Here is a 57671-nt window from a genome sequence, read left to right as displayed (position 1 = left end):
TGCCGTTGCACAATTACGGCATCGGCGGACATATCCATTTTTCAAATCTGCCGTTATCCAGCCAACTGGTCAAAGCTTTGGACAACTATCTGGCTTTGCCGGTGATGATGCTGGAAGATACGACAGCTTCGACAAAAAGACGGTCGAAATACGGTTTTTTGGGCGATGTGCGGTTAAAATCGCACGGTGGTTGGGAATATCGCACGTTAGGCAGTTGGATGATCTCTCCCGAAATTTCAATGGCGGTTCTCTGCTTGGCGAAACTTGTGGCCACTCATTACCGGGATTTGACGCGTATGCCGTTTTTGCACCCGGAGTTGCAACGAGCTTTTTACAAGGGTGACAAAAGCACGCTGCGCCCCCATTTTGAAGAGATTTGGCGGGATATTGAGCAAACGGATACCTATGAAAAATATAGGGAATATCTCGATGTGATACCGGAAATGGTGCAAAACGGCGAATCCTGGGATGAATCAGCCGATATCAGGCGGGCATGGGGCATTCGATACACGCGACCGGGGCGGATGGGGAAACCGGTTCGCATCTAGTCGGTTGGACTGGCGGCCCATGAAAGGATGAAAAGGATGATTGTTGTTGGGATTCTAACCACAAAATTGATGGAACGGGCAAACCTGCGTGACATCATAAGAACCGGAAAACGCATGAGAATCCCCGTTTATGTACTTCCGCTTGAGGGAATCGATCTCAACGGCAAAACGTGTGTGGGATATACTTGGAACGGAGTTTGGGAAAAGACCGTTTGCCCGCTGCCGACGGTGGTGTACAACCGGATTTTGACACGCAAAGTCGAACAACGGGATGATGTGCGGCAATTGATGGCGGAATTGCAGCGGCTCGGGATTCCGCTGTTTAATCCCGGTTATTTCGACAAAGGAGAATTGTACAGAATCGTCGGCAGGAACCCTGATACCTCCGATCTTCTACCGGAAACGGAATACCTGCGCTCTCCCGTACATTTGAAACAAATGCTCGAAGCGTACCGCCAGTTGTATGCGAAGCCGGTTCAGAGCTATGCGGGCAAAGGGATACTTCGCATCGATTACGCATCAAACGGCGCATGGGTGCATTCGCTGATGAACGGCAGACAGATCGTTCGCTTCGAGAGCATTCGAGCTTTGTTTGACAAACTGTCCCGAAATCGACGGTACAAGAAATACGTATTGCAAAGAAGCGTTCCCCTGGCAAAAGTTGACGGACACACTTACGATTTGCGGGTGCTGGTGCAAAAAGACGGATGCGGACAATGGGATGTAACCGGGCTGGGCGCGCGGGTGGCTCCGGAGTACGGAATCGTTACGCATGTTCCCAACGGAGGATTTATCCGAGGGGCAAAAGAAGCTTTGATTGCAAGTTTTGATGCCAAAGGATACCTGATTTTGGAAGATGTGAAAAAAAACGCTCTGAAACTTGCAAAAGTGATTGAGCGGGAGATACCGGGGATTCTCGGTGAAATGTCAATGGATATCGGTGTCGATCAATCGGGCAAACTTTGGTTTTTTGAAGCCAATGCCAAACCCGGCAAATTTGACGAGCCGGAGATTCAAAGCTTATCTGTTCAACGATTGCTGGAGTTTTGCAGATTTTTGGCGGCCAACCGATCGCTGGCCGAAAACAGCAGATAAAACGGAGCCCACTCGGCCGGTTCGGGTGGAAAATTCGGCAATGGCAACACGGGCGGTGATTGCAAATCAGCGTTCTGTTTGAGCTCCTGCCCGAGCTTTCACAGTTTCCGTCTCGTCGTGTTCGTTTTTGCTTTCAATCCGCCATGCTTCCGGGTTGCCGAAGTAGGCGTTGGTCAATTCTTCAGAAACCTCCAGGCTCTGATTTTTTCCGGCCATCATGCTCCAGATGTTCTTCAGAAGTTTGGGGGTGCGCATGTCATGGCTCACCTTCCGTATCAAGAAAATGCAAGTACCATGGTCAATACCTGTAATTAGTATGTAATTAGTATGAACAATTGCTGGCGGTTTTATCGGAGAATCGATCGATTTGATTCGGCGGGACCACCTGTGATATAATTTTAAATATCCCCGGAACCACGGGGTTTTTTTCTGCTGTAAATCCCGTTTTTTGACATAAAGTCATCAAAGAAGGGAGTGGCGAAGAATGAGCGATTTGTTGCAATTGGAAGATCTGACGCGGGAACAAGGCGATACGCACCGTCCGACGCTTGTGGAGCGGCAAAGCGTCGACTACCGGGCGATCGCGAAAAATGTCGGCCGGATTGGGGAAGGCAAGAAATATCATATCAAAACCTATGGCTGTCAGATGAACGAGCACGATACGGAAATCATGGCTGGTATGCTGGAAGAGATGGGTTATGCTCCGACTTCCGACTACGAAGAAGCCGATTTTATTTTGTTTAACACTTGCGCGGTTCGTGAAAACGCGGAAGACAAGGTGTTTGGCGAAATCGGCCGCCTCAAACCTTTGAAAAACCGCAATCCCGAGCTGATTCTCGGGCTGTGCGGTTGTATGGCCCAAGAACAAGTCGTCCAGCAATTGGTGGCAAAAACCTATCCCTGGGTCGATCTTGTGTTCGGGACTCATAACCTTCACCAATTGCCGGAGCTGGTCGACCGGGCGCGCAGTTCGCAGGAAACCATCATTGAAGTATGGGACAAGGCCGGAGAAGTGATCGAAAATCTGCCGAAGATCCGCATGGAGGGGATCCGCGCATGGGTCAACATCCAATACGGCTGCAACAAGTTCTGCACTTACTGCATTGTGCCCTATACACGGGGACGCGAACGCAGCCGATTGCCGGAAGATGTGGTGGCGGAAGTCAAAGAGCTGGCGGCCCAAGGATTTAAGGAAGTTACCCTGCTCGGTCAGAATGTCAACGATTATGGCATCGATTTGAAGGCGTACGATTTTGCCGATCTGCTCGCTGCAGTGAATGAAGTGGAAGGCATTGAGCGAGTCCGCTTTACCACCTCCAATCCGTGGAACTTTACGGATAAGCTGATCCAAACGATCGCTCGCTGCGAGAAAGTGGTCGAGCACATTCACCTGCCCGTTCAATCCGGCAACAACACGGTTTTGCGCCGGATGAACCGGGGATATACGCGGGAATTCTATCTCGACTTGGTTAAGCGGATTCGGGAAGCGATTCCGAACGTCTCCCTGACCACCGACATTATCGTCGGATTCCCGGGCGAGACGGAGGAACAGTTCCTCGATACGCTTCGTCTCGTTGAAGAAGTCAGATTCGACAACGCCTACACCTTCATCTATTCTCCGCGGGCCGGGACTCCGGCGACCCGTTTCAAGGAACAGGTTCCGGAAACGGTTCAAAAGCGGCGCCTGCAGCGCCTGATGGACTTGCAAAACCGGATTTCACGCGAAAGCAACGAAAAGATGAAGGGAAAAGTCGTCAAAGTTCTGGTCGAAGGGGGATCGAAAACGAATTCCAACGTATTGCAAGGCCGCACTGCGACGAACAAGCTGGTCTTGTTCGAGGGCTCAAAAGATCTGGCGGGCCGTCTTGTCGATGTCCGGATTACCGAACCGCAAACCTGGACGCTGAAAGGCGAACTGCTCCCCGAAAAACGGGAGCAGGCTGTTTAACCTTAAGTGCTGCAAGAGAGCGCGGATTGCCCGTGCTCTTTTTTATTGGGACTTCATGCTATAATAGAAACAAGCAGGATGTTCGGAGGATGCTATGGCTCGTTATACACCGATGATGCAACAATATCTCGCGATCAAAGAACAGGCGAAGGACGCATTGCTGTTCTTCCGGCTGGGAGATTTTTACGAAATGTTTTTTGAAGACGCCGTCACCGCCGCCAAAGAGTTGGAAATCACTTTGACCGGGCGGGACGGGGGCATCGGGGAGCGCATTCCGATGTGCGGCGTCCCTTACCACTCCGCCGATTCCTATATTCAGCGGTTGATTGAAAAAGGTTACAAAGTCGCCGTTTGCGAACAGGTGGAAGATCCCGAGCTGGCCAAGGGAATCGTCAAACGCGAAATCGTGCGGGTCGTCACCCCCGGAACGATTATGGACGGCAAAGCGGTGCAGGAGAAAAACAACAATTACATAGCCGCTCTCGTCCAGGAAGGGGATCTCTACGGATTGGCGTTTTGCGACATCACGACGGGAGAGTTTTTTGTCGCCGAAAGTTCGCCCCAGTCCTTTTGGGACGAATTGCAACAATTTCAACCGGTTGAGGTGGTGCTTCCCGCCGCGGAAGGTTACGAATCGCTGACGGAAGACATTCGCGGGCGGATCGCGTGCTCAATTACCGCAGGCCAGCCGAATTCCCATTTGGAATCGAAGGCGGCTTCGCTTTTGAAAGAGCATTTTCAATTGCTTTCCCTCGAGTCGATCGGACTGGGGGATGCGAAGACGGCGCTCCGGGCGGCCGGCATGCTGCTTGCCTATTTGGAAACGACGCAGAAGCGAAATCTTCACCACCTGAAAAAACCGCTGCTGCTGACAAGGGAAACCCACCTTATCCTCGACGCTTTTTCCCGCAGGAATCTGGAACTGACCGAAACGATCCGGGAGAAAAGCCGTCACGGATCGCTTTTGTGGCTGCTGGACAAGACTGTCACGGCAATGGGCGGAAGGTTGTTGAAAAAATGGGTCGAACGTCCGCTGGCGGTCCGCGCGCAAATCGAACACAGGTTGAACGCGGTGGAAGAATTGGCGGACGAGCTGCTGCTAAGGGAAGATCTCCGGCAGATGCTGCAGGAGGTGTATGACCTGGAACGCCTGATGGGACGCGTGGCGTACGGTTCCGCGAACGCGCGGGATCTGCTTGCGATCAGCAGTTCGCTGGCCGTGCTTCCGGATTTGCGGGGCCGCTTGCTGAATTGCCGCAGTCCGCTGTTGCGGGAAATCGGCCAAAACATATTGGAGATGAACGAACTGGTCGATTTGCTGCAGCGAGCGATTGTGGACGAACCGCCGGCGGGAGTCCGGGACGGGGGCTTGATCCGGGAGGGATTCGACGAATACCTGGATAGGCTGAAACAAGCCAGCCGTGAGGGCAAACAGTGGATTGCGCGGCTGGAACAGCAGGAGAGGGACAAGACGGGCATTAAGTCGTTGAAAGTCGGCTTCAACAAAGTATTTGGCTATTATTTGGAAGTTACCAAGGCGAACGTTCATCTCGTGCCCGAATACTATGAACGGAAGCAAACCCTCGCCAACGGTGAGCGCTATATCACGCCGGAATTGAAAGAAAAAGAGGCTTTGATCCTGGAAGCGGAAGACAAGATGGTCGATCTGGAATACGAATTGTTCATTCAAGTCCGCGACCGGGTAGCGGCTGTGCTGCCCGACATCCAGCGTGCGGCGGAAGCGATCGCCCAGATCGACGCCCTGCAGTCCCTTGCGACTGTTGCGGTTGAGCGAAGATTCTCAAAGCCGGTGATCACCGATTCGGATCGCCTGGTGATTGAGGAGGGACGCCATCCGGTTGTGGAGGCGGTTCTCAAACACGAGGCGTTTGTGCCCAACGACACGCTGCTCGATTGCGGCGCCAATCAGATTGCGCTGATCACGGGGCCCAACATGGCCGGAAAGAGCACCTACATGCGGCAAGTGGCCCTGATTGTCATTATGGCGCAAATGGGATCCTTCGTGCCCGCGAAAAAGGCGGAAGTCGGCATCGTCGACCGGGTGTTTACGCGGATCGGCGCTTCTGACGATCTGGCCGGCGGCCAGAGCACGTTTATGGTCGAAATGGTCGAGCTGGCTAATATCCTCCATCACGCCACCCGCCGCAGCTTGATTGTCTTGGACGAAATCGGGCGGGGGACGAGTACGTTCGACGGCATCTCGATCGCCCAGTCAGTCGTCGAGTTTTTGCATCAATCGCCGACAGCGGGAGCCAAGACGCTATTTGCCACGCATTATCACGAACTGACAGAGCTGGCCAACCGCTTGCCCGGTGTGACCAATTACTCGACTCATGTTCAGGAAAAAGGCGACTCGATCGTGCTTCTCCGCAAAATCATCGCGCAACCGGCCGACCGCAGCTACGGAATTCAGGTTGCAAAGCTGGCAGGCCTGCCTGCAGAGGTGCTGGATCGGGCGAAGGAAATCTTGCATGCGCTGGAGAATACACAGTTATCCGGCTGGCAGACTGCGGCAGCGGAAGCGGCTTTTGAACGGAAGAGCGGGCAAACCGCTCAGTTGTCGCTGTTTGATGCGCCCGTGCAGGAGGTCGTTGCCGAATTACGGTCGTTGAATCTGCTCAACATGACTCCGCTCGAAGCGTTGACGACCCTTTACCGGTTGCAGCAGATGATCGAGAAGGGATGATGACAAGTGGCGAAAATTCAAGTCATGAGCGACCACTTAGCCAACAAGATCGCCGCCGGTGAAGTGGTGGAACGCCCCGCTTCCGTCGTCAAGGAACTGGTGGAAAACGCGTTGGATGCGGGAGCCACCGCAATTGACATTGAGCTCCGGCAAGGCGGACTGGAATGGATCCGGGTCTCCGATAACGGGTCCGGCATCGAAGCAAGCGATGTCCCGATCGCGTTTGAGCGGCATGCGACATCCAAAATTCGGGAGGACAAGGACTTGTTCCGCATCGCGACACTGGGATTTCGCGGCGAAGCGCTGCCTTCGATCGCGGCGGTGTCCCGCATCGAGCTGAAAACGCGGACGGAAGACAGCCCGGCGGGCACGTTTCTCCGGATTGAAGGGGGCAAGATCCAAGAAACGGGTGTGACAGCCGCCAAAAAAGGGACAGAGCTGATTGTGCGGGATTTGTTTTTTAACACGCCCGCCCGGCTGAAATATTTGAAATCGATCCAGACGGAATTGAGCCACGCCGCCGATTTTGTGGAAAAAATGTCATTGGCCCGCCCGGACGTCGCTTTCCGGTTGACCCACAACGAACGCGTGTTGGTCCAAACGACCGGGGACGGCAAACTTTTGCACGCTGTCGCCGCCGTTTACGGTCGTGAAATCGTGAAGCAAATGGCGCCGGTGGATTGGGAAAACTACGATTACCGGGTCACGGGATTGGCCGGATATCCGGAGTTAAACCGGTCCAACCGGAATCACTGCACTTTTTTTGTCAACGGCCGGTATATCAGGAGTTATCAGTTGTTTAACGCCGTACAGGCGGCTTACCGTACCCGGTTGCCGATCAACCGTTATCCCGTGTGTGTGCTGCACCTGACATTGGACCCGTCGCTAGTGGACGTCAATGTCCATCCGACTAAGCTTGAAGTGCGGTTTTCAGAAGAAAAAGACGTGTTTTCCTGCGTGCAAACCGCCCTGGAAACGGTATTGCAAAAACAAACCTTTATTCCCAAGGCGATTCCGAGCCAACCGGGGAACGGCTTTTCAAGGCGGCCGGCGGAAAAATCGAAGCAGCCGGAATTGTTGTTCGACAAGCCGGTTTCCGTGCAATACGGCGCCGGTCACAAACTTTCGGCCGGAGTTCGCGAAACGGAGGCTGGCGTACAAAAACCCGACAATCGCATCGCGAAAGAAGCGGCGTTGGAACTGTATCAGCCGGTGAACGATGCCGCGGTCTCCGAAGGGGGAGGCACGGATCCGGGGACAACCGGGAAATTGGCAACGGATGAAAAGGCGTTGCCGGCTTCCGAATTGCAAGAGGCCGGCAAAAGGGTACCCCGTTTCCGGCCGGTCGCGCAGGCGCTGGGGATGTATGTGATTGCCGAAAGTGAGGAAGGGCTGTATATTATTGATCAACATGCGGCACACGAGAAAGTCCTCTATGAAAAATTCAGCAAACGCCTGCGGGAAAAGGAAATTCGTCAGCTGCCGCTGCTTGTGCCGCTGACTCTCGAATTGCCGCCTTCGGAGGGGCAAAAACTGAAGAAACAATTGCCGCTGCTGGCCGAATATCAGATGGAAATCGAACAATTTGGCGGAGGGGCCTTTCTGGTCCGGTCGGTTCCCGACATCTGGGGAGGGCTGGACATTCAAAGATTGGCAACGGAATTCATCGATGAGTTTCTGGCCGAGGGGCAAATCAGGGATCCGCGTTCGTCGATCGAAGACAAGATCATTACAAAAGCGTGCAAGTCGGCGATCAAAGCCAACCAGTGGCTGTCGATGCCGGAAATGACCGCGCTTTGCGAGCAGTTGTCCGAACTGGACAACCCGTTCACTTGCCCGCACGGCCGTCCGATCATCATTCACATGACGACATACGATCTCGAAAAACAATTTAAGCGAGTGATGTGATATCGATTCCCTTGTGGTTACCACCGTATCGGAAGCGTCTTTGTCCCAGATCAAGTCGGCGAAAAAACTGGCAGAAGAACTGAAAGCCGATTACGTCCCCCGCCGGACCACCGTCAACAAAATGAGGCGGCGGTTCGGCAAACGGTGGATTCTGGTTGTCGGCGAGCGCTTGACTCTCCATGTTGACGGCAAAGAATTGTTTTTTCACCCTTCGATGGCGGTCGTTCGCGTCAAACGCCTGCTTTCGGGCGAGACGGATCCGGCAGTGGAAAAAAGCGGCGTGCGGCAGGGAGATGTGGTGCTTGATTGTACGTTGGGCATGGGCGCAGACGCTATTGTGTTTGCACATGCGGTAGGTCCGGAGGGCAAAGTGATCGGGATCGAACAAAACCCCGTTTTGGCGGTTCTTGTGCGCGAGGGCCTGCGCTCCTGGCAAACGGATGTGCCCGAATTGGCAAGCGCGATGCGGCGCGTCGAGGTGCTGGCGGGCGATCATCTCGATTACATGCGGCGGCTGCCGGACCGTTCCGTCGATGTCGTGTATTTTGATCCGATGTTCCGGTCGACGGTCCGGGAGGCGGTCAATTTCGACCTGGTGCGAATGCTGTCCGTATCCGACCCGCTGACGCCGGAAGCGGTGAAGGAAGCCAGACGAATCGCCCGCAAATCGGTCGTCCTGAAAGAACGGATCGACAGCGGCGAATTCGAACGGCTTGGATTCCCGGAACCCTGTCAACGGTCCAGTTCTTTTACATACGCTGTGATTCGTGTGCAGGAGAAGGAGGGATCAGGTTGACGCAACAACGCGGGCTGATTGTTGTGGCCGGACCGACCGCCGTAGGGAAAACCCGGCTGAGCGTCGAATTGGCTGCTGTTTTTGACGGGGAAATCATTTCAGCCGACTCCATGCAAATCTATCGCGGGATGGACATCGGCACCGCGAAAATCGCCCCTTCGGAAATGCGGGGAGTCCCGCATTGGGGCATTGACATCGTCGATCCGGACATTCCCTTTTCCGTGGCCAACTACCGGGAGTTGGCCGACCAGTGGCTGGCGAATATTTGGCGGCGCGGGCGCCTGCCTTTTTTGGTGGGGGGAACGGGGTTATACATACGCGCTGTTACCGAAGAGTACCAATTTACCGGATTTGCCGGGAATCCCGATTTTCGCAAAACTCTCGAGGAAGAGGCCCGCTTGCAAGGCCCTGAGGCTGTGCACCGGCGCCTGGCCAAAATCGACCCGGTGACGGCCAAGCGCCTTCACCCCAACGATTTGCGGCGTGTCATCCGCGCATTGGAAATCTATGAATACACAGGGATTCCGATGTCGCAAGCAGTTGCCCTGAGCCAAGGGAAAACCCGCTTTCCGACATTGAAAATCGGTTTGACCATGCATGACCGGCAGCAGCTTTACGAGCGAATCGACCGCCGGGTGGACCTGATGTTGGAAGAGGGGCTTGTGGAAGAAGTCAGATCTCTGGTTGCCAAAGGGATGCACAGCGATTTGATTTCCATGCAGGGAATCGGGTATAAAGAAATTATCGATTATTTGCAAGGCCGGATGTCGCTTGAGGAAGCGGTGGCTGCGATTAAGCAAGGGTCCAGACGGTATGCCAAGCGACAATTGTCCTGGTTCAGACGGGACCCGGACATTCACTGGTTTGAAGTGGACCGGTTGTCGTGGGATCAGCTTTTTCGCGACTGTTTTCAATTCGTGAAGGAATTTCGGCGTCGTCTCGCGAATACAGTTGAAATAAAAGAGGATGGGGGTACCAGACCGTGAACAAACCGCAAATCAATATTCAGGATACGTTTCTCAACCAGATACGCAAGGAGAACATCCCGGTGATCATCTATCTGGTCAACGGGTTTCAAATACGCGGAGTGGTGAAGGCGTTCGACAATTTTACAGTAATTGTGGAGGTGGAAGGAAAGCAGCAACTGGTTTACAAACACGCCATCTCCACGTTTACTCCCATGCGTAACGTCAACTACACTCCGGAAGCGTAAAACGGCTGCACACATTTGACGCCAACCTTTGACGGTTGGTGTCTGCTTGTTTTTGCATATCCGCCGTGAGAAATGCACACGATATGCTAAGCTGAAGGGGAAAGAAAGATGGAAGATCCGAGAAAATAGCGTAGAAAAGCGTAGGAAAAGCGTAGGAAAAGCGTAGGAAAATAGTTGATTGTTTTTGACAAATGGATTATACTTTCAGGCATAAAGGGTTGAAGGAGTGAAAAATTGTCATGGCAAAAACTTGGGTAGATAAAGATACCTGCATTGCATGCGGGGCTTGTTATTCCACTGCTCCGGATGTGTACGAAGCTGACGACGAAGGCTACGCATTTGTGAAACTTCCGGGCGGAAAAGAAGGATTTGTAGAAATTCCGGAAGAATTTGTCCAAGACGCAATGGATGCGCGGGACGGTTGCCCGACTGAATCCGTAAAGTGGGAAGACTAATCCCGCATCTCATATGATACGATTCTCAAACAAAACCCTGTGAGGGACTGCGCCTCACGGGGTTTTGTTTTTAGGCGTTCACCTATTTCCGACCGCTTGCGTATGATGAAGCAATCTCTGCAAGTGAGGTGAAAGATATTGAACAAGAGCGGTCGGCGCCCGTCCGACGTCTATCAGAATCTCGATGAAATCCTTGATCAGTTTCGGTCCGGACAAGTGGCGCTGAATGACGCACTTCGTCGCCTCAGTCTGCAAGACAAACCCGTAATGGCACGCGACAAAGGCCGCTCGCAATCGCAGCAAGATTCCGCCAGATTCCAGGCGGCGCTACAGGAATTGGAAAATATGATCGGATTGCGCCAAGTCAAAACTCTTGTCAAGGAGATTTTCGCGCTGATCCAAATCCAGCAGCGTCGGCAAGCGGTGAAACTGGCCGTGGAGCCGGTCGTCCTGCATATGATTTTCAAGGGCAATCCGGGCACCGGAAAGACGACCGTGGCTCGTATTTTAGCACGTCTTTTGAGAGAACTCGGTTTTTTGTCGAAAGGGCATTTGATTGAAGTCGAACGGGCGGATTTGGTGGGAGAGTATATCGGACATACGGCGCAAAAAACCCGCGAGCAGGTGAAAAAAGCGCTGGGCGGCGTGCTTTTCATCGACGAAGCCTACAGCCTGGCCCGCGGCGGTGAAAAAGACTTCGGCAAGGAAGCCATCGACACGCTGGTGAAGGCGATGGAGGACCACAAGAACGATTTTGTGCTGATTCTGGCCGGCTATGGGTACGAAATGGATTTGTTTTTGCGCACCAATCCGGGATTGCCTTCCCGCTTCCCGATCACCGTTACATTCGACGATTACGAAGAGGCGGAGTTGGTGCAGATCGCGAAACAGATGCTGCGTAAGAGGGAATACCGCCTCTCCCAGGAGGCGGAACAAAAATTGCGGGCCCATCTCAGATACGCGTTGGCCCACGACCGCCGAAACTTTTCAAACGCAAGGCTGGTTCGCAACATCATCGAACGGGCGATCCGCCTGCACGCCGTTCGATTGCTGGACGTAAAAGGAGCCACAAGGGACGATTTGATGCTGATCCTTCCGGAAGATCTGCCTCTCGAGGAGGGAGAGAGCGCGTGAAAAATTGCCTCGTCGTCGGACGAACAAATGTCGGCAAAACGATCTTTTGCGTGAATTTTGCGGAATTCTTGGGACTGCACCGGCTGGACGTTTACTATCAGTTGCCGGATGGAACCACGCGGCAGCGAAAATATGATCTTTCATCGGCCCGCCACGAATTGTCCGGCCTAGGCCAGCACAAAACGAGGTCGCTGCAGTCGATCCGGTTGGATTTGCCGGGAGGAAAGGGCACCCGTAAATTTAAACTCACCGATTCGACCGGGTTGACGGACGGAATTCATCCGGACCGAGGGCTGCGGGAAGCGATGGCGCAAACTCTCGCCGAATTGCAAACCGCCGATTGCGTGCTGCATCTGGTGGATCTGGGCGAAGTGGCCAAAACGGGCGGCCTGCGGGCAATGGGGGAATTGGACGTTCAAATTGCGGAATTGGGCGGATACAAGGACGGATATGCGATGCTGGCCAACAAAATCGACCTGCCCGGCGCCAAAAAAGGACTGGCGATTTTACGGGAAGAAATGGGAGACATGCGGATCATCCCCATCTCGGCCATTTACCGGCAAGGGTTTCGTGAGGTGAAAGAGTATGTTTGGCGACTGGTTTAGCTGGTGGGTCGAACTGCTGGGGATTGTGCTGACGGGTACGGCGATCAAATGCATGGACGATTTGCTGGATGTCGAATATGACCAGTGCGTCGGCCGGCAGACGGTCGCCGGAAAGCTCGGCAAAGCGATATTGCCTTACGCCCTTTTGCTGGTGGCAATCGGTGTGTTTGTGGCCAGAGAAACCGCGCTGGTTCTCTTTCTGGCAAGCTATGCAATCGGAATGGGGCACGATTTGCGCGAAAAGATGCCGACCCGTCTGCCAGGCTGGGCGGAAGGCCTGATCGCCGTCGTATTGGGCATGCTACTCGCCGGACCCGTCACAATGATCTGGGGATTGTTAATCATTGCCGCAATCCAATTTTTGGACGATCTGGTGGACATCTATAAAGATTCGCAAAGTGGGCAGAGGAATACGGCGGTGCAAATCGGGATTGTTGAAACCACGCTGCTGACGCTGATCTGTTTTTTGGCGGCTTTGCTCTTGCGGGCGGAGGGTTCTGTGCAGGTGTTGCTGGCTACTCCCTTGATTCATATGATTCTTGAACTTGTGGGAGGAGAGTAAATGGTACCCATAACGTGGACGTTTTTGACGATTCTGGTGTTTTTGTTGATCGGATACGGGTTTGGCCGGCGGCAGGGGATCCGGTGGGGGCGCCATCTGGGGAAGGCGGAATCCCGGATCCGTCTCCGACAGGAAAGCTTGCAGGCAGGCGTGTGCAAAATTTGCGATCGTTCGTTTGAGTAACAAAGCGCTCATGATGGGCGCTCTTTCTTTTGTTACGGACCCGCCGCCGAATTGGGCGAATGTCAAGGGAGCTTGATTGTGCTACAATTTGGAAGTCAAGCCCGGTCTGCAAGAACGACCGGCTGGCTTATGTATGAAATCAACTGAAAAAGGAGCCGATTCTTATGATTGAACGTTTTGTGAAGGATAAACAGTTGGCTGAGATGGCCGGAGAAATAAAAATTCAGATTGATCCCGCGATCAAGCGGATTGAAGCGATCGTACTGCACAACCAGGCCAAGGTGCTGGCCGCTTTTCAAGACGCGCAGGTCAGCGATTGCCATTTTGCCGCATCCTCCGGATATGGCTATAACGACCGGGGAAGGGAAATCATCGAACAGGTGTATGCGTCCGTGTTTCGAACGGAGTCGGCGTTGGTACGGCCCCATATCACCTCGGGCACCCATGCTTTGGCACTGGCTATGTTCGGGGTGCTGCGTCCCGGGGACGAGCTTTTGTACATTACCGGCTCGCCTTACGACACGCTGGAAGAAGTGATCGGCGTTCGCGGGCGGGAAGGCGATGGCTCGCTCCTTGATTTTGGGATTGCGTTCGATTCCGTGGCGTTAAGAGACAATCGGATCGATTGGGAAGTGGTCGGCCGCCGTATCAAGCCCAATACGAGGATGATTGGGATCCAAAGATCCTCCGGTTATGCCTGGCGGCCTTCTTTCTCAGTCGAGCAAATCGGCGAGATGGTGCGTTTTGTGAAAAATATCAAACCGGATGTCGTTGTCATGGTCGACAATTGCTACGGTGAATTCACGGAAACCCGGGAACCCGCCGAAGCGGGTGCCGATCTGGTTGTCGGATCGCTGATCAAAAATCCGGGCGGCGGACTTGCACATGCCGGCGGTTATCTGGCAGGACGGGCGGATCTGATCCACAAGGCCGCATGCCGCTTGACCGCGCCGGGGATCGGCATGGAACAGGGCGCGATGCTGGGGACGAACCGGAATATTTTACAGGGGATTTTCATGGCTCCCCATGTGGTTGGAGAAGCTTTAAAAGGCGCCGTGTACGCAGCCGCCTTGTTTGAACGGGCAGGCCTTGAAACCTTTCCAAGGTGGAACGAGCCGCGAACCGATATCATTCAAGCCGTGCGTCTGAGATCAAAGGAGCGGTTGACCGCCTTCTGTCAGGCCATCCAAGCGGCAGCTCCCGTCGATTCCCATGTTACACCCGAGCCTTGGAACATGCCCGGATACGGCGATCCCGTCATCATGGCAGCCGGAACGTTTGTGCAGGGATCTTCGATCGAACTGTCAGCCGATGGTCCAATCCGGGAACCCTACATCGGATTCATGCAAGGAGGATTGACATACGAACACGTGCAGGTGGCGGTCCTGTCGGTTTTACAGACATTGAAACAAAAAAATCTGCTCTAACTCGAGTCTGCTTTAATTTTAAAATGTAAACTTCCATAACATCCGTTGACAACTTAAGTTCCTTATAACTATAATACTGATAGTTGACAATTCTATTATTCAAGTTTAAACATCGGGAGGAGCCGGGAGATGGATCAAACAACAATCAAGCAGCTTGTAAAAGAAAACGGTGTTGAATTCATCATACTCCAATTCGTGGACGTATTGGGAAACCTGAAACATCTGGAACTTCCAATCAGCCAACTGGATAAGGTGCTGGAAGGAGACATCATGTTCGACGGATCTTCGATCCTGGGATTCGCGTCGATTGAAAACTCCGATATGTACCTGAAGCCTGATCTGTCGACTTTTGCCGTACTGCCCTGGTCGGAAGGAAAAGAAGCTCGCATCATTTGTGATGTCTATACGGGCGATCAAAAGCCGTTCGAAGGGGATCCGCGCTCTTGTCTCAAGCGGGCGCTCGAAAAAGCGAAGGCTCTTGGTTTCGAAGGCTTGAATGTCGGGCCGGAACCGGAATTTTTCCTGTTCCCGATTGACGCTAACGGGGAACCCGTTTTTACGCCGCATGACGGCATTGGATACTTTGATGCGGGCGCACAGGATAAAGGGCAAAAAGTGCGGCAAGACATTACTCGCACTTTGCATGCACTCGGGTTTGAGGTGGAAGCGCTTCACCACGAAGTGGCATTTGGTCAGCATGAGGTTGACTTTAAATTCGGCAATGCATTGCTGACAGCCGACCGCATTGCCACCTTCAAATGGGTTGTAAAGGAAGTCGCACGTAAACACGGTTTCTATGCGAGTTTTATGCCGAAACCGATCGCGCGGATCAATGGTTCCGGCATGCATGTTCACCAATCTTTGTACACTTCGGAAGGCAATGCCTTTTATGACGAAAGCGACGAAATCGGACTTTCCGCAGTAGCACGTCATTACATTGCGGGAATTCTGGCCCATGCCAAAGCGTTTGCAGCCGTTACCAATCCGACTGTCAACTCATACAAGCGCCTGGTACCCGGATATGAAGCGCCGTGCTATATCGCTTGGTCCTGCTCGAACCGTTCCGCTTTAATCCGGATCCCGGCCGCTCGGAAAGCGGCGACCCGCATTGAAGTCCGTTGTCCGGATCCGATGGCGAATCCATACTTGGCTCTCGCCCTTATGCTCGTATCCGGTCTGGACGGAATCGAAAAGAAACTCCCGCTTGTTCCGGAAGTGAAAGAGAACATTTACCATATGTCGGAAAGCGTTCGTGCCGAATATGGAATCGAAGCGCTTCCGGCCGATCTGAACGAAGCTTTGAACAACTTGACCCAAGATGAAGTTTTGAAAGACGCTCTCGGTTCCCATCTCTATGAAGCGTATGTTTCCTTGAAAAGAGAAGAGTGGGATGAATACCGTTTGGAGGTTCATCCTTGGGAACTCAAGCAATACAACTAACACCCGACAAAACGACAAAAGAATAGTGAGTTTGCAGATTCCCTGACGGTTATTGTCAGGGAATTTTTAATGCCGTATAAGGGAATATGATCTGTAATGTACTTTTACAGGGTTTTGACAACTTTTCCTGTCAGGGAATATAATAGAAATACTTAGGTCGAAAAGGAGGGGGACAAGATGAACGACGAACTTCGCCGTAACCTGGCCCTTTTTCCAATCGGAATCGTGCAGAAGTTGACCGAGTTGACGCCGCGCCAGATTCGATATTATGAACAACATGAATTGATCCATCCGGCACGAACGGAAGGCAACCAACGGCTGTTTTCGTTCAACGACGTTGAACGGTTGCTGGAGATCAAAAAACTGATCGATCAGGGACTCAACATGGCTGGTATCAAGAAAATGCTGGGAGTCCAAACGTTGCCTTCGCAACTGCCGGAGAAGGAAGAAGCAAAGCAAGAGGCCATGAAGATGAAGGATCTTTCCGAACAGGAGCTGCATGAACTGTTGAAGAAAGAACTGATCATGCGTGGCCGACCTGGAATGCCTGGTTCTTTGATCCAAGGGGAGTTGTCGCGGTTTTTTCATTAAATTGAAAAATTGAGATTGGTCATCTTTGCGGCATTTCGATGCCGCTGATACATAAAAAGGGGGAAACCTGATGCCACACAATTATACGGCCAACGACATTTTACGCATGGCAAAGGAGGAAAACGTCCGTTATATCCGATTGCAGTTTACAGATTTACTCGGTGTCATCAAGAACGTGGAAGTACCGGTTTCACAATTGGATAAAGTGCTTGAGAACAAAATGATGTTCGACGGTTCTTCGATTGAAGGCTTCGTTCGCATCGAAGAATCTGACATGTACTTGTATCCGGATTTGAACACCTGGTTGATCTTTCCGTGGGAAACGGAACACGGTAAAGTCGCCCGTCTGATTTGCGACATTTACATGCCGGACGGCACTCCGTTTGAAGGAGATCCGCGTGGCACTCTCAAACGCGTTTTGGCTGAAGCGAAGGAGATGGGCTTCACGGCCATGAACGTAGGTCCGGAGCCGGAGTTTTTCCTTTTTAAACTTGATGAAAACGGCAACCCAACAATGGATGTGAACGACAAGGGCGGTTACTTCGACTTGGCTCCGCTCGATCTTGGTGAAAATTGCCGCCGTGAAATTGTGTTGACCCTCGAATCGATGGGCTTTGAAATCGAAGCTTCGCACCATGAGGTGGCGATCGGTCAGCATGAGATCGATTTTAAATACGCGAATGCGGTGACCGCCGCCGACAACATTATGACCTTCAAACTGGTGGTCAAAACGGTCGCCCGCAAATACGGCTTGCATGCAACCTTTATGCCCAAACCGATTTTTGGAATCAACGGCTCCGGCATGCACTGCCATCAATCTTTGTTCAAAGGCAAAGAAAATGCTTTCTACGATGAAAACGATGAACTCGGTTTGTCGAAAACCGCCAAGCATTATCTGGCAGGTATTCTTGCGCATGCTCGCGGTTTTGCGGCGATTACAAATCCGACCATTAACTCTTACAAGCGGCTTGTACCGGGCTACGAGGCTCCTTGCTATGTGGCATGGTCGGCGAAAAACCGTTCTCCCCTTGTCCGGATTCCGGCATCCCGTGGTCTGTCCACCCGTATCGAAGTACGGAACCCGGATCCCTCCTGCAACCCGTATCTTGCGCTTGCTGTTATGTTGAAAGCGGGTCTTGATGGGATCCAGAAAGAGCTGCCGCTTCCGGATCCGGTTAACCGCAACATTTACATCATGACCGAAGCGGAAAAAGAACAAGTCGGCATTCGTTCGCTTCCGGCATCCTTGAAAGAAGCGGTGGATGAACTTCTCGCGGACGATGTGATTCGTTCCGCTCTTGGCGACCACATTGTAACCCACTTTGTTGAAGCGAAGCTGATCGAATGGGATATGTTCCGCACTGCGGTGCATGACTGGGAACGCGATCAATACTTGACAACCTATTAAAGGACGCGATTTCTGAAATCAAAAGGAAAAGCCACCTGATTTAAGGTGGTTTCTTTTTTTGAGCACAATGCGGAGACTTTAGGTTACGTAGCGGAAAACCCCGATTACTTTTCCCAAGATGGTCACGTTCTTGTAACGAAGGGGGGGCATGGCGGAATTTTCCGGTTGGAGGCGAACATGATCCGCTTCTTTGTAAAATCTCTTTACGGTCGCTTCATCGTCCTCCGTCATCGCAACCACAATTTCTCCGTTGCGGGCGGTTTGCTGCTTGCGGACGATAACCAGATCCCCGTCATGGATCCCCGCTTCGATCATCGAATCCCCTTGTATGGTCAGCAAAAACACTTCCGCATCGCCAACGAAATGAGCGGGAAGAGGGAAGTAATCTTCCACGTTCTCAATTGCCGTAATCGGATTGCCAGCTGTAACTTTACCGATAATCGGCGCCATCACGGTGGACACATTGCGTTGCGAAGCGGCAGAGTCCGCAACGAGAATCTCGATCGCACGAGGTTTGACCGGATCGCGACGGATAAGCCCTTTTTGCTCCAGGCTTGCAAGATGTCCGTGGACCGTTGAGCTTGACGCAAGCCCGACAGCATTACCAATTTCGCGAACGGAGGGAGGATAGCCTTTCTTGCGCACTTCTTCTTTGATAAAATCCAAGATTTGCTGTTGGCGTTTGGACAATTTCATAACCGCAATCTCTCTCCTAACCGTACTAGAAATAGAAACGAATCATAAATTCTTACTAGACCGATCATAACACAAAGCAGGGAAAAACACAAACATAAGTTCGGTTTTGTCTTGACACGAACTTATGTTCTGTTTAATAATTTGGATATGGAACTAATGTTCGCGAAAGGGAGATTATCCATGATTGCCAAGCCAAAACATTCGATCCTCAGCAACAATATCCAACATAACCCGGGAAACTCTAAGGAAAGCAAGCAGGAAAAAACGTTGTTTTTAGTGTTTGTCGCAATTCTCGTTGTATTTATAGGGGCTAATTTTCTGGGGGGAGCGGAAGCATATGGCAGCAATACTGAAAAGACCGTGGTGGTGCAACCGGGAGATACGCTCTGGTCGATTGCCGCGACCTATTATCCGGAAAAGGATATTCAAGAAGCGATTTGGCATATTCAACAGTTGAACGGGTTGAAGTCCGCCAAACTGCAAATCGGAACGGAATTGAGATTGCCGGTGTTTTAGAGGAGCAGGATTGAAACTTTCCCGTTAATCATGTAGATTGCATGGTAGAGGGGTGAACAGCATGTCAGTTGAAGAACACCGTAAGGAAGCTCCAGGGACCGTATCCTGCATGGTGATCACGGTAAGTGACACGCGTACGGAAGAAACGGATAAAAGCGGACAACTCATCATGAAGCTTTTGCGGGAAAACGGACACCAAGTGACAGATTACCGAATTGTCAAAGATGAATACGATTTGATTCGAAACTTGATTGCGGAAGGGGCCGCTTCATCGGATATTGACGCCATTTTGCTAAACGGCGGTACCGGCATTACAGATCGCGACACTACATATGAAGCTGTGGATTCGATGTTGGACAAGAAGATGCCGGGATTCGGAGAAATTTTCCGTTATTTGAGTTTCACGGAAGACATCGGCCCTGCAGCAATCCTCAGCCGCGCCATCGCCGGAGTGTGCAACGGAACAGCCGTGTTTTCGATGCCTGGTTCGTCCGGTGCGGTAAAACTAGCCATGACCCGCATCATCATTCCTGAGTTGGCACACGTAATGCGAGAAATTTACAAAGATAAAAAAAGATAAACAAAAATGATAAAAAGAAGGAAAACAAGAAAGATAAACAAGGATTGAAAAAAGTTTGGTTGACAGACAGACGAAGAGACCGAAAATATCCCAGTCTCTTCGTCTCTTCTGCGGTTTCCTCCCATCTCCGTTGTATTTACAACGTATACGAATGTATTTACGAAGCGTTAGGCGGTGTTTTATCCGAGGAGACCAGGCGGTTGACTTCTTCCTCTTGAAGAACTCGCTTTAATACTTTACCTACCATCGTTTTAGGAAGTTCTTGGCGAAATTCATACAAACGGGGTACTTTATAAGCGGCTAACCGTTCCCGACAATGCTCATCCAACTCCTCCGCTGTGACCGAATGTCCCTCTTTAACAACAACGAAGGCTTTGACGGTTTCGCCGCGATATGGGTCCGGAATCCCCAACACGGCGGCTTCCTGGATTGCGGGGTGTTCGAATAGGACTTCTTCCACTTCGCGTGGATAAATGTTGTATCCGCCGGCAATAATCATATGTTTCTTGCGATCCACAATGTAAAAGTAGCCTTCCTCGTCCATAATTCCAATATCTCCCGTCAATAGCCAACTGTCTTTCAAAACCTTTTCCGTTTCGGCAGGACGGTTCCAATATCCTTTCATCACCTGCGGACCTTTTACCATCAACTCGCCCGGTTCCCCCGGCTTCACTTCTTCCAAAGTGTCAGGGTTTACGATCTTGGCCTCCGTATCGGGCCAAGGCAATCCGATCGAACCGTTTTTTCGTTTACCCCAAATCGGGTTACAATGGGTAACCGGGGAAGCTTCCGTCAAACCGTAGCCTTCGACCAGTTTACCGCCAGTCAAGGTTTCAAATTTTTCTTGGACTTCCAAGGGAAGAGGAGCTGAGCCACTAATACAAGCTTCGATCGAGGAAAGGTCGTATTTCCTGATGTCGGGGTGGTTCAGCAACGCAATATACATGGTGGGCGCTCCGGGAAAGAGGGTCGGTTTTTCTTTCTGGATAGCGGCCAACACGTCTTTCGGTTGGAATTTTGGCAAGAGGACCATCTTGGCGGCCATCATCACGGCCAGATTCATGCCGACAGTCATACCGTACACGTGAAAAAAGGGGAGTACACATAAGATCGTTTCCTGGCCCGGTTTGCATTTCCACATCCAATGTTTGGCTTGCACCGAGTTGGCTACCAGATTTGCGTGAGTTAACATCACGCCTTTTGAGATACCTGTGGTTCCGCCAGTGTATTGAATCAAGGCAAGATCATTCGCCGGATCAATGACTGTCCGTACCGGCTTTGACGAGGACTGCGCCATCAAATCTCGAAATGACAATATTTTGTCGTTGTAGGCGATCTCCATATACTGCCCGTTTTTGCGTGCTTTGATCGAATAGAGAATGTTTTTGGGAAACGGAAGATATTCTTTCATACTGGTCACAATCACTGTATGCACAGTTGTACCTTGAATCGCATTTTTCACTTTCGGATAAAGCAGATCGAGACACACAAAAACGGCAATGCCCGAATCGGATGTTTGATGGTGAATTTCCCGTTCCGTATACATCGGGTTGAACAGCACAACAACAGCACCCGCAAAAAGAGTTCCGTAATACGCGATAATGCTTTGCGGACAGTTTGGCAGAACAATCCCGATGCGGTCGCCTTTTTGAATTCCAAGGGAGTGCAGGGCATTCGCGAATTTATAAGATTCTTCAAGCAATTTTGAATATGAAATCATTTTCCCCATAAATGAAACTGCCGCTTGGGCCGGATAAGCCGAGGCGGATTGCTCCAAGAAACTCCCGAGCGGTTGATCCGGGTAATTCAACTCTAACGGAATTTCTTTCGGATAGTGCTGAGCCCAAGGTAAATCTGACATAGGATTCCCACCCTCCATCTGTCTCTTAATTAAAATGATAACATGATCCGACCAGTCGGTCAAATTTTAAATTTTACGATAATATTTTGTGGATATTTTGTGGATAACTGTTTGATTTAGCGTCAAAACTATTGAATACCTAAGGATTTTTACTGTTGAACGGCAGGATTTTCGGCGGTTTTACAGAATATATTTGGTATCTTTCGCAGAAAGGGTGTATTGGATGAACAAAGCTGATCTCATCGCAACTGTAGCCGAAAAGACGTCTCTGAAAAAAGGGGAGGCAGAAAAGGCGGTCAACGCAATCCTTGATTCCATCGGAGAAGCGTTGAAAAACGGAGAAAAAGTTCAATTAATCGGATTCGGAACATTTGAAACCCGCGAGCGTTCCGCCCGAACCGGCCGTAATCCGCAAACCGGACAAGAGATTACCATCCCGGCATCCAAAGTTCCAGCATTCAAGCCAGGTTCCAGTTTAAAAGAACTCTTAAAGTGATTTACAGATAAATTTCGCAGTTAAGTAAAATTTGCAGTTAAGCGGTACATATTTACAGTACATATGCGTTTTTCTTACTTTGGACGCGCTTCTTGTTACAGGAGTGCGTTTTTCTTTAACATATGCGTTTTTCTTAACATACATAATAGTGATTATAGCGATTCGTCATCTTTCTTTGAAAGCGAAAAAGCTTCTGGAGAAAGGGGAAATCTCCCATTACTCCAAAAGCCGTCCCGAATACGTAAAGATTCTTCAAGATTCTTCGATAAAAAATTCCCAAACATGAATTACCAAACATAGGGGTAGGGGGGATAATAGTAGGGGGTCGCGGTAGCTACTCCTGCAGCAAATCCTAAAGTAAGGCCCGCCAATGCGGCAAACGGTATGAAAAAAGCTCCCCAGAAGACATTTGCAGCACGATGCGAGTCTGTGTTACCGCTATTATCAGCCGTTTCAACCTGCAGATCCGATTTCAATCCGGATGCATATGCAGTAGTTGGCAATAAATAGATGCCGTCAGTGGTAACTCGTTGCAGAATTCCCTGATAACACTTTCCGCTAATATGGTATACGGTTACTGGCTGGTTTATGAATTTCAGACATTTATGATACATCGGATGTACCATACTTGAATCCTCCTTTCTTCTTCTTTTTTTCTTCGCACAACAGATCAAAAAATGAAAAAATGCGGCTGATTTAGGAAACACAGCCTCCTTTCAAATCGGAACTATCATAGCTTATGTATTGGTTGCTTTGACTGAAACGGCGGAACCACTACTTTGTTGGCCTAATGGAGCAACTGGTTTGAAATAGAGTCCGATAATATATCTTATGTTAACTTTTAAGAAAATGTAGAGTAAGCTGTAGAGCGGATAACCCCCTTTATTTCAGAGTCCATCTCCCTTATTCTCGACTTTTCATCCTTATCCAACATGTTTAGGAGATCCCTAGTCGCCCGCGGATCAAGTCCGATAAACGGCTCGTCTACGACATACATCGACGGCTTATGCAGAAAACCGAGGATAAGCATCATTTTTTTGCTGCATCCCTTTGGAAAAGCTTGATGTTCCGGAATATAGGCACAAGTCCCCCGTTCATTATTTCCGTCCCCATGAAACCGGATCGTTCCGTTCATTTCCGGAAGCAAACCCAAGATCGCCTGCGTCACTCCTTGTCCTTACCTGTTGAATATATATTTGCAATCATCCTCCATAGAGCTCTTTTGCAACTGCCAGTAACTGATCCGCCGTCATCGTTTTCCATTTTCTCGCACAACAGAATCTGAACTTGCTGCCGGTTCCGCACGGGCAGGGCTGATAGGGGTCTTCCGGCGCCAGTCTGGCGAGTAGAGCCTGCTTCAGATCGGACAAATCTTCCATGACGGAAAAACCGAGCACATAATGCAATTCCAGCCGGTCGCAAATCTGCGCGATTCGATCGGCTCTTTCCTCCGAGTTTACATCAATGACGATCGGCCGTTGTTCAGATCCAAGCAGAGCCGCACCGCTTCTCCCGCTTGTCAATCTCGCCCGGTTTGGAAAATGTTCACGGGGTTGCAGCGCCTCCTTTTGCTTGGGGTGCTGTCCTGCGACGGACAGAGGCTTATCCAGTGTCCGTTCATTGACCGGCAGTTCCTCGCGGCGAGGCCCCATGAACATTTCGGCCAGCGGCTTGAACGAATCGGGATCATCGGGATGAAGCTCAAAGTCCAGCAGCCTCAGCGCCCGCTCATCCGAATGACTGACGCTCTGGCCGGCGCTTTCCCGTGCAACAGCAACTTCCTGTTCGGTCGGCAAAAAAGGGATGCTCTGGCAAGAATCCAGATGAATATGAAAAAGACTTTGCAAACCGTCAGCGAGCATGTCCCTCATTTTGATGACCTTCATTTTTTCGTAAAACGGGGCGCTCGTAAGCATCATGCGAAAATGGTACGCCGCTTTTTCCATTTCACCGATATGAGCCAGCAGATTGCCCAAGGAATAGTGGGACTCCATTTGCGTCGGATCCGCTCGCAACGACTGCTCAAAAGCAACCGCCGCCAAGTCCGGTCGTCCGCCTTGATAGTACAGATTGCCAAGACGGTTCCACAAATAGCTATCCTGACCGGATGTCTGCAACTTCTGCAGAAAGTACTCTTCCGCGTCACTCGCCCAACGCGGACGGCTTCCGTCAAACAATGTGATTTCACCTGTTGAAAACCGATTGTTTTCAGTGTGTTGGCCAGCAAGCAATCCTGCTATAATGCCAAACCCGAGGGAATATGACGCATCTTCCCATTTTCCCGCGTTGTTGCAATGCTTGCAGCGAAAATAAGCTGTCGCCTGGATGTAGTCCAGAAACTCTGTCTCCGCTTCGGGATTCGTAGACCCTTGTTTCTCCCGATCCGCCATCCACCGGTTGGCATCAAACATCACATGCCCCAAGTCATATTGTCCTTTTCGGCCGCAATGTCCGCAGACCAGGTAGTGTTTGTTCGGCTTGTATGGGGCAGGAACCCGTTTTTTCCTGCACGCCGCGAGTCGCCCATATTCACCGGGCAACATGTTGACAGTCGGCTTGTCCGGCAGATCCTCCCGTTTTTGCCCGGTAATGGTGCAGATCAGCCGGGGGTTGATGGCTGCATGCAAATTCGTCATTGTCACATCTCCTCTCTCATGAAAACAGTCCGTTTTTTCCCCGGTATCCCATCGCATGGTACCCTTGAACGGCGTATACGCCATCCCTGCCTTTAAAGTAGCGACGGAAACAGGCAATCTTTTCCCAATTGGAGAGTGTTTCGTTACGACAGCCGAACTCTCCGTTTGATGCGGAAAGGACAAGTCCGAAGTTTCCGCCCTGGAGCATGTCAGCGAGCTCAGGCCGGAAAGCCCACATCAATCAAAAATCTCTTTCAGCTCAACGCTCACCCCTTCGCATATCCCCAGAGCCACAGTGTCATTCTTTCCATGTACTTGCGGTTCAGTGAATACATTGTCAGACCAGCGAAATACCTCCACCGTCTGGTTATGCGGATCCACGATCCAAAATTCCCGTACGCCCGCCAATCGGTAGCGCCTTAACTTGACACTCCTGTCCTTGACAGCCGTTGCCGGAGACAACACTTCCACGAGCAGATCGGGGGCACCCACGCAACCTTTTTTGTGGATCTTCGACGGGTCACAAATCACGGTGATATCGGGCTCCACATAGGTTCCATCCGCATCTCCGTCCAGCCACACACCGAAAGGAGCAACAAAAACGTTGCAAGGCTTCCCTTTTAAATTCGCATAAAGTTCGCCGCTCAGCCGGGTGACGATCGCCTGATGTTCCGACGTCGGAGGCGGCGTCATATCGTAAACAACGCCGTCAATGAGTTCAAAACGTTCCGGCACCTCCATTTGTTCCTGCAGTTCCATCATCGACACCTCCCTTCCTTCATTCCGTGCCTGTTCATTATCTATCATTATACCCCACGTCTCCCTGCAATGCGATACAGGATAGCCTCGCTGTCTATCGGGGCTTGGCCGTCCAGTGGATACCCATTTTAAAACCCTCTTCCCTGCAAATCGGGAAGAGGGTCTCTGAGAAAACCATTTCACCGTGCCAGGCGAACACTGTGGCCCAATGAAACCAGCGAGCGCCAGGCAGTCGCTGTCGTCGGATACCGTTGTGGATTTCGCGGTTTTCCGCAGTTCGGCCGGAACGGGCGGCCCCTGTATCAGACAAACGTTAGAGACTCGAGAATTTCCCGCAAACTCAATTCGGCGCAAGCGATCGAATCGTCCGATACGCCGTAATACATCCTGATAGTGTCCCCTTCCACCAACGCGCCGCAGGAGAACACCACATTGCCAAAAAATCCGGCCCGTTCGTAATCGGTTTCCGGTTCCAACACCGGCTGCTCCGACCGGGCGATCACCTGCCAGGGCCGCTCCAGATCCAGCAGCACCGCCCCCATGCTGTAGCGGTTGTTTTGATCGGCCGCATGGTACAGTTCCAACCACCCTTTTTCCGTCTTGATCGGCACGGCGCCGCCGCCGAGCCGAACTGTTTCCCATCGGTTTTCGCGCAACCCCAGTAAAAACCGATGGTTTCCCCAATACAGCAGGTTGTCTGACTCCGCAATCCAGATTTCGGGCGCCCCCAGCCCTTTCGGCACGGGGCGGTGCAGGGCGTAGTACTTGCCGTTGATTTTTTCCGGAAACAGCAGCACATCCTTGTTTTCCGGAGCAAAAATCAGCCCGTGCCGCTGCACATGCCGGAAGTCTTTGGTGGAGGCCATGCCGACGGCCACCCCCACCTGCGACACAGATGTAAACACGATGTAGTATGTATCCCCGATCTGGGTGATCCGCGGATCCTCAATACCAAACGTTTCATATTCCGTTTCCGGAAACAAAAACGGCTGGTCATCGACTGTGAACCGGCGTCCGTCTTTGCTTCTTGCGATGCGCAGATAGGAAATTGACGTCAGGGCCTGGAACCGGTGGCTGCCCGTTTCCTGGATCACCCGCGGGTCGGAGTAATCGTATTTCGGGTCGTCTCGCCGGAATTCCAGGATCTTCAGTTGATGGGTGGAACGATCCAACCGCGTCGCTTTCACAATCGCCGGGTCGGAGCTGGCGGGACGTTCCGCCACCCGCAGCAGCAGGATGATTTCATCCTGGTATTTGGCCACCCCTGCGTTGAACGCCCCGATCACTTCAAAATCGTCGCGGTGCGGCTTCACATTGGCGGGCTTCAACAGCGGATTTTCTTCATACCGGTATACGTTCATGCTTTCCCTCCCTGCAAGCCTCGTTCGCAACCTCTTGTGCGCTGGGGACGACAGATCGTCACTCCGACCAGTCACCTCGTGGGTATCCCGCACAGAAAACGGTCGTTTAACGCTCCTGCCATCGAACTGCTCCACTTTTTATTATATATACGTTGCAACGTTACAGCAAAATAACCGGCGCTTGAGTCACAAGATTCAATGTTTTGCCGCCACCGTATTCAGTAAAAGATAGCGAATACTGTCGCACAACGCCTGCCAACTCGCCTCAATAATGTTGGTTGAAACTCCCACAGTATTCCACTGCTTCTTCCCATTGGACGATTCAATCAACACCCTGACCTTGGCTGCGGTTGCTCCCTTTTCATCCAAAACACGAACTTTATAATCGGTAAGCTGCATATCCTTAATCTCGGGGTAGAACGACTCCAAAGCTTTGCGCAGAGCATTGTCCAAAGCGTTGACAGGGCCATTTCCCTCAGCGGCGATATGAATAATTTCATCGAATACTCGCACCTTGACGACCGCCGTACTATTGATCGCCGAATCAGTCGTCTTCTCCACGAGAATTTTTAATGACTCTAAGGTAAAGAACTCTGTCCCTTCCCCCAATTCTTCCCGCAACAGCAATTCAAAGGATGCCTCGGCTCCCTCATACTGATATCCTTCATGCTCCTTTTTTTTGATCCTCTGAATGACCCGCTTGCTGACAGGGGTCGATTTATCCAGATCAATGTTCAATTCTTGAGCCTTATAGAGCAGGTTGCTTTGACCGGACAATTCGGAAACCAGAACTCTGCGTTGATTTCCTACCCGGTCCGGCGCCAGGTGCTCGTAGGTTTCCGGGCATTTCAAAATAGCACTGACATGCATGCCGCCTTTATGGGCAAATGCACTCATTCCTACGAACGGCTGATTGTTGGGAGGTACGACATTTGCAATCTCATGGATATATCGTGACAGGGAGGTCAGTGAGCTGAGTTGCTCCTCTTTTACGCAAAAATATCCCAGTTTTAATTGAAGGTTCGGAATAATCGAAATCAAATTGGCGTTGCCGCACCGTTCTCCATAACCGTTCATGGTTCCCTGTACCTGTCTTGCCCCTGCCCTGACCGCCGCAAGGGTATTGGCTACAGCGCATTCCGAGTCATTATGACAGTGCACGCCAATTGGCGTTGTCAGCGTTTGTTTGACCGCTGTCACGATCGTCTCGATCTCGTGCGGGAGTGTTCCGCCATTCGTATCACAGAGTACGATCCAGTCCGCTCCCCCTTCCTCAGCCTTTTTCAAGGTTTCCAGTGCATAATCGGGATTGGCCTTATAACCGTCAAAGAAATGCTCCGCATCAAAAATGACTTCCAATCCGTACGATTTTAAAAATTGCACGGAATCATAGATCATTGCCAGATTTTCTTCCAATGTTGTGTTTAACGCATGCGTGACCTGAAAATCCCATGTTTTCCCAAAAATCGTCACGGTACTTACGCCGCTTTCCAACAGTTTCCTGAGATTTTCGTCCTGATCGGCAGAAATCCCTTGTCTTCTCGTGCTTCCAAACGCGGTAATCTTCGAAGTGGTCAGAGGGAGTTCCTTTACTTTTTGAAAAAACTCCATGTCTTTTGGATTGCTCCCCGGCCAGCCGCCTTCGATATAATGAACGCCGAATTCGTCAAGGCGAAGAGCAATTTTCAGCTTATCATCCACTGACAAGCTGATTCCTTCCCCCTGCGTTCCGTCCCGCAAAGTTGTATCGTAAATCAATACTTCCGCCATCTTATGTCCCCCTGCCTCTGCTGTTTTAAAACCGATTATCGGCCTGCCTGCTTTTATCCTCTCCAACATGAATACCACCAAAAACCGTGGTGCTGTTTCCGTAGGATTGTCAAGGTAAATTCACCATCTCCTTTTTGCCTTTATCTAATCTGAACTCATTTGCTGGTCGATAAATATAAAAAACTCTCGCCCTGACAATCAAACGCGCGTGAAATTCAGAACGCAAACCGTTCGATTGCCGAGGCGAGAGCATCGCGGTACCACCCGGCTTCTCCGTTTTTCTCGCGAAAAACGGACTCATGAAGTCCAAGCAGGACTTCAGTCCGGTAACGGGGACCTTCCGTTGTTCTTTACTCCGGCAATTTGCTGCCCTTTCAAAAACAAAGCTCCAAGGCGATATTCAAAGAAAGATGACGACCGCCCTCTCAGCCAGTGGGAACGGCTCTCTGTCCGTCAGCGCTCTCTTCTACTTGTCCTTTTCTTCGCTTTTCAATCTATGGCGCTTCAAGCAACAACAAGCAACCTATTGCGAAACGAAATTCCATTAAACTTTGAATTATTATAGGTACCCTTTTCGTCTTTGTCAACATTTTTTGCGCTCTCCGTAGCTGACACTCTCCGTAGCTGACTCTCCGTAGCTGACTATGGACATCTGTACGGATTCCACGTAATATTGAATTATTTGGAGCGTATGCCGCACTCGGTTGAAAATCTTGTCCCAAATCTACATACTTAGAGAAGAGTGGAATTCGAGGGGGATTTGCAATGACATGGTGGATCGTCGCAATCGTACTGCTTCTTTTGGGAATCGCGTATTATTTTTTGTACCGTTCAATAAACCGGCGAAAAGCGGAGTTTGACAAAATGTATTCGGCTCATAAAGAAGTCCGGGAAATTTTTGTGATGAACAAACAAATCGTCAAACAACCGCTGCGAGAGGGGCTCAAATTTCCCAAGGTGAAGACATATCAAGTCACTGCGCGGGTCACGGTATCGCAATCGATGAAAGGGACGAGCTTCAGCGCCACGCAAACCCACAAGTTTGTCACCGACAAAAAAGAGTATGAGAAGATTCAGGTCAACCGCAAATACCGCGTCGAGCTGGCCGGCAATTACATAGGAAAGGTGATTTCGGGAAAAAAATAATCCACTTTGGGCAAATTTGTTCTTATTCGAAAAGCCCGACGACAAATTTTTTCAAATCGACCAGACGGGGCGGATCCTGAAGGGGATGCTCGGTTCCCGCGACGAGCAGCGGCACCAAAGAATCGTATTTGTGCAGAGAACCGTGGCACCCGCCCTTTAAATGCTTTGGGTAATACCGGCTCAAAAATTCATATCTCGGGCGGGCGGTTATGACAATCACGGGAACGCCCTGGGAATACAAGGCGCCGTACAATCTGGAGAGCGCATCGGGGTAATCCCTATACCTGACGATCCCGCGATCCTGACGCAAATCCAAGACGGCCCATTCTCCCGCGATCGTCCAAGCTGCTCCGTAGATGTCAACATAAGGGCCGCCCGGCTCAAAATACACTTCTCTGCCGGATCCCCCCTCTTTGACCGCAACTCCTCTTTCCTTCTTCCAAGCGATCAGGTCAATTCGCGGTTCCGTAAGAAGCTGTTGCAGCAATTTGTCGTGTTGCTCCGGTTTCAGGGGATAGAGATAGGCCATTCTTTCGTTGTTGCATACGACCAGATCGTGATCTTTCACCTTTTCCCCCAGTTGAAGAACCCGAAACGGTTTCAGCAGTTTGTCAAGATTGATGGTGAATTCTTTGTCGGAGCCGATGCGGGTCTGGCCATGGTCTCCGGTAACGATGAATACGCATCGATTTAACGCTTCATCCCAGGAACCGAACGCGCTGAGGATTTGCTGGATCCGATAGTCCACCTTGATTAAAGCTTTTTTGGCATGATCGGGACTCTTCTTGTGCACCTCATGATCGTTATCCGGCAGATATACCAGCATAAAATCGGGTTGTTTCCCCGATTGAACGAGGGATTGTATCACTTTGACAGCATAGGTGTCGTTAATCCCGTAATACCGCCTCAACCCTTGCACATGCCGGGGAAGAATCCGTCGCATTTGCGTTTCAACCATCGCTCCGAGCGTCATGAAATCGGGGCCCGAGATTTCGCCATGAATCCGAAATCCAGTAGCCAAGTTGATCAGAAAGGGAGGTCGGAGCCGGTGTTTACTGTTTCCCCGATGCAGGATCGCATTGATGGAAGCCGATGTCTTGCCCCTGTGAGCCAACTCCTCAAAGATCGTGGAAACCCGTTTGCTCAGATGTTTTTCGTTCAGGTCGTAAAGCACGTTGCGTGTGCATTTGTAAATCCCCAATTTCCAAGCGCATCTCCACCCGTTAAGGTAATTCACGATCTCCTTTTTTTCCGGATCATACCAGATGATGCCGGGAACCCGGTGAATGTCCGGGTAAACCCCGGTCAATAACGAACTGTCGACCGTAGCCGTCATCGTGGGAAACACGGTAACGCAGTCGGCCCAATACCTCCCCCGGTCCTTTAAAAACCGTATCGCGGGAACGGTTCGGTTCCGCAAGCAATCTTCCAATATATCAGGCATCAAAGAATCAACAAGAAGAAGCATTGTTTTTTTCATTTGATCGTACCTTTCAATTTATTCACACATGCAGTATGTCTCCAAAACAGGGATGTTATGAAACGTTAACGTCTGAGGAGCAACGTTGCTTTTAGCGGCAAATGGTCGGATGCCGCGGGGAATGTTTGAAGCACTTCTACTGCGAAAACATGAAAATGCCGGCTGACAAATATGTAATCCAACTGCGATTTCGGTCGAAACGACGGAAAGGTATAAAATGCGGCCTGGCCTGCAGCCTGGCAAACATCCGTAAGATGCCGGGTGATTTTTGTCCATGCCCCCGCTCCCGGCCGCATGTTCCAATCTCCCAAAACGATGGCCGGTTGCTGGTCATCCGCAACTTTTTTGACGATAAAATCGGTCTGCTTTTTGTGAAAGAACGGATGCAAACTCAGGTGAGTGACGTAAACTTTCAGCAACTGCCCGTCGATTTGCAGACTGGTTTCCAGCAGCGCCCGCCCTTCGACGATTCTGGAACGAAAATCAAACGGATGGTTCTCCTGGGACACGATCGGAAAACGGGACAAGACGGCATTCCCGAACTGTCCGTTTTTTTCGCCCGCATTGGCTTTCAATGTGACAGCCGCTCCGAACGCCTGATGCATTTGCAAGCGATTTGCCAGCCAGCGGGCCTGATCCGCAAAACCGCTTCTTTTGGCGAAATACCTGTCCACCTCATTAAGTCCGATCACATCCGCTTCGCTTGCTTCCAAGACTTCGGAGATTCGATTGAGGTTCAATTGCCCGTCTGTCCCTCTCCCATGGTGAATATTGAAGGTCATCACGTTAAGCCGCAAACCGTTTCCCCCCAGATGAAATACAGAAGATTTGAATTGATAATCGCGCTTTGCTTTACTATAATTATTTTACGTAAATCTCTGGCATCTTCATCTTCTTCGTCATAAATTTGTGAGTCCATAAATTTATGAAAGGAAGTGGAGAACATGACGTTATTGTTTCGTGATGTTACCTTCTTGAATTTCGACCAAACGTATGTGCCCCAGAAGCGGCTCCGGCAGTTTCCCCACGAATGGATTGACTTTCAGGATCTTCGGCAGGTGAAGCGGTATTGTGAAGCCGATTCTTTCCGCAAAATCAAACACCGTTTGAAACGCCGCACCAATCACGGCATCACCTTCATAGGAAGCGGCGACTATCATTACATTACATACCTGTTGCTTTCCGAAATCGGAGAAAAATTTTCGCTGTTGTTGTTTGATCATCATGCGGACATGATGGCAGATCCGTCCCCTTCCATCATCTCCTGCGGCTCCTGGGCGTCGAGAGCGGTTGCGAATCTGCCGCAGCTGCAAAAAGTCATTGCCATTGGTGTGCGGCCCGATTCATTTGGACGAACCGGGTATTGGCAGTCTAAAGTCACGGTGTTTCCGGAATCTTCATTCGAAGACTCTGCCAATTTTGTTGCCCGGGTCCTTTCCGCCATCGAAACGGACACGGTGTATATCAGTATTGACAAGGATGTGCTGGATCCCACGCAGGCAAGAACCAATTGGGACCAGGGAAGCCTGAAACTTCCGGTGCTCTTGGAACTTTTGGGGCGTGTGGTCTCCCTGAAGAAGGTGTACGGCGTGGATATTTGCGGGGAGTATCTGGTCTTGCCGACCGAATTCTTTCGTCCGGACTGTGTACAAGCGGTTCAAAAAAATGAGCAAGCCAACCGGAAGATTTTGCAGGTACTGCGACAGGAATATGACAAAATTGCCTGAGTCACCCCCTTTGGGAAAATAAAAGCCGGGGTTGATCCCCGACCGTGCATCCTTGATGCGCAACCCGTTTGCGGAAGGCAAAAGACCGTTATTTCAAGCGGTCTTGCATCTGGTGGACGACTCCCAAAATTTCTTCTTTGCCGTGAACGTGATCCAGTGCCTCCATCAATTCGCGTACGATCTTCCACGTTTACCGGAATCTTTGACAACCACACCGCATTGTTTTTCCAGGATCTGTATAACCGCCGACATATCCAGATCGGCAAGTCCTTGTTCGACAGCAAGGGAGAAAACCTCTTCCGCGTTGTTTCCGGTTCGCGGCATCAACCCGGCTTTTTCAACCAGTTGGTTGGCGAGCTTTACGTCTTTCAGCACATATTTAACAGCGCCTCCAGGCTGGAAATTGCGCGTCAATACATAATTCTCCATATGTCGACGCAACATCCGGCTGTCTCCATAACTGGATCGCAAAATATCATACAACTGCTCGGCGCGCAGTCCAAGTGCGGCGCCTGTCACCATAACCTCGGAAGCCGCCAGAGAGTGTACGGCCACCAAATATTGATTCATCAGTTTGGCCACGCTTCCCAACCCGGACTGGCCCAGATATTGGACATTGTTTCCCAGGACTTCTAAAATCGGCAATACGCGTTGAAACGCCTCCTGTTCGCCGCCTGCCATGATCGTCAATGTCCCCTGTTCGGCTCCCTCCGGTCCTCCGCTGACCGGAGCGTCCAAGTATGCAACCTTTTTCTTTTTCGCCAGATTTGCCAGTGCAACGCTTGTATCCATACCGACTGTCGTAAAATCAATACAGATCGTATTAGGACGGCTGTTTTCCAGAATCCCCTGTCGACCCTCGTACACTTCCCTTACATCGCTTGGCATCGACAGGCATGTGCAGACCACTTCCGACTGCGCCGCCACCGCGGCTATGTCGGTTGCCGCCTTGGCGCCCAGTTCAATCAACGGATTCATCTTTTCTTGTGTACGATTGTAAACGGTTACAGCATATCCCGCCCGGATCAGACGTGTCGCCATTCTGGCCCCCATAACCCCCAGCCCGATGAAGCCGATTCGCATCATATTCGTGCAGCCCCCCATTTTTCTTCTTACCCCCTACATCTCATGGAAGCCGGGCAGCCAATTGAAACTTTCGTCGGAGGGCCCGGCCGGAATATATTCCAGTCCCACGTATCCCTGATAACTACTTTCTTCCAAAAAACGGAAAACATTGGAATAGTTGATTTCTCCGGTGCCGGGTTGATGACGGCCCGGGGTATCCGCAATTTGAACATGCCCTATCAAGTCCTGCAAGCGTTTAAAAGAAGAAAGAAGCTCGCCCTGTATTCGTTGAATGTGGTAAAAATCGTATTGAATCTTCAAATTCGGAAGCTTCAACTCACATAGCATGCTGTAAGCCCGCCTGAGATCGGAAAGAAAATAGCCGGGCATGTCAAATGTGTTAATCGGTTCAATCAGTAGAGTTAACCCGTAGTCCGCAAATTTTGAAGCCGCGTGGCGCAAATTTTCGGCAAACACATTCCAGGCGTCGCCTGTCGGCATTCCTTCCGGCAGGATTCCGGCCAAACAATGCAATCTCGGACAGTTTAAGGCGGTTGCGTAGCGAATCGCTTCTTCAACCGCCTCCCGAAATTCCTGGCGCCGGTCCGGAAGAATGGCGATTCCCCGGTCCCCTTGCTTCCAGTCTCCCGGCGGAAGATTGAACAACACGACATTTAAATCGTGAGTTCGCACTTCACGCTTTATCTCATCGATTTGAAACTCGTAAGGAAACTGAAATTCCACATATCGAAAACCTGCTGCCCGCGCTTTCGAAAACCGCTGCAAAAACGGGACTTCATGGTAAAGAGTCGAGAGATTGGGCGAGAAGTTCAGCATTGTATTCCCCCTTAGTGTTTCTTTTTGTCGGTAGGCCACCAAGTTCGTAACAGCTCGTTCCCGGAATTTATTATAATATCTTACGGGATGTTAGGGTAAAAATAAATTCCGGTTGTCCGTCAGTGTTGAAAAAAGGCATAAAAAAGAGGCAGACGCCTCTTTTTCGCAGACTCTACAATCCGTTAAAACCCTGCAAGTTCATGAAGCGCTCCGGTTCGGATCGCCCGTTTGACATCTTCCAGGAAGACTTTCTAACGGCTTAAAAATTCAAGGACTAAGTTCAAAAAGGGCTTTGTCTTTTCGATTTGCGTCCAATGTCCGCATTGGGGAAACACATGCAGTTCCGCATTGGGAAGAATACGGGACAGCCTCCAACTGGTCTGTTCCAACGGAATAACCCGATCCTCCCTGCCATGAGTCAATAATGTCTGAACCCGAATTTGCTTCAACTCTTCTTCTTTCAATGACAAGGCATCCACATGCTGTTGGCGGGGTTCAGGAAACATTGCCGAAAAAGATTCCTGGAATCCTTTCTGTATACTCGCCTGATAGCGCATTTCAACCAGGTCATCCTTGTCGGCCATGCTTTGATCAAAAGAAAAGATTCTGATTAATTCTTTCATGTTTTCAAGGCTTGGCGTATATCCCCATACCGCATCCAGTTCTTTTGTAATAGGGAAAGAGATGCCAACACTTCCCATCAGGATCAATTTTTTCACCAGATCCGCACGTCGATAGGCAATATGAAGGGCTAAAGCCCCGCCCATCGAGTTTCCAATGATTGAAACCTGTTTTAATCCCATTTTTTCTATGAAGGAAAGCATATGATTGACCCAAACATCCACCGAATACTTGATTTGCCCCGGCCTTTCGGTATAGCCAAATCCGACGATATCGGGAGCATATAAGTGGTAATGCTGCGACAAAACGGGAAAAACCAATCTCCAGTTCGCCCATGCCGATACACCTGGCCCCGATCCATGAATCAGAAGAAGCGGTTCTCCACTTCCATCCTCATGATAATGAGTGAGAATTCCCCCTGTATCGACGTATTTCCCTTTTTCAACCATCTTTGTTTCACCTCATTTCGCATAATCCGCAGGCAGAGCGACCCTGTCGTCGTTTCACATTATTCTTCATTGTTTTATACGAATGGTCAAATCAGATGTCGGTACCGTTTTACATGCCAGGACATAACCTTTTTCCCGTTCTTCATGGGGCAACGCTTGCACAGATGACAAGCCAAGTTCGTATCTTCCAGACTCTACTTGCACTTTGCATAATCCACAACCGCCACCTAAACACCCGCGTTCAATACTCCAGATACCATTCGTGATGGCTGCCCGCAAAATATTTTGATTCTCCGGACAGGTGAATTCTTGTTGATCTTCCACGATAACGATGCGATATGTTTTTGCCATGGTCTTTTCCTCCAAATAGTTGTATAATATCGTTGGATTCGGTTCAAATGTTCTTTCCGATAGTAGCTGATGAAGTTTTGATCGACAGCTCCGGCGGCACATCTTCCGGGCCGATCAGCGGTCCGGGTGGCGAATATGGCATCTTGAACCAAAACAGGTTATGGACGACCAGGAGAATGGCCACCACATGTAACGTATAAAACATGGAGAGGGCCGATATATCAAACGGGATGTCGGCTGCAGCTGCTTTATCCAGAATCGGAGACAGGATTTAGCCGCATCAGGGGGATCCAGATGACGACCATGATCGCAACGATCATCAAATTATAAAATCCCCTTTTGGGCTGGGTATATTTGGCGTTAGGATAATATCCGAAAATGGCTAAGTGAAATAAGACCCACCCAATGATAGACCCGCCGATCCCTGCGAAAGAGAACGTAGGAGTAAGAAATTTCAGGCTGATCGTCCAAGATAAGTAACCCAATACAATGACTGCTATTGTAAGAACGATTTGTCCCCAGGGTTCACCGAGTTTATAGAAGGGATACCGTTGCAAGCTTAGATAATTTCCAAAAATCATGATCCACGTGATGATCCAGACGGCCATTCCCAACATGAAGTCAGCCTGAAAAATTCTCTTCGGATTAAACGGCCCGTCAAGGGGGGTTCCGCTGAAATCTGGCAAGATGTTCCAGAGGACAGCGCTAATAAACAGGATAACGATTGTTCCGACAACCACATTCTGGCCACCTGATTTGGGACCGACCGGATAAGCGCCCCAAATGAAAGCATACCAGAGAGTGGTCATGAAGAGAATCACTCCGAAATACAGCGTCACTGGAAACAGTGGAACGGCAGGCCAGACATTGATAACAAACCAGGTATTCAACAAAGCCAACACAATCCACAGACAGGTCATTAACAAACCTGCCCAGACCTTGCTCTTACCCGGTTTCCAAAAACCTTCCAGGGGAGTACACGGCCATCTGCGCCCGATGATGCCAAAATTAATCAGCCAAAACAGCAAAAAGAAAGAAGAAGGAAGATAGATCTGATAAAACAATTTGGGTGGCAGAAAAAACATAATGAGCCATCCAACAGCCATAGCCACGATAAATTGAACAAAAGTTTCACGTGTGAATGTTCGATTCAAACAGAAAAAAATGATGATACCGGAAATCTCCGGGAATCGGCCCCATTATCGCCCACCCTTACTTGCTCAAACAGGCTTTCAGGCAATGGAGCCGCTCCCCGGAAAATGATCCCGATGATGCCATCCCCGCGAATCAGTCATGAAAGGGGTTTGGCGTCTTAGGTAAACGCTTTCATGAAGCGTTCATTCAATTCCCTCGTATGATAAAAAACGCCTTTTCCGATTTTATCCTCCGTCCAAGTGACCGGTGTAAAATCCGCATGCGGTACATACCCGCCGGAATACACTTCATTGCGGTTTCCGGACGGATCAAAAAAGTAGATGGTTGTTCCTCGAGTGATTCCGTGCCGGGTCGGTGTAACGTCAAACACGACATCGTTTTTAGCCAGGCAATCGGCCGCACTTAACACATCCTGCCAACTGCCAAGACTGTATGCAAAATGATGCAGTTTGCCGTTTGGCCCCTTCAGAATTGCAATGTCATGAGGCGTATTTGTTCTGAACAGCCAAGTCGCCAACAACTGTTCCCCATCAAGGGTGACAACTCGTTCACTCATGTGGAAATCCAGTACATTCATCAATAAATCGGTCGTCTCTTCAACATCGTCTCCAATGATTAACAAATGGTCGAGCGCAGGAGGCGCGATGCCTTTTAAATTTTCCGGATACGGATCCGGATTGAGTTTAAGCCCGTTTCCAACGCGTTCAATCTCGTGATACAATTCCATTACATGCCCGGTTGGCAATGTGCACCGGATTGCTTCCCCTTCCGCAAGCCGCGTCCCCTTTGATACACGGTTCACACGAACCCCGTTCTGTTCGAGAGCCTTTTCGAACCGGTCAAGGTCTTGTTCATACCGCACTTTAAACGCCAAATGTTCCAGACCCGGATGATCCGATTCCACTAAAATCAAGCTATGATGATCCTCTTCGTCCCATGCCTTAAAGTACGCGCGATTGTTTTCCCGCGCCGTCATCTGCAATCCGATTACGTTGGAGTAATAGTCGATACTCTTCTCCAGATCCATTACCCGAACCTCGACTCGTCCCAGCCGCATAACACCCATATGTTTTCATCTCCTTTTCGGTATTCAAAAATTTAAATGTTGTAAATTTAATTTAAATCTTTTCCGATTCCTTTTTCCACTGCAAAATTTAATAGTATTTGGGCGTAAACACTTTATTTTTTTGCAGTCTTAAACCCGGTTGCGCTTGAGAGATTGGACAACACCCCCTGTAATTAGTGATGAGAACATGGCATCTGACTGTCCTGTTTATAAGTATAGCTGCCTCTACACTCTCTTCAAGCAACGCGTTCTTCTATAGTAAACGAAAAAAATTATTCTGTTCATATGAAGGGCTGAAGCCCCGTCCCTTTGACGGGGCAAAGTAGGATAAGCCTTTCTGTCTGAATTAAGAGAGGGCAATGCAAATATTTTTAGCTTCCGTAAAAAACTCCAGGCTATGATGGCCGCCTTCCCGCCCGATTCCGCTCTTTTTGAAACCGCCGAAGGGGGCGCGAAGGTCGCGGACGAACCAACAATTCACCCAGATCGTGCCCGCCCGGACTTTATGGGCTATGCGGTGGGCGCGCTGCAAATTCTCTGTCCAAATGACACCGTTCAGGCCATACGGTGTACCGTTTGCTATTTCAAGTGCCTGCTCTTCCGTATCAAACGGAATCAGCGTGACAACGGGTCCAAAGATTTCCTCCTGACAGATGCGGGTTTGAGGATCTTCCTGAATGTAAATGGTCGGCTCCAAATAATATCCGTTTTTCAGATCATCAGGCAGTTCCGGCCGCTTTCCGCCATAAACGAGCGTCGCATTTTCCATTTCCGCAATCTTAAAGTAGCTTGTAACTTTATTGTAGTGTTCTTCGCTGACCAGCGGCCCCATTGCCGTGCCGGGGTCCTGCGGATCCCCGACTTTCAATTGCGCGGCTGCCGCTTTGAACCGTTCCACAAACTCATCAAATATGGAACGCTGAACCAGAATTCTTGAACCGGCCAAACAAACTTGACCCGAGTTTAAAAAAGCGGCTTGAATCGAGACGGGAATCGCTTTGTCCAGATTGGCGTCCTCAAAAACAATGTTGGCCGCTTTGCCCCCAAGTTCAAAAGAAACGCGTTTCAAGGAATCGGCCGCATTCCGCATAATCGCTTTGCCTGTCGTAGTCTCTCCGGTAAAGGAAATCAAATCCACTTCAGGATGGGTGGTCATGAATTCACCCGTTGACCCCGGTCCGAACCCTTGCACGATATTCACGACGCCATCCGGAATCCCAGCCTCTTTGGCTATCTCGCCAAGCAGTGAAACTGTAATCGGCGTCAGTTCCGCCGGCTTGATAACCGCCGTATTCCCGGTGGCCAGGCAAGGGCCGAGCTTCCAGGTTGTAAGCATAAGGGGCAAATTCCATGGTGTGATCAGCGCTGCCACACCGACCGGTTCATATCTCGTGTAATTCAAATATTCCTCATCCATCGGATAGTTCTCACCGCCGTGCTGCTCCATAAAATTAGCGAAAAACTCCAAATTATAGGCAGCTCGGGGAATCTCTTTCTCATACGCAACCGGAAAAGGTTTGCCCACATCCAACGCTTCGAGCCGCGCCAGTTCTTCCCGGCGCTCCATCATGATTTCGGCCATCCGGCGAATTTTTGCGCATCGCTCTTTGAGCGGCATCGTTCTCCACGGGCCTTCTTCGAAAGCGCGGCGGGCGGCCCGGCAGGCGCGATCCACGTCTTCTTTTGTCGCTTCATGAACCCGGGCGATTACTTCCTGTGTGGCCGGATTCTTCACTTCGAAGGTCGAATTGGAACCGGACGGCACATATTGGCCGTCAATAAACAACTTGATTTCCCTGACCTCTGAAATTACCTTTTGCATTCTTCTCCCCCTTGCTGTCTTTCTTTCCGTTTTTTTACAGATTCTCCTGCAATGCCCCAATGTTCCAGTTTCAGCTCGTTGATCAAGACGCGAACATTCTCAATGGGGGACCCGAGTATATCCGCCACTGTGCGGGATACTTCAGCAATCAACTTTTCTTTTTGCTCGGGCGATCGCCCTTCCAAAATATTAATTTGAATGAGCGGCATTGAAGCACCTCCCAGGTTTTCTTACTTGGTGAATACTGCCGAAGCAGAACCAATACCGTCAAAACTCACGGTGAAAATATCGTTTTCTTCTATTGTGGCGGCTGCACAAAGAGCGCCGCTCAGGACAATTTCACCCGGTTGAATCGCTTTCCCCGTCTCGGACATCTTGTTTGCCAACCAGGCTATCGCCCTTGCCGGATGTCCCATAACAGCCGCTCCTGTACTCGTTGCGATGACACGCCCATTTTTTCTGAACACCATTCCCATGAGCCGGAGGTCCAGTTGATCCGGCTTATAAAACTGCCCGCCAAGAATAAATCTTGAAGAGGATGAATTATCCGCAATGACATCCGCCAGCGTAAAAGAGAAATTGCGATAGCGGCTGTCGATAATCTCCAAAGCCGGCATCACATAAGCCGTCGCATCGAGTATTTCCGGAACCGAAACACCGGGTCCCTTCACTTCCCTTTTAAAAACAAAAGCGATTTCGGGTTCGATTTTCGGGTGAATAAACGGGGCCAACGAGATCGTTTGTTCTTCAACCAGTCGCATGGACTCCAGGAGAACGCCAAATGTCGGTTCATGAACCCCCATCATTTGTTGTTTTGCCACACTTGTAAGGCCAAGTTTTCGACCTACGATCCGAGTGTTCTCCAGTTCGCATTTCACCTCAATCAGCCGATCCTGGATCTGATAGGCCATTTCAACATCCAATTCCGGATACCGGTCGACAAATTTGTCGACCTCAAACCTTTCTCTTTCCGCTTCCAGCAAGGTAGCGGCGATTTTTTCGATCCTCTCTTTCCGTGTCATTGCTTCCCTCTCCTTTTTACGCATTTCGTTTCGATTTTTTGCCGGAACGGGAGATTTCAGCGGCGACTTCGAAGATCAGATCTTCCTGCCCGCCGACCGCCTTGCGCCTTCCAAGTTCGACTAAAATGTCGCGCTCATCAACGTTAAATCTTTTCGCTGCGTCCTGCGTGTGGAGGAGAAAGCTCGAATAAACACCGGAATACCCCATAATCAGGCTGGAACCTGTTATTTCCTGCGGACGTTGCATAAATTTGGCTACCACATCGTTCGCAACATCCATAATTTGATAAAGATCGATTCCAGTTTTATAACCCGAGCGATCAAAAACGGCCACCATCACTTCCGTCTGCGTATTTCCGCTGCCGGCTCCCAAGCAGCGAAGGCTTCCGTCAATATAAGTCGCCCCTTCTTCCACCGCGGCAATCGTGTTTGCCATCGCCAACGACAAATTGTTATGGGCATGGAAACCAATTTCACACGAAAGATTTTGACGCAAAGCCGCGATCCGTTCTCTTACCTCATGCGGCAGCAAGGCACCGGCCGAATCCACGGCATACACGACTTCGGCACCATAACTTTCAAACAATTTTGCCTGTTCCACCAGCTTCTCCACCGGAGCCATATGGGCCATCATCAGAAAGCCGACGGTTTTCAGTCCGAGATTTCGCCCCAATTCGATATGCTGTTTGGCCACATCCGCTTCCGTGATATGGGTAGCCACCCGCACCATTTTCGCTCCCGCTTTTACCGCCTCTTCCAGATCCTCTTTAATGCCGATTCCTGGCAGGAGAAGAACTGAAATTTTGGCGTGCTTGCATTCTTCCGCCGCCGCTGCAATCAGCTTCATTTCATCGACAGCGGAAAAACCGTATTGTAAAGAGGAACCCCCGAGTCCATCCCCGTGCGCTACCTCAAAATACTCAACTCCCGCCTGATCAAGCCCGCGGGCTACTGCACGAACCTGTTCTTCCGTGAAAGAATGCTTCATTGCATGACTTCCATCCCGTAAAGTTACATCCACAACATGGAGTTTCGAAGCAGTTGCGGTCATTGGTTTGTCCCCCCTTTATTTCTTTAAAATAGCGATTTGCTGTTTGGCCAATTCTTCGCCAACCTTCAAAGCCGCCGCCGTCATGATGTCGAGATTTCCCGAATAAGGGGGGAAGAAATCCCCGGCTCCTTCCACTTCCAGGAAAACGGAAATCCGTTTCCCGTCAAAAATCGGTTCGCCCTTCATCCGATACCCCGGTACATAGGTTTGAACAGCGGCCACCATGTTCCGAATGGAAGCAACAATTTCATCCTGCTTTCCCTCTTCTTCAAGAAGCGCATGAACGGTATCGCGCATCATAATGGGCGGTTCCGCCGGATTTAAAATGATAATGGCTTTGCCTTTTTTCGCGCCGCCAATAACTTCGATCCCTTTGGCGGTTGTCCGGGTGAATTCATCAATGTTTGCCCGGGTTCCGGGACCTGCGCTTTTGCTCGCAACCGTTGCTACAATCTCGGCATACGCAACAGGTGATACACGGTGGATGGCATGCACGATCGGAATCGTGGCTTGCCCGCCGCATGTAATCATATTGACATTGGGCGCGTCAAGATGTTCGCCCAAATTTACGGAGGGTACCACAAACGGTCCGATCGCGGCCGGTGTCAGGTCCACAATTTGTTTGTTCAGTTTGCGCAACAATCGATCATGCAGGATATGCGCTTTGGCCGTAGTAGCGTCAAAAATAATGTCGGCCAAATCCGGATTTTCCAAAAAACCGTCAATCCCGTTGTCAATCACATGATATCCGCGGTTTTTGGCGCGTTTTAAGCCTTCCGAATCGGGATCAATGCCAATCATGACGTTCATTTCAAGCCATTCGCTTCGTTCGACCTTGTACATCAAGTCGGTTCCGATGTTCCCGGAGCCGAGAATCCCCACTTTCACTTTACTCATTTTTTGGCACCCTCTCTCGTTAAAAAAGTCACGGAGACCGTGCCGATATGGGCAAACTCGGCTGTAAACGTATCTCCCGCCTCAATCGGGACGGCCGCCGCAAGAGCTCCAGACAGGATGACTTCCCCCGCTTTTAATGAAATTCCAAATTTGCCAAGCTCATTGGCCAACCAAGCTACAGCACGCACCGGATTTCCCATCACGGCCGCTCCGGCTGCCGTATCGATTTGCTCTCCGTTACGACTGACAATCATTCCTATATGCTGAAGATCCAGATTAAGTAGACTGGTGGGTTTTCCCCCGAGAATCGCGCGGGCGGAAGAACCGTTATCCGCTACGGTATCCTCGAATTTGATCTTCCAATCCTTGATCCGGCTGTCGATCACTTCAAACGCAGGCACCACATACGCGGTCGCGGCGATCACATCCGTTATGGATACGCCCGGACCTTTCAAGTCTTTTTGCAATACAAACGCGATTTCCGCTTCCAGCTTAGGTTGAATGAAATCATCAATCGCGATCCTCTCTCCGTCCACATGCATCATCCGATCCAGCAAATGACCGTAATCCGGAGTGGTTACGTTGAACATTTTCTGCATCGCTTCGCTGGTCAATCCTATTTTTTTACCGACAATTTTCTCGCCTCGCGCAATTTTGGCATCAACCTGGGCAATTTGAATGCGATACGCATCCTCAACGGTAATACCTGGATAGGTATTTGTCAGAGGATCAATCGGCAGCCGGGTTTGTTCCGCTTCCAGCAATCTGTTTGCGATTTCTTCGTGCCTGATATTTTTCATTTGTTCATCATCCTTTTAGTGAACGCTATTTAGAAATGAAAATTTTCCAAAGGCTGTCGTCCTACTTTTGGAGACACGCTAAAGCCGCTTCACAACAAAGTTGATCCTGTTCTTCCGACCCGCCGCTCACTCCGATTCCGCCGGCAAGCTTTCCGTCACTGTAAATCGGATACCCGCCTCCAAACACCACCAGACGTTCGGTATGAACAATGCCCGTTTTTAATGCTGGTTCATTTTCAATCATGGGATACCATTCATGGGTCGGGATCCCGAATGCCACAGCGGTATAAGCCTTGTTTTGCGCTATTTCGATACTTAAAATCGGCGCATTGTCCATCCGGGAAAATGCAACCAGATGCCCGCCTTCGTCAACCACCGCAATATTGACTGCAACGTTTAATTCCCTGGCCTTTTCTTTTGCCGCTTCGATCAGTTGGTGGGCACTTTTGTTCGAAATCGCTTTCTTCTCAATAAAGAACATCTTGAATCCGCCTCCACATGCTTGTTCTTGTTAGTTGATCGACTTCGTTCTCGTATGGGTTATTGGCTATGCCATCACATACCCCCTCGCACGAATAGCCTCTCCGGTAATTTAACTGTTTGAAGGATTTTACAATAAAGATTACACACCATACAAGACTGCTGTTCTTTTATATGCAACACCATTAAAAATACAAAGAAAATTGGCTATTTATTTATCGGGCACTTTAAAGGTAAAATAGGGGTGTACACTATACAAGATATATGTTCTTCTATAAGCAACAAAATAATTTCAAGAGGATGATGATATGAATAAGAAAAATAATCATGACTACTTGCTCTCTTCAGTCAAAAATGCCCTGCGTATTTTACGCAGTTTTTCAATGGATGAACCGGAAAAAAAAATCAGCAATTTAGCCGAATCTCTGGGGATAAGCAAAAGCGCGGTCAGTCGTTTAATGTCTACCCTTGCCAGCGAAGGATTTGTCAAGAAAGATCCCGAGACCCAACAATATCGTCTCGGTGTTTCGGTATTGGCTTTAAGCAGCATTGTAACCTCTCACATGGAAATTCATAAAGAAGCTCTCCCGGTTCTTCATCAACTTGTGGAGGAAACCAAAGAGACTGCCCATATCGCCATTCTGGAAGGGACGGATTTGGTTTATCTCCACAAAGTTGAGTGCAAGCAACCCATACGAATTTTCAGCTACGCCGGAGGCCGTAATCCCGCATATTGCACAAGCGCAGGGAAAGCGATCCTCGCTTTTCAAGATGAAATGGTTGTGGAGAGAATTATCGAACAAGGACTTGTACGCCATACTCCAACTACGATTACCGATCCGGATGAGCTTCGCGCCTGTTTGAAAAAAATCAGGGAACAGGGATATGCAACAAGTGTTTCCGAATTAAAGGAAGGGGTTACATCCGTCGCTGCACCGATTCGTGATTACACGGGAAAGGTCATTGCAGCCGTCAACGTGGTGGGGCCAAATTATCGTATTGATAACAAGAAGATTCCGTGGTTCGCAGATAAGGTGATCAAAGCGAGCAAAAAAATTTCCGAAAATCTCGGGTATTGGAAATGAGAAAATTCATGCACAAATCATGTGCACAAAAGAAAAACACCCGATCCAAACGGGTGTCGTTCATATGCTTATCCGCCGGTAAGCGGGATCATCAAAACGACCCGGTCACCGGCGGACAGGCAATCGTTTTCTTTGACAATCCGGTTATTGATTGCGACCAGTGCGTCCCGATCCCACTTCAGCCCCAGATGCCGCAGCAAATCCGTTACGGCCGCTCCGTCGGCGATTTCGTATTCCCCGTTGAGATGGGTCAGCCACGGGATAAAAGACTGGACGGTGACAATCATCGGTACCCTTCCACTCCGATAGCCAAAAGTTCCTCTTCATTGACATCAAATACCGTCCCGCTCGCCGGGTTGACTTCGGTATAGAAGTGCTCGGGCAGCCGATCATGGGCTTGTGTGAAGCCGGCCGATCTGTTGAAAGCATGTTCGATCCGTAGCGTCTCTCGAGCCATTTTGTAAAGTTCCTCTTCCGAAACGTCTTGCCCGACGTAAGCGGATATGATTTCCGCAATGCCGTTCCAACGGCCTGCAACGGCGGAAGCGCTGAAGAAGCACAAGCCCAGACTGTCAAACAGAATCGCCGACTCCTGCGCTTTTCTCGATTCTTCGACTTGACCTTCCGCGTTATGGTGATCGATTTGGGCGCGAATCGTTTGCCCCGCCGTATGGTCGGCCCCCATCGGGGAAGTCGCGTAAGTTACACCCAATCCTTTGATGGCACGGGGATCGTAAGCGGGCATCGCTTGCCCTTTGACGGCCGGAACGCGGTACACTCCGTAAACGCGTCCCGCAACGGTAGCGCCGGATCCCACAATCCGGCCGATGGGAGTGCCGGCATGAACTTCATGCAGAAGCTGTTTTGCTCCTTCCGCATCTCCAAAGGAAAGAACCCCCGCTTCCATCAACACACCGATTGTTGCCCCCGTCTCGATCGTGTCAAGCCCATACTCATTGCAAAGCCGGTTCAATTCGGCAATGTCATCCAAATTTCCAATTCCCAGATTGGAACCGAGCAGTCCGATGTTTTCGTATTCGATGGGCGTTGTCACAGGATTGCCGGCTTCATCCGGATAAATGTTGGAGCAACGGATGATGCATCCCGGCATGCAGGCGTGTGTGGGCGTCCCCGCTCCGCCGCGTTCCAAAATGGTTTCCCTCAGTCGTTCTCCGCTGATCGCTTCATGATGTTCAAAACTTCCCGTTTTAAAATTGAATGTGGGCAAAGCACCCAAACGGTCGGTAGTTTTTACCAGCCCAGCCGTTCCATACAAAGGGAAAAACTTTGCGGTTGCCGGATTTTCCTGCAACCATTCGGTGTATTTCTTCACCGCGGCCCGAAACTTTTCCGGCTGTATAGGGCGAATCCGGTCGATCCCGGAATCGTCCAGGACGATCGCTTTGATCCCCTTGGAACCCGCTACGGCTCCGAGACCGCCACGTCCGCAAAAACGAGTCGGAGAGCCGTCCTTGTCTTTGATTGCGATTCCCGCCAAATTCATTTTCATTTCCCCGGCCGAGCCGATGATATAGACTCCGATGTGCGAACCGTATTTCCCATCCAACAGACGAACCGCCTCACTAAGCGGTTTGCCGCAAATCCAATCGGCCGGTTCGAAACGCACTCCGTCTTTCGAAATGTGCACGATCTGCTGGTCGTCGCGAACGCCTTCAAACACTAACGCCCGGTATCCCAGTCTCCCTTGTTTGATTCCGGAAGTTCCGCCGGCGTTACTTTCTTTAATACTACCTGTCAAAGGGCTCTTGGCCCCGATTGACACCCGCTCCGCGCTGGATGCCAGCGATCCTGTCAACACCCCGTTGGCGAAGACGAGTTTGTTGTACGGGCCAAGCGGGTGCGCCGTTCCGGCCACTTCGTCGTAAACGATTCTCGAAGTAAGAGCGCGACCGCCCAACGCGGCGTAATCTGGCTTCAACTCTTCTTCGGACCATGTCAAATCGGTCATCGATATTCGTAAAATTTTCAAAGTTTCACACCTCTCCCGAAAATTGCTCGCATGTGTCGGTTTGAACGGCTCTGTTTATTTTTATATTATCCTATATTTTCGATCATGGGAATAAGCCGCAAGAGTCCGAAATGACTTTCACCACAATGACATTGTGCTTCCCTACCCCGCCAGAGGTGGTTTAGGAGCGGAAACCGAACCGATGTACATCAACCATCCCAGAAGAGCGGCCAGACCAAAATAAGCCAGTCCGTAAAGAATTCGGGTAGATGCCGGAATCCGGTAATACTCTTCCTCCCGCACGGCCCCGAACCGATATTCCGGATAGGGAACAAACGTCACTTGCAGCTCCATTGTCAGATTTTCCCCGTGGCGAGCGGTTCTGAACAACTCCACCTGCTCAACGTGTCCCGTTTCGAACAAAAATTCGCCGATTTGACCGACGCCCGGATAGTGGACAGCGCAAACCTGTCGTTGATCCGTCAACCGGCAATATTGAACAAAGGAGAGTTCGCGTCGATGCTCTTCTGCGGGAACCATCACCCCGGCTTCTTCAAACAGGTTGCTGCCGACCGTGATTTCCCTTGGTTCCGCGATCCCTTGCGCCGCCGGCTTTTTCTTCACGTATCCTCTGTACAATTCCCAGGCAAACAGCGCCCAAAAGAAAAGAAAGACGACCGCTTTTAAATAAAGAATGATGACAAGTCCTCCAATCAATCCGACAACCCACAACCAACGGGAAATTGCGGTGACAATCCGTCCGCCGTCAAGCGGGTGGATCGGCAGCAAATTAATTAAATTCAGGAAAAAACCGACTTGGGCAACCGCAAACAAAGGGGCGTATCCCGTCACAACACCGGCTGCAAAGGCCAACAAAGCCCCCAGGCTGCCCAAAAGCGGGCCTCCGTAAGCGATATACGCCTCTGTAGCCGCATCCGCCGGCTGTTTTTTCAGCGTGATCATGGCTCCCAGAAACGGGATGAAGGCGGGGGCCGAGACAGGCAATCCTTTTCGTTTTGCCGCCAAAACATGCCCCATCTCATGAATAAACAGCATGCTGACAATTCCTGCGGCAAACGTCCAGGGATAGATCAACGCGTACGCCCCGACCATCAGCGCCATGCTCCAGATGGTTCCCCCCGCCTTGCCCAATTTCAACAAAGGCAGCAGGAATTTGAGCTTGCCGCCGACAGCCGCCAATACCGCACCGATTCCGCCAATCGTTGTCCACTTATTACGGCGTTTTGTCCCGTTCACCCTCCCACCCCCGTCGTTTGCTTCAAGTCATAATCGTTTCGTAACGGACCTGAATTATTATATCCAAATTGAAGCGCAATTCAAGACTCGTGTCGCAAGCTCGTGTCGCAAGCTCTTGTCTCAATGATACACAATTGGTCGCACGACGTGGGGCAGTTTTTATTTCACTGACATATTCTCACTTAAAATCCCTACTAAAATAAGAGTATAATAAGAGTGTGAAGATACGAGGTCACATCGCAAAGGTCTGACCTTTCCTAAGGTCAGACCTTTATGCGCAGATTCATGCCGAAGGTCGCGATTCGACATGTAAATCGTTATAATTTTAAAGTCCCGCCATCCGGTAATCTTTTCCAATCATTTCAAAATGCTCGGTCAGCCATGACAAGCGGGATACAAGTGCACCCGCCCGGCGGCTGGTTTCATCGGATGCCTTGCTAAGATAACGCTCCATCAGTTCCATGGGCGAGAAATTGGATGTGATGATGACCGGTTTCCTTTCCGGTTCCCGGCCGTTTAAAATTGTATACAAAGCCCAGATCGAAGATTCATTCACATTCTCGTGACCAAGTTCGTCAATGACCAGCACATCCGCCGAAATGTACTTGTCCAAAATTTCGGATCGAGTCGGCAAACCGTCGCGGTTTTCTCGAAAGTACAAATCCGATAAAGCTGCAAACGTCTTTTCCGCCTGTACATAAAGAACGCGTATCTTTCGCGAAATCAACCGATTTAGGATCGCGCAGGCCAAGTGAGTCTTGGCGGTTCCGAAACTGCCGAAAATGTAAAGCCCCTTCATATCCGCACCCGGGACATATTCGGCAGCAAATTGATACGCCTTTTTGCAAAGTTCTTTATTTAAATGTTTCTGTTCGGCCGGAAAGTTTTCAAAGGTCATCCGGCGATGCCCTTCATTCAATCCGGAAAACGCCCACAAGCGCTGTTCCTGTTCTTGCGCCAGATATTCGAGATAAAATTGACACTTGTGGACCTGTTCGATGATTCCCGTCTCCGTCAATCCGATGGAAAACTGGTGTCCTTTTGCGTCTTCTTCCTTCGGACACGACGAGAAGCCTGTGCATCCTTCACACTTTTTGCGATCGGAAGCGATGTGCAACAACTGCAAAGAAACGCCGCGCGTAAAAAATGCCGGCGGAAAATCCGCTCTCTTCAATTCCGGAAAGACAGCTTCCCAATATTTTTTTGGCTGCTGCAGCATCTTGGGGTCAAGCAAGCCCTTTTGCTCTGCAAGAATCGGTCGGATTCCCAGCAGCGTTCCGATCGCCGTGAGCTTCTTCATCCTGTCTCCTCCTATTTCAGCCCGGCTTTACGAAATTGCTCCAACAACTCCGCTTTTTCTTTCGACATTCCTTTCGATTTTTGCGCCGGAATTCTCCGCTTGGATTTTTCCGGCTGACCTGTGGGTCTCAAGGCATACTTCCGGTTCCATTCCTCAACTTTGCGGATTGCATCCTCTCGGGTCCGGATACCGTCTTCCAACCAATCGTGAATTACCGCTTCCACATAACCGCGGGGAAAATCGGGTTTGCCCTGAGTCAAGGTAATCTGCGTCACCACATGGTCAATCAGCACTTCCACGCAGCCGGGTTCGAACTTATAAGGTTCGTCCAACAGGTTGTCGATCAGTTTGAGTTGAACCGGCGACGGGTGTTTTTGGATGCGATCCCGCAAATATTGGCGCAGATAGGCTTTCGGACCGTCCGTAATCGTCGGACCTTCCACCAGCTTTTTTTCCCGTACCCATTTTTCCGCCTGCTCGATTGTCAAAATCCCCGCATTCGCCCAGGCGGCCGCAATGATCATCAAATACTGGCGGTCAAACTCCCGCTTGTAATCCATTACATGATCGATCAACACCGCAATCACTTGCGGCGGCAAACCGTAATCGATGCTTTGCAGTTCCAGCAGCAACTCTTTGTCCCGCTCCGACAATTCCGGGACGTTGATCATTTGTCTCGTATATTCGAACAACCAATCGGGGTCTTTTGCGGAAAAAGAGCGGGGTTTTTTGTTTGCTTCCTCATCGACGATCGTGATCGGCGAAACGGGCAATATCGATAACGAAATCCGCTCGTTGTGAAGGTTGTTCGACTCGCGTGCTTTGTTGATATGGATGACCGGTTTGCCTTGAAATCGGAAGGCCGCCAGCTCTTCGATCCGCTTTTTCGCCAAGTGAAAAGAAATCCCGAGTGCGCGTGCCAAGTCGGCAACCGAGATCTCAATTTTTCCGTTTTCTTTCATAAACAAGGATAAGCAGATGAGCGTGTGCAATTGCAAGGGCGGAATATCGGCCAAAAATCCGGAATACAAAGCCCGGTCGTAAAGCAAGCATTGCACGCGGGTGTCCCAAACGTTACGTATCGGGTCGTACTCCTTTTCAATCCGCGTCGAGAAGATATTGGAATCGCTCATTATGCACCCGTCCTTTGGATTCTGGTCATCTGCTATCAGTATAGCAAAATATGTCGAAACCGGCTCGGTTTGCTTTATGCGATTGCGTGCCGTTTCGTTTGCTGTTCCATCCATTCTCGAAACGCTTCTCCGGTCATGCTTTCCCGTTCAACCAGAACTTTGGACAACTGCTCGATGCCGTCTCTGAACGGCCCCAGCAGATCCCTTGTCTGCTTCTCGATGTCGGCGAGAATCCGGCGGATTTCTTCATCGAGCACATTGCGTTGCAGATGTTCGGCGTCGACGATTCCCAAGCTCGACAAACCGCAAGTTACGAGCGTGCGTGCGAGATTGGAAGCCTGCATAAAGTCGTTGGACGCACCCGTCGAACGGTTGCCGAAAATCAGCTCTTCCGCCACAGCGCCCGCCAAGGCAACCTTCATTTGCCCTTCCAGCTGCTCTTTTGTATACAGATAAGAATCGTGTTCTGGCACCTGCCGTACAAAACCGAGCGCATTGCCGCGCGGCGCGATGGTGATATGAGCCACCGACGCGGGGCGGACCGATTCCGACGCGATTGCGTGTCCGAGTTCGTGCACCGATACCCGCAGCAGTTCTTCCGGCGAAGGGCGTTTGCCCGTCTTTTCCCCCAACAGCACTTTGTCGACCGCATCGCGGAAATGGCGGGTCTCGATCTTCGTTTTGTCTTCCCTCAGCGCCAAAATCGCGGCCTCATTGGTCAGGCTTTCCAGTTGGGCGCCGGAGAATCCGTAAGTTTCTCTCGCAATCGCCTCCAGATCGACGTCTTCCGCAATCGGCTTGTTGCGCGTCTGGATTTTCAGAATGTGCAGCCGGCCGTCCTTGTCAGGCAGATCGACTTTGATCTGGCGGTCGAACCGGCCTGGGCGAAGCAGCGCCGGATCGAGGATATCCACCCGGTTGGTCGCGGCAATCACCAGTATCAGCGGATTCGACGTGGTTTGCATGCCGTCCATTTCGGTCAACAACTGGTTCAAGGTCTGGTCGTATTCTTGATGGCCTTGTCCGCCTCCCCGTTTGCCGCCGACCACATCGATTTCGTCGATAAAGATGATCGCCGAATCCTTTCCTTCTTTTTTCGCCAGCGTTCTCGCCTTTCTGAACAATTCGCGAACCCGCGCGGCGCCGACCCCGACATACATCTCCACAAACTCGGAACCGCTGGCCGATACAAACACCGAATCGGTATAAGTGGCGGCCGCTTTGGCCATTAGCGTTTTTCCCGTACCGGGAGGGCCCGTCAGCAAAATCCCTTTCAGCGGACGGATCCCGAGGGTTTTAATTTTGTCGCGGTAGCGGAGAAAGTCAAGCGCCTCGATCAGTTCCCGTTTGGCCGTTTCCTGCCCCCCGATGCTGTCGAACTCGACTTTGTGCGAGACGGCCGTTTCCCGGTGTCCGGTGGAAACCATCCCTCTCTTCTCGACAAGCACGGAAATCCCGAACAACAGGGCCACCAACAGAGCGAAAGGAAAAACATTCACTCCCTGGTAGGCCAAAAAAATCGTGACAGCAATGCCGATCCCGATCATCGCTTCCCGGATCATAGAGACTTCACCCCCTCTTGTGACGCGAACGGTTTGCTGATATGGTACGGAATCACTTCGTAAAGGTAGCAGTCGCCTTTTTCCAACTGAATGTAAATGTTGTCCCGGTCCATCGTTACAATCGCGCGGCTAAGACCGTCCTGCAGAGCGCGTTGCTGCAGTTTGCCGATCATTTCCGTAAAGGAGCCTTTTGCGATTCCCTCATAGATCACCGGTTGATAGGACTGAAACAGCGTTTCGAGTTCGGGCGTACGCCGGTCCGTGATTTTGATGGCAACATCGGCGTCGATAATCTCGCCGATCTTCGCTTTAACCGTATGATAAGCCGTTTGCAAGTCGGGAACTTGGTTGAGAGCGACTTGAACCGTCTTTTGTGCCCCGTTCAGTTTGACCATCACGGAACTAACTTGTTTTGTTCCGCTCAACTCTTGTTCGAGAGGGCGAACCAGACCATAATCCCGATAGACGATCCATCCACCGAACAATACAATCAAAGCGGCGCAGCAAAACAACAACATCGGCAACAATCGCATGCGAGACATGGTCCACACCCCTCTTTGGCTGATTGTATATCAAATAATAAATTTAAGTTTACATAAACCTAAACAGAATCAGTATATCATATTTAATTTTATCTTTTGAGAGGTAATCTTGACCAGCGTTTCAGACAAAAAACAACATGCTTTCGCATGTTGTCCCAAATTGCACGTCTGGTTCAGCTTGCTTGTCTCAAAACATAAATCCAAATCACGTTTCCCGTATAAAAGTCCAAATACGCATACTGCTTTTGTCCCTGCAAATTCGTTCCGTAAATTTCCCATACGTATTTTCCGGAAGTTTTTCCCATAAACGTGCGGTTTCCGTTCGGATCGATGATGCCCGGGGTGACATTCTGCACTTTTGCAAATCCGGCCGCTTGCCGCGCTTTTTCCTCCGCTTTTTCGATCGACAACCCTTTGTCCCGATATTCGAACCCCAGCACTTTGTCTTTTGTGGCGAACACGACCATTTCCCTGCCGAGCTTGTCACGGCCAAAGAATGCGTAACAATAGGGTCCGCCGGTATAGGGTTTGACCGATTCGATCTGCATCAGCGGCGAGTGGTCAAGAGCCGTTTGGGCAGCCGTCTTCAGCTCCGGCATCTGGGCATATGTCAATTCCCTGAGCAAAACCACCCCCCCGAAAACGAGTATCCCAACCACAAGCAAACTTGCCCATACAACTTTCTTCATCGTTTCTCCTCTTTGCTGCAAAGGGATAGGGAGGTACCGTGTATTGTTCGGGCGATACGAATTCGCCTTTTCATCGCTATTGTAGCATGGAATTCGCCCGGTTTGCCCCTGTCATGGCAAAAACCTTTCAACATATCGCAAACGGCGGGAGAAATACTATGGGTACTTCAGCAAAGGGGTGACCAACAGTGGAGATTTCAACCCCGCAGCCGTTTCAGACGCAAGCGATCCGCCAACTGGCCCGGCAAAAAGCGACCGAACTGGGGCTCGATCATCTGCTGAGATCGGAAACATGGGCGAATCCGCATCTTGCCGACGATCATTCGCACATCGCTTTGCGAACAAGAAATCCTTTTGGTTATTTATAGCGTATCCCGTCTGCAAGCCGCTATTCGGAAAAGAGCGGGAACAATCCCCGCAATCAACACTACAGCAATCCGGAGATCGCATCCGGTTTTTACGCAAAAATCCGTTCGCAAACGGCGGCGACTTCCCGGTAGATCCGTTCCTCGTCCAGCGTTAGCACCCGGCGGTTTTCCACCACGAGTTTTCCGTCGATCATCACATCCGTCACATCTCCGGATTGTCCGGCATAGACGATGTGGGAGATCAAATTGTGACGCGGGTAGTAATACGGGCGGTTAAAATCGATGAAGATCAAATCCGCCAGAGCGCCCGCCTGCAGCGTTCCCAAAGTTTCTTCCAAAAAGACCGCTTTTGCCCCGTCGTTTGTCGCCATCTGCAGTGCCTTGTATGCGGAAATGGCGACCGGATCCAGTCCGGTTCCTTTGTGAATCATCGCGGCTTGGCGCATTTCTTCAAACATATCGAGGTTGTTGTTGGAAGCGGCGCCGTCGGTTCCCAAACCGACGGTCAGCCCTTTTTGGATCATTTTTACGGCGGGTGCCACACCAGACCCCAGCTTCAGGTTCGAATCCGGGTTATGTGCCACGTGCACGTCATATCGGGCCATGATATCGAGATCCTCGTCCGTTACATGAACGCAATGTGCCGCGAGGGTCGGGCGGCTGAAGAGTCCTACTTTTTCCATCAACCGGATTGGAGTGCAGCCGTGTTCCTGCATGCTGCGCTCCACTTCGCCGGCGGTTTCCGACAGATGAATCTGGAGCGGCCGATCCAATTCTTCGGCAAGCGCCACCACTTTTTTCAGGTAATCGGGAGGGCAGGTGTAGGGGGCGTGCGGTCCCAGCATGGCGGTAATCCGTCCGTTGGCCGCGCCGTGCCATTTTTGGACGAATTCGCGGCTCTCTTTCAATATGATCTCGTCTTTCGGTGGAAATCCGATCATCCCCCGTGCCAGAACCGCCCGGATCCCCGATTGATCGGCCGCCTCCGCCACCTTGTCCATGAAATAGTACATATCCGTAAAGCAGGTCGTTCCCGTTTTAAGCATTTCCAAAATCGCCAACTGCGCTCCCCAATACACGTCATCCGCAGTCAGCTTGTCTTCGATCGGCCAACATTTGGTTTCGAGCCACTCCATCAGCGGCAGATCGTCCGCGTAGCCGCGCAGCAGCGTCATCGCGGCGTGGCCGTGGGTGTTAATCAACCCCGGCATCACGACTTTGCCGGAAGCGTCGATTTCCCGGTTCACCGAATCGGTGCCGGCATACGATCCGGTACCGACTTCTTGAATCCGGTTGCCGCGAATCAAAACATACCCGTTGTCAATCCAGGACTCTTCGGTCATCGTGAGAATGGTTGCGTTTTTGATCAAAACAGTACCGGCCATCAGGATCCCCCTTATTTGTTTTGACCGTAATGGTCTTTGTATGTATCCCGCAGGTAGGAGACATCCTCATGCGACAAAAGCACGGGTGTCCCGATCATTTTTGCGATGGCATAAATCTGGGCCCCTTTTTCGACGATTGTACAGACGCGAAGCGCCTCCATGATATCGGGGCCGACACCTACCACACCGTGATTGGCAAGCAGAACCGCGTTTTTTTTGCCTAACGCTTTGACTGCGTTGGCTCCCAGCTCCGCCGTTCCCGGCAACGCGTAACGGGCAACGGACACCGATCCGCCCACCACTTGCGCCAAATCTTCCACCAACGGCGGAATTTCCCTATGCGCGGCCGAACAAGCGGACGCGTAGACACTGTGGGTATGCATGATTCCGTTCACATCGGGCCTGGCTTTGAAAATCGCCAGATGCATCCGCAATTCGGAAGTCGGTTTCAAATCGCCTTCCAACACCTCCCCGGTTTCCCCATCGACGACCACCAAATCTTCCGGTGTCAAAGCGGAATAATCGACTCCGCTGGGCGTGGCGACAACCTGGTTCGTGTTGGGGATCCGGGCGGAAAGATTGCCCCAGACAGAGGCCACCAGCCCCCTCCGGTACATCTCGTTTGCCGCGTGCAGGACTTGTTCTCTGGTTTCCCGTTCCCAATCGCTCATGCGCTTTGTCCTTTCCCGTTGAGAATTGCCATGCGTTCACGGTTTGGCGCTTCCACAACGCCTTTTTCCGTAATGATCGCGGTAATCAGCTCATGGGGTGTGACATCAAACGCCGGATGCAAGGCGGGCACTCCTGCGGGCACCATCCGCTTGCCCCCGATAACCGCAACCTCTTCCGGTGAACGCTGTTCGATTTCGATCTGGTCACCGGTTGCAAGCGAAAAGTCCAGCGTGGACGTCGGTGCCGCCACATAGAATGGAATGCCGTGGTGTCGCGCCAGGACCGCGAGGGAATATGTGCCGATTTTGTTTGCGGTGTCGCCGTTGGCCGCAATCCGGTCCGCGCCGACAATCACCAGGTCCACAAGGCGTTGTTTCATCAAATGGCCGGCCATCGAGTCGGTGATGACCGTTACCGGGATATTGTCCTGCTGTAGTTCAAAAGCCGTAAGTCGCGCGCCTTGCAGATAGGGGCGCGTTTCGTCGGCAAACACGGAAATGTTTTTTCCTTCCTCGTGGGCGGCGCGAATAACGCCGAGCGCCGTTCCGTATCCGGCGGTCGCCAGTGAGCCGGTGTTGCAGTGCGTCAAAATCCGGGCGTTGTCGGGAATAAACCGCAGGCCGTTTTTTCCGATGGCACGGTTCACTGCAACGTCTTCCCGCGCAATCGCCTGCGCTTCCCGCACAATCAAGTCGGCTAACGCGCCGACTTCCAGATCGGCATTCCGGTCGATCAGATCTTGCATCCGGCGGATCGCCCAAAACAGGTTGACGGCGGTCGGACGCGTCCGGGCCAGTCTGTCGGAGACCGCCTGCAGATGCCGCAAAAACTCCGCTTTCTTGAGATTCGCCGCTGATTGCGCACCGATGGCGATGCCAAACGCCGCTGCCGCTCCGATTGCAGGAGCGCCGCGCACTTTCATCGTCTCGATCGCTACCGCCACGTCCTCTACGGTCTTGCACTCCACCCATTCGATTTTGTCCGGAAGCTGCAGTTGATCAAGTAACTGCAGGGTACTTCCGTTCCACTTCATCGGTTCCATCGT

The 57671-nt window shown here is 50.8% G+C and carries 58 protein-coding genes and 1 other annotated feature (1 of these 59 running past the window's edge); of the genes, 24 read left to right on the top strand and 34 right to left on the bottom strand.

The annotated features are described in order from the left end of the window. Positions 1-548 carry the end of a putative amidoligase domain-containing protein gene (locus tag AC4ED1_RS02065; RefSeq protein WP_490935736.1) on the top strand. 892 nt of this gene lie to the left of the window's left edge, so 548 of the gene's 1440 nt are visible here — the last part of the coding sequence; its start codon lies beyond the left edge, outside the window; its stop codon occupies positions 546-548. A 36-nt stretch (positions 549-584) separates the two neighbouring features. Continuing rightward, the gene (locus AC4ED1_RS02060; protein ID WP_490935735.1) at positions 585-1643 is read left to right on the top strand and encodes a YheC/YheD family endospore coat-associated protein; all 1059 of its coding nucleotides are present in this window, start codon (positions 585-587) and stop codon (positions 1641-1643) included. A 66-nt stretch (positions 1644-1709) separates the two neighbouring features. On the opposite strand, the gene AC4ED1_RS02055 is transcribed toward AC4ED1_RS02060, so the two are convergent. Further along, positions 1710-1898, bottom strand: a complete 189-nt coding sequence (locus AC4ED1_RS02055; RefSeq protein ID WP_490935734.1) for a hypothetical protein — start codon at positions 1896-1898, stop codon at positions 1710-1712. Positions 1899-2127: 229 nt separating this feature from the next. Between AC4ED1_RS02055 and miaB the strand changes: the two genes are divergently transcribed. The 15 genes from miaB (at position 2128) to glnA (AC4ED1_RS01980) (ending at position 18020) form a co-directional block, all read left to right on the top strand. Continuing rightward, a complete protein-coding gene (gene miaB / locus AC4ED1_RS02050) occupies positions 2128-3591 on the top strand; it encodes a tRNA (N6-isopentenyl adenosine(37)-C2)-methylthiotransferase MiaB (RefSeq protein WP_490935733.1) in 1464 nt (487 codons plus the stop codon). A gap of 94 nt (positions 3592-3685) precedes the next feature. Further along, positions 3686-6298 carry a DNA mismatch repair protein MutS gene (gene mutS / locus AC4ED1_RS02045; RefSeq protein ID WP_490935732.1) on the top strand — a complete coding sequence of 871 codons (2613 nt, stop codon included), beginning with the start codon at positions 3686-3688 and terminating at the stop codon, positions 6296-6298. Positions 6299-6304: 6 nt separating this feature from the next. Beyond that, a complete protein-coding gene (gene mutL / locus AC4ED1_RS02040) occupies positions 6305-8206 on the top strand; it encodes a DNA mismatch repair endonuclease MutL (RefSeq protein ID WP_490935731.1) in 1902 nt (633 codons plus the stop codon). 40 nt (positions 8207-8246) lie between these two features. Beyond that, the gene (locus AC4ED1_RS02035; RefSeq protein ID WP_490935730.1) at positions 8247-9002 is read left to right on the top strand and encodes a class I SAM-dependent methyltransferase; all 756 of its coding nucleotides are present in this window, start codon (positions 8247-8249) and stop codon (positions 9000-9002) included. Continuing rightward, on the top strand, positions 8999-9988 hold the full coding sequence (miaA, locus tag AC4ED1_RS02030; protein WP_490935729.1) for a tRNA (adenosine(37)-N6)-dimethylallyltransferase MiaA: 990 nt from the start codon (positions 8999-9001) through the stop codon (positions 9986-9988). Before AC4ED1_RS02035 ends, miaA begins: the two co-directional genes overlap by 4 nt. After that, the gene (gene hfq / locus AC4ED1_RS02025; RefSeq protein ID WP_490935728.1) at positions 9985-10215 is read left to right on the top strand and encodes an RNA chaperone Hfq; all 231 of its coding nucleotides are present in this window, start codon (positions 9985-9987) and stop codon (positions 10213-10215) included. Before miaA ends, hfq begins: the two co-directional genes overlap by 4 nt. A 239-nt stretch (positions 10216-10454) precedes the next feature. Then, positions 10455-10670: a ferredoxin gene (locus AC4ED1_RS02020; protein ID WP_490935727.1), complete on the top strand. Its 216-nt coding sequence runs from the start codon at positions 10455-10457 to the stop codon at positions 10668-10670. 138 nt (positions 10671-10808) lie between these two features. Next, positions 10809-11804 (top strand): stage V sporulation protein K, encoded by a 996-nt coding sequence (gene spoVK, locus AC4ED1_RS02015; protein WP_490935726.1) that lies wholly within the window; start codon positions 10809-10811, stop codon positions 11802-11804. Further along, entirely contained in the window at positions 11801-12409 is a 609-nt protein-coding gene (locus AC4ED1_RS02010; RefSeq protein WP_490935725.1) for a GTPase, read from the top strand. The genes spoVK and AC4ED1_RS02010 overlap by 4 nt, the downstream gene beginning before the upstream one ends. Beyond that, positions 12390-12971: a hypothetical protein gene (locus AC4ED1_RS02005; protein ID WP_490935724.1), complete on the top strand. Its 582-nt coding sequence runs from the start codon at positions 12390-12392 to the stop codon at positions 12969-12971. The genes AC4ED1_RS02010 and AC4ED1_RS02005 overlap by 20 nt, the downstream gene beginning before the upstream one ends. Then, on the top strand, positions 12972-13154 hold the full coding sequence (locus tag AC4ED1_RS02000; RefSeq protein WP_490935723.1) for a hypothetical protein: 183 nt from the start codon (positions 12972-12974) through the stop codon (positions 13152-13154). It begins immediately after the preceding gene. A 164-nt stretch (positions 13155-13318) separates the two neighbouring features. Further along, positions 13319-14581, top strand: a complete 1263-nt coding sequence (locus AC4ED1_RS01995; RefSeq protein WP_490935722.1) for a methionine gamma-lyase family protein — start codon at positions 13319-13321, stop codon at positions 14579-14581. 129 nt (positions 14582-14710) lie between these two features. Further along, positions 14711-16021 carry a type I glutamate--ammonia ligase gene (gene glnA, locus AC4ED1_RS01990; protein WP_490935721.1) on the top strand — a complete coding sequence of 437 codons (1311 nt, stop codon included), beginning with the start codon at positions 14711-14713 and terminating at the stop codon, positions 16019-16021. Positions 16022-16198: 177 nt separating this feature from the next. After that, positions 16199-16612 (top strand): MerR family transcriptional regulator, encoded by a 414-nt coding sequence (locus AC4ED1_RS01985; RefSeq protein WP_490935720.1) that lies wholly within the window; start codon positions 16199-16201, stop codon positions 16610-16612. Positions 16613-16682: 70 nt separating this feature from the next. Continuing rightward, positions 16683-18020: a type I glutamate--ammonia ligase gene (gene glnA / locus AC4ED1_RS01980; protein WP_490935719.1), complete on the top strand. Its 1338-nt coding sequence runs from the start codon at positions 16683-16685 to the stop codon at positions 18018-18020. A gap of 78 nt (positions 18021-18098) precedes the next feature. Here the strand turns inward: glnA (AC4ED1_RS01980) and lexA are convergent, their stop codons facing one another. After that, complete coding sequence (gene lexA, locus AC4ED1_RS01975) at positions 18099-18716, bottom strand: transcriptional repressor LexA (RefSeq protein ID WP_490935718.1); 618 nt, start codon at positions 18714-18716, stop codon at positions 18099-18101. Positions 18717-18896: 180 nt separating this feature from the next. On the opposite strand from lexA, the gene AC4ED1_RS01970 reads away from it, so the two are divergent. Together AC4ED1_RS01970 and AC4ED1_RS01965 are read left to right on the top strand one after the other, a co-directional pair. Continuing rightward, positions 18897-19232, top strand: a complete 336-nt coding sequence (locus AC4ED1_RS01970) for a LysM peptidoglycan-binding domain-containing protein (protein WP_490935717.1) — start codon at positions 18897-18899, stop codon at positions 19230-19232. Positions 19233-19293: 61 nt separating this feature from the next. Further along, positions 19294-19812 carry a MogA/MoaB family molybdenum cofactor biosynthesis protein gene (locus tag AC4ED1_RS01965; protein WP_490935716.1) on the top strand — a complete coding sequence of 173 codons (519 nt, stop codon included), beginning with the start codon at positions 19294-19296 and terminating at the stop codon, positions 19810-19812. Positions 19813-19969: 157 nt separating this feature from the next. On the opposite strand, the gene AC4ED1_RS01960 is transcribed toward AC4ED1_RS01965, so the two are convergent. After that, a complete protein-coding gene (locus AC4ED1_RS01960; RefSeq protein ID WP_490935715.1) occupies positions 19970-21673 on the bottom strand; it encodes a long-chain-fatty-acid--CoA ligase in 1704 nt (567 codons plus the stop codon). Positions 21674-21896: 223 nt separating this feature from the next. On the opposite strand from AC4ED1_RS01960, the gene AC4ED1_RS01955 reads away from it, so the two are divergent. Next, a complete protein-coding gene (locus tag AC4ED1_RS01955) occupies positions 21897-22169 on the top strand; it encodes an HU family DNA-binding protein (RefSeq protein WP_490935714.1) in 273 nt (90 codons plus the stop codon). Positions 22170-22456: 287 nt separating this feature from the next. Here AC4ED1_RS01955 and AC4ED1_RS01950 read toward each other — a convergent pair whose 3' ends face one another. The 5 genes from AC4ED1_RS01950 to cimA all read right to left on the bottom strand — a co-directional run bounded on the left by AC4ED1_RS01950 (position 22457) and on the right by cimA (position 28695). Beyond that, positions 22457-22795, bottom strand: a complete 339-nt coding sequence (locus AC4ED1_RS01950) for a hypothetical protein (protein ID WP_490935713.1) — start codon at positions 22793-22795, stop codon at positions 22457-22459. Between the two features lie 576 nt (positions 22796-23371). Next, a complete protein-coding gene (locus AC4ED1_RS01945; RefSeq protein ID WP_490935712.1) occupies positions 23372-24805 on the bottom strand; it encodes a tetratricopeptide repeat protein in 1434 nt (477 codons plus the stop codon). A gap of 237 nt (positions 24806-25042) precedes the next feature. Then, positions 25043-25564 carry a Uma2 family endonuclease gene (locus AC4ED1_RS01940; protein ID WP_490935711.1) on the bottom strand — a complete coding sequence of 174 codons (522 nt, stop codon included), beginning with the start codon at positions 25562-25564 and terminating at the stop codon, positions 25043-25045. A 302-nt stretch (positions 25565-25866) separates the two neighbouring features. Continuing rightward, positions 25867-26925, bottom strand: coding sequence for a BtaManbiosPhlase (locus AC4ED1_RS01935; RefSeq protein ID WP_490935710.1), 1059 nt, complete (start codon positions 26923-26925; stop codon positions 25867-25869). A gap of 195 nt (positions 26926-27120) precedes the next feature. Beyond that, positions 27121-28695, bottom strand: a complete 1575-nt coding sequence (gene cimA, locus AC4ED1_RS01930) for a citramalate synthase (RefSeq protein ID WP_490935709.1) — start codon at positions 28693-28695, stop codon at positions 27121-27123. Positions 28696-28931: 236 nt separating this feature from the next. Beyond that, positions 28932-29187: a binding site (T-box leader), on the bottom strand. A gap of 273 nt (positions 29188-29460) precedes the next feature. Between cimA and AC4ED1_RS01925 the strand changes: the two genes are divergently transcribed. Beyond that, positions 29461-29841 (top strand): hypothetical protein, encoded by a 381-nt coding sequence (locus tag AC4ED1_RS01925; RefSeq protein WP_490935708.1) that lies wholly within the window; start codon positions 29461-29463, stop codon positions 29839-29841. Positions 29842-29863: 22 nt separating this feature from the next. On the opposite strand, the gene AC4ED1_RS01920 is transcribed toward AC4ED1_RS01925, so the two are convergent. Continuing rightward, positions 29864-31309, bottom strand: coding sequence for an alkaline phosphatase family protein (locus tag AC4ED1_RS01920; RefSeq protein WP_490935707.1), 1446 nt, complete (start codon positions 31307-31309; stop codon positions 29864-29866). Between the two features lie 77 nt (positions 31310-31386). After that, positions 31387-32118 (bottom strand): endonuclease/exonuclease/phosphatase family protein, encoded by a 732-nt coding sequence (locus AC4ED1_RS01915; protein WP_490935706.1) that lies wholly within the window; start codon positions 32116-32118, stop codon positions 31387-31389. Positions 32119-32265: 147 nt separating this feature from the next. On the opposite strand from AC4ED1_RS01915, the gene AC4ED1_RS01910 reads away from it, so the two are divergent. Beyond that, positions 32266-33048 carry an arginase family protein gene (locus AC4ED1_RS01910; RefSeq protein ID WP_490935705.1) on the top strand — a complete coding sequence of 261 codons (783 nt, stop codon included), beginning with the start codon at positions 32266-32268 and terminating at the stop codon, positions 33046-33048. 165 nt (positions 33049-33213) lie between these two features. Here the strand turns inward: AC4ED1_RS01910 and AC4ED1_RS01905 are convergent, their stop codons facing one another. The 13 genes from AC4ED1_RS01905 to AC4ED1_RS01845 form a co-directional block, all read right to left on the bottom strand. Then, complete coding sequence (locus tag AC4ED1_RS01905; RefSeq protein WP_490935779.1) at positions 33214-34134, bottom strand: NAD(P)-dependent oxidoreductase; 921 nt, start codon at positions 34132-34134, stop codon at positions 33214-33216. Positions 34135-34167: 33 nt separating this feature from the next. After that, positions 34168-34950 carry a hydroxypyruvate isomerase family protein gene (locus AC4ED1_RS01900; protein ID WP_490935704.1) on the bottom strand — a complete coding sequence of 261 codons (783 nt, stop codon included), beginning with the start codon at positions 34948-34950 and terminating at the stop codon, positions 34168-34170. Between the two features lie 251 nt (positions 34951-35201). After that, positions 35202-36020 carry an alpha/beta fold hydrolase gene (locus AC4ED1_RS01895; protein ID WP_490935703.1) on the bottom strand — a complete coding sequence of 273 codons (819 nt, stop codon included), beginning with the start codon at positions 36018-36020 and terminating at the stop codon, positions 35202-35204. A gap of 66 nt (positions 36021-36086) precedes the next feature. Beyond that, positions 36087-36371 carry a 2Fe-2S iron-sulfur cluster-binding protein gene (locus AC4ED1_RS01890; RefSeq protein WP_490935702.1) on the bottom strand — a complete coding sequence of 95 codons (285 nt, stop codon included), beginning with the start codon at positions 36369-36371 and terminating at the stop codon, positions 36087-36089. Positions 36372-36619: 248 nt separating this feature from the next. Then, positions 36620-37456, bottom strand: a complete 837-nt coding sequence (locus AC4ED1_RS01885; RefSeq protein WP_490935701.1) for a hypothetical protein — start codon at positions 37454-37456, stop codon at positions 36620-36622. A 227-nt stretch (positions 37457-37683) separates the two neighbouring features. Then, a complete protein-coding gene (locus tag AC4ED1_RS01880; protein ID WP_490935700.1) occupies positions 37684-38592 on the bottom strand; it encodes a catechol 2,3-dioxygenase in 909 nt (302 codons plus the stop codon). Between the two features lie 346 nt (positions 38593-38938). Continuing rightward, positions 38939-40414, bottom strand: a complete 1476-nt coding sequence (locus AC4ED1_RS01875; RefSeq protein WP_490935699.1) for an aldehyde dehydrogenase — start codon at positions 40412-40414, stop codon at positions 38939-38941. Beyond that, positions 40402-40623 (bottom strand): 2-hydroxymuconate tautomerase, encoded by a 222-nt coding sequence (thmT, locus tag AC4ED1_RS01870; protein ID WP_490935698.1) that lies wholly within the window; start codon positions 40621-40623, stop codon positions 40402-40404. The genes AC4ED1_RS01875 and thmT overlap by 13 nt, the downstream gene beginning before the upstream one ends. A 21-nt stretch (positions 40624-40644) precedes the next feature. Further along, positions 40645-41436 carry a 2-keto-4-pentenoate hydratase gene (locus AC4ED1_RS01865; RefSeq protein ID WP_490935697.1) on the bottom strand — a complete coding sequence of 264 codons (792 nt, stop codon included), beginning with the start codon at positions 41434-41436 and terminating at the stop codon, positions 40645-40647. Between the two features lie 16 nt (positions 41437-41452). Next, positions 41453-42487 carry a 4-hydroxy-2-oxovalerate aldolase gene (dmpG, locus tag AC4ED1_RS01860; RefSeq protein WP_490935696.1) on the bottom strand — a complete coding sequence of 345 codons (1035 nt, stop codon included), beginning with the start codon at positions 42485-42487 and terminating at the stop codon, positions 41453-41455. 15 nt (positions 42488-42502) lie between these two features. Next, positions 42503-43384 (bottom strand): acetaldehyde dehydrogenase (acetylating), encoded by an 882-nt coding sequence (locus AC4ED1_RS01855; protein ID WP_490935695.1) that lies wholly within the window; start codon positions 43382-43384, stop codon positions 42503-42505. Beyond that, complete coding sequence (locus tag AC4ED1_RS01850; RefSeq protein ID WP_490935694.1) at positions 43381-44184, bottom strand: 2-keto-4-pentenoate hydratase; 804 nt, start codon at positions 44182-44184, stop codon at positions 43381-43383. Before AC4ED1_RS01850 ends, AC4ED1_RS01855 begins: the two co-directional genes overlap by 4 nt. A 61-nt stretch (positions 44185-44245) precedes the next feature. After that, positions 44246-44665, bottom strand: a complete 420-nt coding sequence (locus AC4ED1_RS01845; RefSeq protein WP_490935693.1) for a GlcG/HbpS family heme-binding protein — start codon at positions 44663-44665, stop codon at positions 44246-44248. 307 nt (positions 44666-44972) lie between these two features. Here AC4ED1_RS01845 and AC4ED1_RS01840 point away from each other — a divergent pair, with 307 nt between their 5' ends. Beyond that, positions 44973-45749, top strand: coding sequence for an IclR family transcriptional regulator (locus tag AC4ED1_RS01840; protein ID WP_490935692.1), 777 nt, complete (start codon positions 44973-44975; stop codon positions 45747-45749). 68 nt (positions 45750-45817) lie between these two features. Here AC4ED1_RS01840 and AC4ED1_RS01835 read toward each other — a convergent pair whose 3' ends face one another. The 8 genes from AC4ED1_RS01835 to AC4ED1_RS01800 all read right to left on the bottom strand — a co-directional run bounded on the left by AC4ED1_RS01835 (position 45818) and on the right by AC4ED1_RS01800 (position 54201). Beyond that, positions 45818-46036, bottom strand: coding sequence for a MoaD/ThiS family protein (locus tag AC4ED1_RS01835; protein WP_490935691.1), 219 nt, complete (start codon positions 46034-46036; stop codon positions 45818-45820). Continuing rightward, the gene (locus AC4ED1_RS01830; protein WP_490935690.1) at positions 46033-47739 is read right to left on the bottom strand and encodes an aldehyde ferredoxin oxidoreductase C-terminal domain-containing protein; all 1707 of its coding nucleotides are present in this window, start codon (positions 47737-47739) and stop codon (positions 46033-46035) included. Before AC4ED1_RS01830 ends, AC4ED1_RS01835 begins: the two co-directional genes overlap by 4 nt. 141 nt (positions 47740-47880) lie before the next feature. Next, the gene (locus AC4ED1_RS01825) at positions 47881-48975 is read right to left on the bottom strand and encodes a site-2 protease family protein (protein ID WP_490935689.1); all 1095 of its coding nucleotides are present in this window, start codon (positions 48973-48975) and stop codon (positions 47881-47883) included. Positions 48976-49300: 325 nt separating this feature from the next. Next, the gene (locus AC4ED1_RS01820; RefSeq protein ID WP_490935688.1) at positions 49301-50275 is read right to left on the bottom strand and encodes an ATP-binding protein; all 975 of its coding nucleotides are present in this window, start codon (positions 50273-50275) and stop codon (positions 49301-49303) included. Positions 50276-50286: 11 nt separating this feature from the next. Continuing rightward, positions 50287-51408, bottom strand: coding sequence for a DnaD domain protein (locus AC4ED1_RS01815; protein WP_490935687.1), 1122 nt, complete (start codon positions 51406-51408; stop codon positions 50287-50289). 74 nt (positions 51409-51482) lie between these two features. Next, on the bottom strand, positions 51483-52970 hold the full coding sequence (locus AC4ED1_RS01810) for an AAA family ATPase (RefSeq protein ID WP_490935686.1): 1488 nt from the start codon (positions 52968-52970) through the stop codon (positions 51483-51485). Continuing rightward, a complete protein-coding gene (locus tag AC4ED1_RS01805) occupies positions 52967-53512 on the bottom strand; it encodes a hypothetical protein (RefSeq protein WP_490935685.1) in 546 nt (181 codons plus the stop codon). The genes AC4ED1_RS01810 and AC4ED1_RS01805 overlap by 4 nt, the downstream gene beginning before the upstream one ends. A 173-nt stretch (positions 53513-53685) precedes the next feature. After that, entirely contained in the window at positions 53686-54201 is a 516-nt protein-coding gene (locus AC4ED1_RS01800) for a hypothetical protein (protein ID WP_490935684.1), read from the bottom strand. A gap of 188 nt (positions 54202-54389) precedes the next feature. Here AC4ED1_RS01800 and AC4ED1_RS01795 point away from each other — a divergent pair, with 188 nt between their 5' ends. Next, positions 54390-54569, top strand: coding sequence for a hypothetical protein (locus AC4ED1_RS01795; protein WP_490935683.1), 180 nt, complete (start codon positions 54390-54392; stop codon positions 54567-54569). 89 nt (positions 54570-54658) lie between these two features. On the opposite strand, the gene AC4ED1_RS01790 is transcribed toward AC4ED1_RS01795, so the two are convergent. The 3 genes from AC4ED1_RS01790 to mtnA are packed head-to-tail and all read right to left on the bottom strand — an operon-like array spanning position 54659 to position 57668. Beyond that, complete coding sequence (locus tag AC4ED1_RS01790; protein WP_490935682.1) at positions 54659-55954, bottom strand: amidohydrolase; 1296 nt, start codon at positions 55952-55954, stop codon at positions 54659-54661. A gap of 11 nt (positions 55955-55965) precedes the next feature. Next, positions 55966-56625 carry a class II aldolase/adducin family protein gene (locus AC4ED1_RS01785; RefSeq protein ID WP_490935681.1) on the bottom strand — a complete coding sequence of 220 codons (660 nt, stop codon included), beginning with the start codon at positions 56623-56625 and terminating at the stop codon, positions 55966-55968. Beyond that, entirely contained in the window at positions 56622-57668 is a 1047-nt protein-coding gene (mtnA, locus tag AC4ED1_RS01780; RefSeq protein ID WP_490935680.1) for an S-methyl-5-thioribose-1-phosphate isomerase, read from the bottom strand. Before mtnA ends, AC4ED1_RS01785 begins: the two co-directional genes overlap by 4 nt. Between the last annotated feature and the right edge of the window lie 3 nt (positions 57669-57671).

Source organism: Effusibacillus sp. SKA8 (assembly GCF_058273125.1).
The sequence above is the reverse complement of the archived record's forward strand: the minus strand, read 5'-3'. Positions and strand labels throughout refer to the sequence as shown.

Excerpts from the sequence above, each read along its gene's own strand:
- AC4ED1_RS02060 (WP_490935735.1), top strand. The coding sequence starts at position 585 with ATGATTGTTGTTGGGATTCTAACCACAAAATTGATGGAACGGGCAAAC.
- AC4ED1_RS02055 (WP_490935734.1), bottom strand. The coding sequence starts at position 1,898 with ATGCGCACCCCCAAACTTCTGAAGAACATCTGGAGCATGATGGCCGGA.
- miaB (WP_490935733.1), top strand. The coding sequence starts at position 2,128 with ATGAGCGATTTGTTGCAATTGGAAGATCTGACGCGGGAACAAGGCGAT.
- mutS (WP_490935732.1), top strand. The coding sequence starts at position 3,686 with ATGGCTCGTTATACACCGATGATGCAACAATATCTCGCGATCAAAGAA.
- AC4ED1_RS02020 (WP_490935727.1), top strand. The coding sequence starts at position 10,455 with ATGGCAAAAACTTGGGTAGATAAAGATACCTGCATTGCATGCGGGGCT.
- AC4ED1_RS02005 (WP_490935724.1), top strand. The coding sequence starts at position 12,390 with ATGTTTGGCGACTGGTTTAGCTGGTGGGTCGAACTGCTGGGGATTGTG.
- AC4ED1_RS02000 (WP_490935723.1), top strand. The coding sequence starts at position 12,972 with ATGGTACCCATAACGTGGACGTTTTTGACGATTCTGGTGTTTTTGTTG.
- AC4ED1_RS01995 (WP_490935722.1), top strand. The coding sequence starts at position 13,319 with ATGATTGAACGTTTTGTGAAGGATAAACAGTTGGCTGAGATGGCCGGA.
- glnA (WP_490935721.1), top strand. The coding sequence starts at position 14,711 with ATGGATCAAACAACAATCAAGCAGCTTGTAAAAGAAAACGGTGTTGAA.
- AC4ED1_RS01985 (WP_490935720.1), top strand. The coding sequence starts at position 16,199 with ATGAACGACGAACTTCGCCGTAACCTGGCCCTTTTTCCAATCGGAATC.
- glnA (WP_490935719.1), top strand. The coding sequence starts at position 16,683 with ATGCCACACAATTATACGGCCAACGACATTTTACGCATGGCAAAGGAG.
- lexA (WP_490935718.1), bottom strand. The coding sequence starts at position 18,716 with ATGAAATTGTCCAAACGCCAACAGCAAATCTTGGATTTTATCAAAGAA.
- AC4ED1_RS01970 (WP_490935717.1), top strand. The coding sequence starts at position 18,897 with ATGATTGCCAAGCCAAAACATTCGATCCTCAGCAACAATATCCAACAT.
- AC4ED1_RS01965 (WP_490935716.1), top strand. The coding sequence starts at position 19,294 with ATGTCAGTTGAAGAACACCGTAAGGAAGCTCCAGGGACCGTATCCTGC.
- AC4ED1_RS01960 (WP_490935715.1), bottom strand. The coding sequence starts at position 21,673 with ATGTCAGATTTACCTTGGGCTCAGCACTATCCGAAAGAAATTCCGTTA.
- AC4ED1_RS01955 (WP_490935714.1), top strand. The coding sequence starts at position 21,897 with ATGAACAAAGCTGATCTCATCGCAACTGTAGCCGAAAAGACGTCTCTG.
- AC4ED1_RS01950 (WP_490935713.1), bottom strand. The coding sequence starts at position 22,795 with ATGGTACATCCGATGTATCATAAATGTCTGAAATTCATAAACCAGCCA.
- AC4ED1_RS01945 (WP_490935712.1), bottom strand. The coding sequence starts at position 24,805 with ATGACGAATTTGCATGCAGCCATCAACCCCCGGCTGATCTGCACCATT.
- AC4ED1_RS01940 (WP_490935711.1), bottom strand. The coding sequence starts at position 25,564 with ATGGAACTGCAGGAACAAATGGAGGTGCCGGAACGTTTTGAACTCATT.
- AC4ED1_RS01935 (WP_490935710.1), bottom strand. The coding sequence starts at position 26,925 with ATGAACGTATACCGGTATGAAGAAAATCCGCTGTTGAAGCCCGCCAAT.
- cimA (WP_490935709.1), bottom strand. The coding sequence starts at position 28,695 with ATGGCGGAAGTATTGATTTACGATACAACTTTGCGGGACGGAACGCAG.
- AC4ED1_RS01925 (WP_490935708.1), top strand. The coding sequence starts at position 29,461 with ATGACATGGTGGATCGTCGCAATCGTACTGCTTCTTTTGGGAATCGCG.
- AC4ED1_RS01920 (WP_490935707.1), bottom strand. The coding sequence starts at position 31,309 with ATGCTTCTTCTTGTTGATTCTTTGATGCCTGATATATTGGAAGATTGC.
- AC4ED1_RS01910 (WP_490935705.1), top strand. The coding sequence starts at position 32,266 with ATGACGTTATTGTTTCGTGATGTTACCTTCTTGAATTTCGACCAAACG.
- AC4ED1_RS01905 (WP_490935779.1), bottom strand. The coding sequence starts at position 34,134 with ATGATGCGAATCGGCTTCATCGGGCTGGGGGTTATGGGGGCCAGAATG.
- AC4ED1_RS01900 (WP_490935704.1), bottom strand. The coding sequence starts at position 34,950 with ATGCTGAACTTCTCGCCCAATCTCTCGACTCTTTACCATGAAGTCCCG.
- AC4ED1_RS01895 (WP_490935703.1), bottom strand. The coding sequence starts at position 36,020 with ATGGTTGAAAAAGGGAAATACGTCGATACAGGGGGAATTCTCACTCAT.
- AC4ED1_RS01890 (WP_490935702.1), bottom strand. The coding sequence starts at position 36,371 with ATGGCAAAAACATATCGCATCGTTATCGTGGAAGATCAACAAGAATTC.
- AC4ED1_RS01885 (WP_490935701.1), bottom strand. The coding sequence starts at position 37,456 with ATGTTTTTTCTGCCACCCAAATTGTTTTATCAGATCTATCTTCCTTCT.
- AC4ED1_RS01880 (WP_490935700.1), bottom strand. The coding sequence starts at position 38,592 with ATGGGTGTTATGCGGCTGGGACGAGTCGAGGTTCGGGTAATGGATCTG.
- AC4ED1_RS01875 (WP_490935699.1), bottom strand. The coding sequence starts at position 40,414 with ATGCAAAAGGTAATTTCAGAGGTCAGGGAAATCAAGTTGTTTATTGAC.
- thmT (WP_490935698.1), bottom strand. The coding sequence starts at position 40,623 with ATGCCGCTCATTCAAATTAATATTTTGGAAGGGCGATCGCCCGAGCAA.
- AC4ED1_RS01865 (WP_490935697.1), bottom strand. The coding sequence starts at position 41,436 with ATGACACGGAAAGAGAGGATCGAAAAAATCGCCGCTACCTTGCTGGAA.
- dmpG (WP_490935696.1), bottom strand. The coding sequence starts at position 42,487 with ATGACCGCAACTGCTTCGAAACTCCATGTTGTGGATGTAACTTTACGG.
- AC4ED1_RS01855 (WP_490935695.1), bottom strand. The coding sequence starts at position 43,384 with ATGAGTAAAGTGAAAGTGGGGATTCTCGGCTCCGGGAACATCGGAACC.
- AC4ED1_RS01850 (WP_490935694.1), bottom strand. The coding sequence starts at position 44,184 with ATGAAAAATATCAGGCACGAAGAAATCGCAAACAGATTGCTGGAAGCG.
- AC4ED1_RS01845 (WP_490935693.1), bottom strand. The coding sequence starts at position 44,665 with ATGTTCTTTATTGAGAAGAAAGCGATTTCGAACAAAAGTGCCCACCAA.
- AC4ED1_RS01840 (WP_490935692.1), top strand. The coding sequence starts at position 44,973 with ATGAATAAGAAAAATAATCATGACTACTTGCTCTCTTCAGTCAAAAAT.
- AC4ED1_RS01835 (WP_490935691.1), bottom strand. The coding sequence starts at position 46,036 with ATGATTGTCACCGTCCAGTCTTTTATCCCGTGGCTGACCCATCTCAAC.
- AC4ED1_RS01820 (WP_490935688.1), bottom strand. The coding sequence starts at position 50,275 with ATGAAGAAGCTCACGGCGATCGGAACGCTGCTGGGAATCCGACCGATT.
- AC4ED1_RS01815 (WP_490935687.1), bottom strand. The coding sequence starts at position 51,408 with ATGAGCGATTCCAATATCTTCTCGACGCGGATTGAAAAGGAGTACGAC.
- AC4ED1_RS01810 (WP_490935686.1), bottom strand. The coding sequence starts at position 52,970 with ATGATCCGGGAAGCGATGATCGGGATCGGCATTGCTGTCACGATTTTT.
- AC4ED1_RS01805 (WP_490935685.1), bottom strand. The coding sequence starts at position 53,512 with ATGTCTCGCATGCGATTGTTGCCGATGTTGTTGTTTTGCTGCGCCGCT.
- AC4ED1_RS01800 (WP_490935684.1), bottom strand. The coding sequence starts at position 54,201 with ATGAAGAAAGTTGTATGGGCAAGTTTGCTTGTGGTTGGGATACTCGTT.
- AC4ED1_RS01790 (WP_490935682.1), bottom strand. The coding sequence starts at position 55,954 with ATGGCCGGTACTGTTTTGATCAAAAACGCAACCATTCTCACGATGACC.
- AC4ED1_RS01785 (WP_490935681.1), bottom strand. The coding sequence starts at position 56,625 with ATGAGCGATTGGGAACGGGAAACCAGAGAACAAGTCCTGCACGCGGCA.
- mtnA (WP_490935680.1), bottom strand. The coding sequence starts at position 57,668 with ATGGAACCGATGAAGTGGAACGGAAGTACCCTGCAGTTACTTGATCAA.